This window comes from Streptomyces tailanensis (assembly GCF_008386495.1).
In the GTDB taxonomy this organism is placed as follows: domain Bacteria; phylum Actinomycetota; class Actinomycetes; order Streptomycetales; family Streptomycetaceae; genus Streptomyces; species Streptomyces tailanensis.
Genome location: NZ_VTHJ01000049.1, coordinates 1 through 49,964, shown reverse-complemented (window position 1 = coordinate 49,964; position 49,964 = coordinate 1). Strand labels below are relative to the sequence as shown.

At 71.1% G+C, this 49,964-nt stretch carries 45 protein-coding genes; 19 read left to right on the top strand and 26 right to left on the bottom strand.

Annotation, left to right across the window (positions count from 1 at the left end; all coding sequences use genetic code 11):
* Positions 1-248: 248 nt before the first annotated feature.
* The 6 genes from F3T56_RS32410 to F3T56_RS32385 form a co-directional block, all read right to left on the bottom strand.
* Positions 249-767, bottom strand: coding sequence for a hypothetical protein (locus F3T56_RS32410; RefSeq protein WP_246204106.1), 519 nt, complete (start codon positions 765-767; stop codon positions 249-251).
* Entirely contained in the window at positions 764-1,042 is a 279-nt protein-coding gene (locus tag F3T56_RS32405) for a hypothetical protein (protein ID WP_246204104.1), read from the bottom strand. Before F3T56_RS32405 ends, F3T56_RS32410 begins: the two co-directional genes overlap by 4 nt.
* Positions 1,043-1,667: 625 nt before the next feature.
* Positions 1,668-1,898: a hypothetical protein gene (locus F3T56_RS32400; RefSeq protein WP_149828916.1), complete on the bottom strand. Its 231-nt coding sequence runs from the start codon at positions 1,896-1,898 to the stop codon at positions 1,668-1,670.
* On the bottom strand, positions 1,895-2,518 hold the full coding sequence (locus tag F3T56_RS32395; protein WP_246204103.1) for a TnsA-like heteromeric transposase endonuclease subunit: 624 nt from the start codon (positions 2,516-2,518) through the stop codon (positions 1,895-1,897). The genes F3T56_RS32400 and F3T56_RS32395 overlap by 4 nt, the downstream gene beginning before the upstream one ends.
* A 246-nt stretch (positions 2,519-2,764) precedes the next feature.
* Entirely contained in the window at positions 2,765-4,636 is a 1,872-nt protein-coding gene (locus F3T56_RS32390) for an ABC transporter ATP-binding protein (RefSeq protein ID WP_149828915.1), read from the bottom strand.
* Positions 4,633-6,546: an ABC transporter ATP-binding protein gene (locus F3T56_RS32385; RefSeq protein WP_149828914.1), complete on the bottom strand. Its 1,914-nt coding sequence runs from the start codon at positions 6,544-6,546 to the stop codon at positions 4,633-4,635. Before F3T56_RS32385 ends, F3T56_RS32390 begins: the two co-directional genes overlap by 4 nt.
* Positions 6,547-6,732: 186 nt before the next feature.
* Between F3T56_RS32385 and F3T56_RS32380 the strand changes: the two genes are divergently transcribed.
* From F3T56_RS32380 to F3T56_RS32365, 4 genes are read left to right on the top strand one after another with little or no spacing between them, the layout of a single operon-like run.
* Complete coding sequence (locus tag F3T56_RS32380; protein WP_149828913.1) at positions 6,733-7,674, top strand: ABC transporter ATP-binding protein; 942 nt, start codon at positions 6,733-6,735, stop codon at positions 7,672-7,674.
* Complete coding sequence (locus tag F3T56_RS32375; RefSeq protein WP_149828912.1) at positions 7,671-8,420, top strand: ABC transporter permease; 750 nt, start codon at positions 7,671-7,673, stop codon at positions 8,418-8,420. Before F3T56_RS32380 ends, F3T56_RS32375 begins: the two co-directional genes overlap by 4 nt.
* 25 nt (positions 8,421-8,445) lie before the next feature.
* Positions 8,446-9,711, top strand: coding sequence for a sensor histidine kinase (locus tag F3T56_RS32370; RefSeq protein ID WP_149828911.1), 1,266 nt, complete (start codon positions 8,446-8,448; stop codon positions 9,709-9,711).
* Complete coding sequence (locus tag F3T56_RS32365; RefSeq protein ID WP_149828910.1) at positions 9,701-10,345, top strand: response regulator; 645 nt, start codon at positions 9,701-9,703, stop codon at positions 10,343-10,345. The genes F3T56_RS32370 and F3T56_RS32365 overlap by 11 nt, the downstream gene beginning before the upstream one ends.
* A 172-nt stretch (positions 10,346-10,517) precedes the next feature.
* Here F3T56_RS32365 and glgX read toward each other — a convergent pair whose 3' ends face one another.
* Positions 10,518-12,788 carry a glycogen debranching protein GlgX gene (gene glgX / locus F3T56_RS32360; protein ID WP_172639242.1) on the bottom strand — a complete coding sequence of 757 codons (2,271 nt, stop codon included), beginning with the start codon at positions 12,786-12,788 and terminating at the stop codon, positions 10,518-10,520.
* Positions 12,789-12,946: 158 nt separating this feature from the next.
* Here glgX and F3T56_RS32355 point away from each other — a divergent pair, with 158 nt between their 5' ends.
* The 6 genes from F3T56_RS32355 to F3T56_RS32330 all read left to right on the top strand — a co-directional run bounded on the left by F3T56_RS32355 (position 12,947) and on the right by F3T56_RS32330 (position 19,281).
* Positions 12,947-14,173: a L,D-transpeptidase gene (locus tag F3T56_RS32355; protein ID WP_149828908.1), complete on the top strand. Its 1,227-nt coding sequence runs from the start codon at positions 12,947-12,949 to the stop codon at positions 14,171-14,173.
* Positions 14,174-14,314: 141 nt separating this feature from the next.
* Positions 14,315-15,565, top strand: coding sequence for a L,D-transpeptidase (locus tag F3T56_RS32350; RefSeq protein WP_172639241.1), 1,251 nt, complete (start codon positions 14,315-14,317; stop codon positions 15,563-15,565).
* 117 nt (positions 15,566-15,682) lie between these two features.
* Positions 15,683-16,450, top strand: a complete 768-nt coding sequence (locus F3T56_RS32345; protein WP_149828907.1) for an enoyl-CoA hydratase/isomerase family protein — start codon at positions 15,683-15,685, stop codon at positions 16,448-16,450.
* A gap of 262 nt (positions 16,451-16,712) precedes the next feature.
* On the top strand, positions 16,713-17,216 hold the full coding sequence (locus F3T56_RS32340; protein WP_172639240.1) for an ATP-binding protein: 504 nt from the start codon (positions 16,713-16,715) through the stop codon (positions 17,214-17,216).
* Positions 17,217-17,362: 146 nt separating this feature from the next.
* Positions 17,363-18,601 carry a YncE family protein gene (locus tag F3T56_RS32335; RefSeq protein WP_246204101.1) on the top strand — a complete coding sequence of 413 codons (1,239 nt, stop codon included), beginning with the start codon at positions 17,363-17,365 and terminating at the stop codon, positions 18,599-18,601.
* Positions 18,602-18,681: 80 nt separating this feature from the next.
* Positions 18,682-19,281, top strand: a complete 600-nt coding sequence (locus F3T56_RS32330; protein ID WP_149828904.1) for an ADP-ribosyltransferase — start codon at positions 18,682-18,684, stop codon at positions 19,279-19,281.
* A 26-nt stretch (positions 19,282-19,307) separates the two neighbouring features.
* Here the strand turns inward: F3T56_RS32330 and F3T56_RS32325 are convergent, their stop codons facing one another.
* Positions 19,308-19,940 (bottom strand): GNAT family N-acetyltransferase, encoded by a 633-nt coding sequence (locus F3T56_RS32325; protein WP_149828903.1) that lies wholly within the window; start codon positions 19,938-19,940, stop codon positions 19,308-19,310.
* A gap of 49 nt (positions 19,941-19,989) precedes the next feature.
* On the opposite strand from F3T56_RS32325, the gene F3T56_RS32320 reads away from it, so the two are divergent.
* Together F3T56_RS32320 and F3T56_RS32315 are read left to right on the top strand one after the other, a co-directional pair.
* Positions 19,990-20,904: a MerR family transcriptional regulator gene (locus F3T56_RS32320; protein ID WP_149828902.1), complete on the top strand. Its 915-nt coding sequence runs from the start codon at positions 19,990-19,992 to the stop codon at positions 20,902-20,904.
* 72 nt (positions 20,905-20,976) lie between these two features.
* Positions 20,977-21,189, top strand: a complete 213-nt coding sequence (locus F3T56_RS32315) for an EF-hand domain-containing protein (protein ID WP_086800233.1) — start codon at positions 20,977-20,979, stop codon at positions 21,187-21,189.
* Positions 21,190-21,236: 47 nt separating this feature from the next.
* On the opposite strand, the gene F3T56_RS32310 is transcribed toward F3T56_RS32315, so the two are convergent.
* The 10 genes from F3T56_RS32310 to F3T56_RS46505 all read right to left on the bottom strand — a co-directional run bounded on the left by F3T56_RS32310 (position 21,237) and on the right by F3T56_RS46505 (position 30,791).
* Entirely contained in the window at positions 21,237-21,431 is a 195-nt protein-coding gene (locus tag F3T56_RS32310) for a hypothetical protein (RefSeq protein ID WP_149828901.1), read from the bottom strand.
* Between the two features lie 166 nt (positions 21,432-21,597).
* Positions 21,598-21,822 (bottom strand): hypothetical protein, encoded by a 225-nt coding sequence (locus F3T56_RS32305; protein WP_149828900.1) that lies wholly within the window; start codon positions 21,820-21,822, stop codon positions 21,598-21,600.
* A gap of 131 nt (positions 21,823-21,953) precedes the next feature.
* On the bottom strand, positions 21,954-23,351 hold the full coding sequence (locus F3T56_RS32300; RefSeq protein ID WP_149828899.1) for an NADase-type glycan-binding domain-containing protein: 1,398 nt from the start codon (positions 23,349-23,351) through the stop codon (positions 21,954-21,956).
* Positions 23,348-23,905, bottom strand: a complete 558-nt coding sequence (locus F3T56_RS32295; protein WP_149828898.1) for a phage tail protein — start codon at positions 23,903-23,905, stop codon at positions 23,348-23,350. Before F3T56_RS32295 ends, F3T56_RS32300 begins: the two co-directional genes overlap by 4 nt.
* Positions 23,906-24,041: 136 nt before the next feature.
* Positions 24,042-26,000, bottom strand: coding sequence for a putative baseplate assembly protein (locus F3T56_RS32290; protein ID WP_149828897.1), 1,959 nt, complete (start codon positions 25,998-26,000; stop codon positions 24,042-24,044).
* A complete protein-coding gene (locus F3T56_RS32285) occupies positions 26,000-26,443 on the bottom strand; it encodes a GPW/gp25 family protein (protein ID WP_149828896.1) in 444 nt (147 codons plus the stop codon). The genes F3T56_RS32290 and F3T56_RS32285 overlap by 1 nt, the downstream gene beginning before the upstream one ends.
* Positions 26,444-26,505: 62 nt before the next feature.
* Positions 26,506-28,407, bottom strand: coding sequence for a VgrG-related protein (locus tag F3T56_RS32280; protein ID WP_149828895.1), 1,902 nt, complete (start codon positions 28,405-28,407; stop codon positions 26,506-26,508).
* Positions 28,407-29,132 carry a CIS tube protein gene (locus F3T56_RS32275; RefSeq protein WP_149828894.1) on the bottom strand — a complete coding sequence of 242 codons (726 nt, stop codon included), beginning with the start codon at positions 29,130-29,132 and terminating at the stop codon, positions 28,407-28,409. The genes F3T56_RS32280 and F3T56_RS32275 overlap by 1 nt, the downstream gene beginning before the upstream one ends.
* Before the next feature lie 16 nt (positions 29,133-29,148).
* Complete coding sequence (locus F3T56_RS32270; RefSeq protein ID WP_149828893.1) at positions 29,149-29,574, bottom strand: phage tail protein; 426 nt, start codon at positions 29,572-29,574, stop codon at positions 29,149-29,151.
* Between the two features lie 62 nt (positions 29,575-29,636).
* Positions 29,637-30,791: a hypothetical protein gene (locus F3T56_RS46505; protein ID WP_172639239.1), complete on the bottom strand. Its 1,155-nt coding sequence runs from the start codon at positions 30,789-30,791 to the stop codon at positions 29,637-29,639.
* A gap of 856 nt (positions 30,792-31,647) precedes the next feature.
* On the opposite strand from F3T56_RS46505, the gene F3T56_RS32260 reads away from it, so the two are divergent.
* Positions 31,648-32,715, top strand: coding sequence for a hypothetical protein (locus F3T56_RS32260; RefSeq protein ID WP_216373025.1), 1,068 nt, complete (start codon positions 31,648-31,650; stop codon positions 32,713-32,715).
* Between the two features lie 441 nt (positions 32,716-33,156).
* Here the strand turns inward: F3T56_RS32260 and F3T56_RS46500 are convergent, their stop codons facing one another.
* The 4 genes from F3T56_RS46500 to F3T56_RS32245 form a co-directional block, all read right to left on the bottom strand.
* On the bottom strand, positions 33,157-33,315 hold the full coding sequence (locus F3T56_RS46500) for a DUF6760 family protein (RefSeq protein ID WP_172639238.1): 159 nt from the start codon (positions 33,313-33,315) through the stop codon (positions 33,157-33,159).
* Entirely contained in the window at positions 33,312-33,845 is a 534-nt protein-coding gene (locus F3T56_RS32255) for a hypothetical protein (RefSeq protein WP_149828891.1), read from the bottom strand. Before F3T56_RS32255 ends, F3T56_RS46500 begins: the two co-directional genes overlap by 4 nt.
* The gene (locus F3T56_RS32250) at positions 33,845-34,288 is read right to left on the bottom strand and encodes a phage tail protein (RefSeq protein WP_149828890.1); all 444 of its coding nucleotides are present in this window, start codon (positions 34,286-34,288) and stop codon (positions 33,845-33,847) included. The genes F3T56_RS32255 and F3T56_RS32250 overlap by 1 nt, the downstream gene beginning before the upstream one ends.
* A 62-nt stretch (positions 34,289-34,350) precedes the next feature.
* Entirely contained in the window at positions 34,351-35,925 is a 1,575-nt protein-coding gene (locus F3T56_RS32245; protein WP_149828889.1) for a phage tail sheath subtilisin-like domain-containing protein, read from the bottom strand.
* A 288-nt stretch (positions 35,926-36,213) separates the two neighbouring features.
* On the opposite strand from F3T56_RS32245, the gene F3T56_RS32240 reads away from it, so the two are divergent.
* Together F3T56_RS32240 and F3T56_RS32235 are read left to right on the top strand one after the other, a co-directional pair.
* Positions 36,214-37,662 carry a hydrolase gene (locus F3T56_RS32240; RefSeq protein ID WP_149828888.1) on the top strand — a complete coding sequence of 483 codons (1,449 nt, stop codon included), beginning with the start codon at positions 36,214-36,216 and terminating at the stop codon, positions 37,660-37,662.
* A gap of 97 nt (positions 37,663-37,759) precedes the next feature.
* A complete protein-coding gene (locus F3T56_RS32235) occupies positions 37,760-39,148 on the top strand; it encodes a ricin-type beta-trefoil lectin domain protein (RefSeq protein ID WP_149828887.1) in 1,389 nt (462 codons plus the stop codon).
* Positions 39,149-39,167: 19 nt separating this feature from the next.
* Here the strand turns inward: F3T56_RS32235 and F3T56_RS32230 are convergent, their stop codons facing one another.
* The 3 genes from F3T56_RS32230 to F3T56_RS32220 all read right to left on the bottom strand — a co-directional run bounded on the left by F3T56_RS32230 (position 39,168) and on the right by F3T56_RS32220 (position 42,803).
* The gene (locus F3T56_RS32230) at positions 39,168-41,372 is read right to left on the bottom strand and encodes an ATP-binding protein (RefSeq protein ID WP_149828886.1); all 2,205 of its coding nucleotides are present in this window, start codon (positions 41,370-41,372) and stop codon (positions 39,168-39,170) included.
* Entirely contained in the window at positions 41,369-42,055 is a 687-nt protein-coding gene (locus F3T56_RS32225) for a Pvc16 family protein (protein WP_149828885.1), read from the bottom strand. Before F3T56_RS32225 ends, F3T56_RS32230 begins: the two co-directional genes overlap by 4 nt.
* Positions 42,056-42,188: 133 nt before the next feature.
* Entirely contained in the window at positions 42,189-42,803 is a 615-nt protein-coding gene (locus tag F3T56_RS32220) for a helix-turn-helix transcriptional regulator (protein ID WP_149828934.1), read from the bottom strand.
* Between the two features lie 372 nt (positions 42,804-43,175).
* Here F3T56_RS32220 and F3T56_RS32215 point away from each other — a divergent pair, with 372 nt between their 5' ends.
* On the top strand, positions 43,176-46,058 hold the full coding sequence (locus tag F3T56_RS32215) for an AAA family ATPase (protein WP_149828884.1): 2,883 nt from the start codon (positions 43,176-43,178) through the stop codon (positions 46,056-46,058).
* A 667-nt stretch (positions 46,059-46,725) separates the two neighbouring features.
* Here F3T56_RS32215 and F3T56_RS32210 read toward each other — a convergent pair.
* The gene (locus F3T56_RS32210) at positions 46,726-47,646 is read right to left on the bottom strand and encodes a LysR family transcriptional regulator (RefSeq protein WP_149828883.1); all 921 of its coding nucleotides are present in this window, start codon (positions 47,644-47,646) and stop codon (positions 46,726-46,728) included.
* A gap of 80 nt (positions 47,647-47,726) precedes the next feature.
* Between F3T56_RS32210 and F3T56_RS32205 the strand changes: the two genes are divergently transcribed.
* The 3 genes from F3T56_RS32205 (at position 47,727) to F3T56_RS32195 (ending at position 49,890) form a co-directional block, all read left to right on the top strand.
* Positions 47,727-48,674: a DMT family transporter gene (locus F3T56_RS32205; RefSeq protein WP_149828882.1), complete on the top strand. Its 948-nt coding sequence runs from the start codon at positions 47,727-47,729 to the stop codon at positions 48,672-48,674.
* A 602-nt stretch (positions 48,675-49,276) separates the two neighbouring features.
* The gene (locus F3T56_RS47135; protein WP_216373024.1) at positions 49,277-49,414 is read left to right on the top strand and encodes a TetR family transcriptional regulator C-terminal domain-containing protein; all 138 of its coding nucleotides are present in this window, start codon (positions 49,277-49,279) and stop codon (positions 49,412-49,414) included.
* On the top strand, positions 49,411-49,890 hold the full coding sequence (locus F3T56_RS32195; protein WP_216373023.1) for a GNAT family N-acetyltransferase: 480 nt from the start codon (positions 49,411-49,413) through the stop codon (positions 49,888-49,890). The genes F3T56_RS47135 and F3T56_RS32195 overlap by 4 nt, the downstream gene beginning before the upstream one ends.
* Positions 49,891-49,964 lie beyond the last annotated feature (74 nt).

Genomic DNA, 49,964 nt, shown 5'->3' with positions numbered 1-49,964 from the left:
CCGGCCGCCCGCCGTTGCCGTCCAGCCATGCCGGCCATGGCAGCACCGCCGCGATGACCTGCCACTCCACGTCCGTGGTGTCCGAGGTGTAGCGGCGGGACCGGGCTGGATGACGGCGGCCCGTGACCGAACCGGCAGGCCAGGCACGGGCAGTCAACTTGCCCATTCGGGGCGACAGCGGGGGCGGCAGGGGCGTACAACGGCATGACAGGACCTCTTGGCGCGGCTGGGCTTCGACACCGCAGTTGCTACCAAGAGGTCCTGGCCGTGCACGTCACTTCGCCGATTCCCACCCGCCCTCGACGATCAGTTTGTTCACGAGGTCTCAGCGCGATGTAGATGATGGGCACTCTGCGGTGCCCGCTCGGGGTGGTGTCCCCGCGCAGGTCGACCTGCTTGCGGAACATCGCACGGCCGTAGGCCCGCACCGCGGTGCTCTTGCCCAGCCCTGGGTAGGCATCCAACAGCGCGGCCGGCTTGGTTTTGTCGCCGTCCTGCCGGTTCGACTCGACGATTTCCGCCAGGGACTCGTTCAGGGCGATGAGCTGCGGAGTGCCGATGGGGCCGATGTTGGCGTGCCAGACCGCTCGGTTGTCGTTGTGTACCAAGAGCGCCCTCGGTGAAAGGTCGGCCAGCTGAGCTCTGGTGTGCTGTTCGGGCCGAACCCGGTCACGGCCGTTGACCTCCTGCAGCCAGCCCGGAAGGCGGGTGGGGGAGTACTGGCGGTCGTCGCCTTCGAACGGTGCGGGGCCCTCGGATGTACTCAACGGCTCTCCCAGACATCGGCGTAGTACTCATCCTCATCAACCAGGACGGCGGTCTCCTCGTCTGCCGGGACCGCCTCGCACTCCTCGTCCTCGTCGTCGTCCCCGCCCAGGTCCTCATCCGCGGGCGCGACCACCTGCAAATCCGGTGCCGACTCCTGGCCCGCTCCCGCGTCGGGCGAACTGAGCGCTGCCAGACGGCGCACGGAGGGAAGCTCGGCGATCTCGTCGGCTTCGGGGTCGTCTTCGCCGACCAGCCGCAGACGGTCCTGCGACAAGCGCACCGGGTCGCGTCCCGCTTCGTGGTGTAAGCGACCTTGCTCGACGCGTTCCGGTAAGCCGCGCGTCGGCCACCCCACCGGACACGGCGCCCGGATCGCACAGCGGCTGACCAGCCGTCAGACCATGCGCGGCCCCGAACCGCGCCGATGACCTGCGGATTCCGGCGCCTTGATCCGCTACACCACTTGGCGGGACGCCACCGCGCACCGCCATGCGCCGTTCCGTCCGGTCCTCGGTCAGCCCGGCCCCCCAGCGTTCCAGCAACTCGATCAGGGCGCGTTTGGTGTCCGGGAAACGATGCGTCCTGGCCGCGATCCGGCGCGCGTACTTCAACGCCTCCAGGCTGGCCGGTCCGTTCAATGCCGGGGCGTGTTCCCAGTCCAGGGTGTGCCACAGGTGTGGCTGCTTCGGATCCTGGACCACCGGCGCACCGTGGTCACGCTGACGCCGAGCTCCGCAGCCTTTGCCTCGTACCGGTGCATCAAGGGCACTCCCGGCGCGTAGTCAGACCGTGGTTCACCCTCCAATGCCATCTCGGCAGAGCCCAACTGGTAACTGGGCCGCACTTCCTGGACGTGCCGGAACCGGACGGTGAGCGCATCGTCCTCAGCAATGCTGAGCTCACCCAGCGTCGCTGCGACCGCCATCTGTGCGGGCGAAGTTTCCACCAAGAACTCGGTGGAGGGATGGGCCAATCAGCACCGACAGATCGATCTGCCGCCACGTGGGACGGCCTTCCGCCGAGATCTGCTGCAGGAGAATACGGCGGCCTTCGATCTCCGCGATGGTGAACTGCTCGCCGTCATAGGTCAGCGGCAGGCCTGTCCGAAGCGGTGTAGTCCAGGTGTTCACGCGGACCTCCGCAGGACCCAGTCGCCACTGAGCGGACGGGACAGATCAGTGGTCAGCCGCCCTGACCACACCAGAGCCAGCAAAGGTGGCCGTGCCTCGTAGTCGGGGCGCCCGGCGGCCAGACGCCGCTCAGCGTCCGCGAGCTGGTCCCCGTCCCGGACGGTCTGCCAAGCCCGCTCGATGTCGGCCTCGGGGACCACCCCAGGTCGGCGGTATGCCGCCAGGAAGCGGACGTTCTCCACGAGCGTGCGATCCGCCCCGGACCAGATCTCGTACTCCCAGCCATGCCGCTCGATTAATTCCCCTGGCCGGGCCAGAGCCTCCACGATCTTCGGATCGGCGAGCCGGTCTGCTGGTTTGACGTTGACCACACGTACTGTCCCTGACGCCATGACCAGCAGGAAGTCCGGAACATGGCGACGAACGCGATCTCCGACCCGGGCTGTCAGATGACACGGCTGGGCGTAGATTCCGCGTACCGCCGGATCCATGTCGGCCAGGAGCAGCCGGGCTAACTCCAGCCGGCTCTCGTAGCCGACGGGCCCAGCCATCGTCGCCGATGCGTATCGTCCCGAGTGGTGCGTCTGGCCCTGGACGGAGCGAAAACTCCGCCACGGCACCGATCAGGTGAAGTCCGCCAAACGTAGATCCCTGAAGGGGACCTTGCGCACCGACGTGTCGTCATACCGGATCGACGCCGTGGCCGACGCACTCTTCTTGCCGGACCGCACTGGACTCTGAACAACCATAGGGGCGACCGTAGTTACTGACCGCAGTCAGTGCCCACGGAACGGCGAAAGTGCCCAATCACTGTCCGTTTCGCATGGACGGTGTCCATCAAAACGCGGAACCTACATTGTCAACACCTACGCCAAGCTGTCCCTCCACGCCTGGTGCAGGTCCGCGAAGCGGCCTGTTCCGGTGATGAGTTCCGCCGGGGTGCCGTCCTCCACCACCCGGCCCTGTTCCATCACAAGCACTCTGTCCGCGATCTCGACCGTCGACAGACGGTGGGCGATCACCACCGCCGTGCGGCCGCGCAGGACCGTGGACATCGCGCGCTGGACGGACCGTTCGCCGGGGATGTCCAGGGAGCTGGTGGCCTCGTCGAGGATGAGGACGGCGGGGTCGGCCAGCAACGCGCGGGCGAAGGCGACCAGTTGGCGTTGGCCGGCGGAGATGCGGCCGCCGCGTTTGCGTACGTCGGTGTCGTAGCCCTCGGGCAGGGCGGTGATGAAGTCGTGGGCGCCGATGGCCTTGGCGGCCCGCTCGATCTCCTCGCGGGTCGCGTCGGGGCGGCCGATGGCGATGTTCTCGGCGACCGTGCCGGAGAACAGGAACGACTCCTGGGTGACCATGACCACCCCGCGCCGCAGCTCGGGCACGGCGAGGTCGCGCAGGTCGACGCCGTCGAGCAGGACCCGGCCGGCCGTGGGGTCGTAGAAGCGGGCCAGCAGTTTGGCGAGGGTCGACTTGCCGGCGCCGGTGGAGCCGACCACCGCGACCGTGCTGCCCGCCGGGAGGGTGAGGTCGAAGCGGGGCAGGACCTCGCCGCCGGTGCGGTACGCGAACGTCACGCCCTCGAACACGACCTCCCGGCCAGGGAGTTCGGAGGCCGGGGGAGGCAGTTCCCTCGGCTCGGCCGGCTCCGGGACCGACGGGGTCTGGGCGAGGAGACCCGCGATCTTCTCCAGTGACGCCGCCGCCGACTGGTACGAGTTGAGGAACATGCCGAGCCGGTCGATCGGGTCGTACAGGCGCCGCAGATACAGCACCGCGGCCGCCAGCACACCCAGCGCCAGCGACTGAGACGCCACCCGGTAGGCGCCCCACAGCACGATCGCCGCCACCGTGACGTTCGCGACGACACGGGAGCAGACCACATAGCGGGCCATCTCCAGGATGGCGTCGCCGTTGGTGCGCTCGTGGTGCCGGTTCAGGCGCCCGAACTCCGCGTCGTTCACGGCCTCCCGGCGGAACGCCCGTACCGGTCGGATGCCGTTCATCGTCTCCGCGAACTTCACGATCACCGCGGCGATCGCCGTCGACCGGGCGGCGTAGACGCTCGCCGCGCGGCGCCGGTACGACCGCACCAGCCCGTACAGCGGCACGAACGACGCCAGCGCCGCCGCACCGAGGCCCAGGTCCAGCCAGAGCAGCATCGCCGAGATGTAGGCGCAGGCGAGGATCACGCCGACGAGTTCCTGCAGCCCCTCGTTGAGCAGTTCGCGCAGCGACTCCACGTCCGTGGTGGAACGGGAGATGAGCCGGCCCGAGGTGTACCGCTCGTGGAAGTCGATGCTCAGCGCCTGCGCGTGCCGGAAGATCCGGCCGCGCAGATCGAGCAGCACATCCTGGTTCACCCGCGCGGACGCCCTGATGAACGCGTACTGCAACCCGCCCGCCGCCACCGCGCACAGCAGATACCCGACCGCCACCGCGACCAGCGGCCCGTGCCGGCCGTCCCGGAACGCCGGTACGGCACTGTCGATCGCGTACGCCACCAGCAGCGGGCCCGCCTGCACCGCCGCCTGCTGGAGCAGGAGCAGCACACTGGTCATCACCACGCGGGCCTTCATCGGCGCGAGGAGGGAGCGGAGGAGGGTGAGGGTGGCGCCCGGGGGAGTGGGTAGGGCATCCCGGTCGAAGGGGTCGCCCTTGTGCGGCTGCGGGCCGTGTGAGTCGGCGTTGTTGTCGTTGTCGTCGGGGGCCGGCGCGGTGGTCGTGGGCGCCGTCATCGGGCGACCTCCTCGGCTTGTTCGGATTCCTTCGTCGGCTCGGACTCCTCGGTCCCGGACATCAGATGCGCGTACTCGGCGTTCGTGCGCAGCAGTTCGTGGTGGGTGCCGACCGCGGCGATCCGGCCACCCGAGAGCAGGGCCACGCGGTCGGCGAGCAGGACCGTCGACGGGCGGTGCGCCACGATCAGCGCGGTCGTCTCCGCGAGTACGCGGCGCAGCGCGGCCTCGACCGCGGCCTCCGTGTGGACGTCCAGGGCCGACAGCGGGTCGTCGAGGACCAGGAAGCGGGGCCGGCCCACCACCGCCCGCGCGAGCGCCAGCCGCTGCCGCTGGCCGCCGGAGAGGCTGAGGCCCTGCTCGCCCACCTGGGTGGCGGTGCCCTGGGGGAGGGCGTGCGCGAAGTCCGCCTGGGCGATGGCCAGGGCGCGGTCCAGGTCGGGGGTGTCCGCGTCGGGGCGGGCGCCCATGAGGACGTTCTCGCCGACGGTCGCGGAGAAGAGGGTCGGCTCCTCGAATGCCACGGACACCTTGGCGCGCAGCTCTTCCCTTGACATCTCGGTGATGTCCTCGCCGTCCAGGGTGATCCGGCCGCTCGTCAGCTCGTGCAGGCGGGGGACGAGGGCGGTGAGCGTCGTCTTGCCGGAGCCGGTGGCGCCGACCAGGGCCATGGATTCGCCGGGGCGGATGTGGAGGTCGATGTGGTCGAGGATGGGTGTCGTATCGGCGGGAGCATCGGGGTAACGGAACCGGACGCCGAGGAACTGTAGGCCGCCCAGTTGCTCGGTGCTGCTGCCGGCGGCTGCGTGGGGGCGCTGCTCGCTGGGAGGTGCCGCTCTCTGTGGGACGGGCGCCGCCCCAGCGGCACGACTGCCCGCAGCTGGAGCGGTTTCCGGCTTCGCGTCCATCACCTCGAAGTACCGCTCCGTCGCCGTCGCCGCCTCCTGGCTCATCGCGAGCAGGAAGCCGATGGAGTCGACGGGCCACCGCAGTGCGAGAGCCGTGGACAGGAAGGCGACCAGCGTGCCCGCCGACAGCTCCCCGTCGGCGACCTGCACCACACCCACGATCAGCGCCGCCCCGATCGCCAGTTCGGGGAGCGTCACGATGACGCCCCAGATGGTGGAGAGGAGTCGCGCCTTGCGCAGTTCCGTGCCCCGCAGCGTCCGCGATAGTTCCCGGAAGGCCCGGGCCTGGCTCCGGTGCCGCCCGAACCCCTTGATGATGCGGATCCCGAGCACGCTCTCCTCGACGACCGTCGTCAGGTCGCCCACCTGGTCCTGCGCGAGCCGCGCCACGGCGGCGTACTTCTTCTCGAAGACCACGCAGGTGACGACCACCGGCACGGCGGGACCGAGGATGATCAGCCCGAGCGTCCAGTCCTGCCCCAGCATGATGATCACGCCGACGAGGATGGTCACCGCGTTGACCAGCAGGAATGTCAGCGGGAAGGCGAGGAACATCCGCAGCAGCATCAGATCCGTCGTGCCGCGCGACAGTAACTGCCCCGAGGCCCACCGATCGTGGAAGGCGACCGGCAGCCGCTGCAGATGCCGGTACAGATCCGCGCGCATCGACGCCTCGACCCCGGCGAGCGGCCGCGCGATCAGCCACCGCCGCAGCCCGAACAGCAGCGCCTCGGTGAGCCCGAGCAGCAGCAGATACAACGCCCCGAGCCACACGCCTGCCAGATCCCGGTCCGCGACCGGCCCGTCCACCATCCACTTCAGGACGAGCGGGATGACCAGCCCCACACACGAGGCGATGATCGCGACGAACGCGGCGGTGAACAGCCGCGCCCGCACGGGCCGCACATACGGCCACAGCCGCAGCAGCGTGCGTACGGCGGAACGGTCCTTGATCTCTGTCTCTTGGTCGGCTTCTTCGGCGGTTGCACGTGTCGTGGGCATCAGCTGCGAGCCTACGGATCGGCACTGACAACGCCCACCGAGTTTTGGCCGGACCGGGCTCGGCCATCGGTCCTACGACCTGGCCGTACCGTGCTGGTCGTACCATGCCGTCAACCGATCGGCTGATGCGCCTTCGAGCGCGATGGCCGATGTGCCGCGGCCCGCCCCGCCGGGATTCTTCGGAGCATGACCTCCACACCTGTCGTCGAAGTAGTCGACCTGCGCAAGTCCTACGGCGGACGGGCCGTCGTCGACGGTGTCTCGTTCGCCGTCGAGGAGGGCGAGATCTTCGGGATCCTCGGCCCGAACGGCGCCGGCAAGACCACCACCGTCGAGTGCGTCGAGGGCCTGCGCGTCCCCGACGCGGGCCGCGTCCGCGTCACCGGCCTCGACCCGATCGCCGACCACGAGCGCGTCGCCCGTGTCCTCGGTGCCCAGCTCCAGCAGAGCGAACTGCAACCCAAGCTCACCGTCCGCGAGGCGCTGGAGCTGTACGCCGGCTTCTACCCGGCCCCGGCCGACTGGCGCCCGCTCGCCGAACGCCTCGGCCTCACCGAGCGGCTCACCACCCCGTTCGGCAAGCTGAGCGGTGGTCAGAAGCAGCGCCTGTTCATCGCGCTCGCCCTGATCGGCGACCCCCGGATCGTCGTCCTGGACGAGCTGACGACCGGCCTCGACCCGCGCGCCCGCCGGGACACCTGGCAGCTCATCGAGGACATCCGGGCGGACGGCGTCACCGTCCTGCTCGTCACCCACTTCATGGAGGAGGCGCAGCGGCTCTGCGACCGGATCGCCGTGATCGACAAGGGGCGGGTGGCCGCCCTGGACACCCCGGCCGGCCTCATCCGGCGCTCGGCGGGTGCCACCGTCATCAGCTTCACGCCCTCCACCCCGTTCGACGACGGTGACCTGAACACGCTGCCCGCGCTCGCGGCGATCGACAACAAGGACGGCCGTATCACCCTCTCCGGCACCGACGAGACCGTGAACGCCGTGCTCACCCTCCTCGCCCGCCATCACATCACGGCCCATCAACTCCGCGTCACCGACGCCACGTTGGACGACGCGTTCCTCGACCTCACCGGGGAGACGCAGGAGACGCACCGGACGAAGGAGACAGCGGCATGAACACCGTACTTGTGAACACCGCCGTACTGAGGAGCGAGGTCCGCCTTTTCCGCAGGGAACCCGGCAGTCTCTTCTGGATACTGGTGTTCCCGACCACCCTGCTGGTGATCCTCGGCTCGATCCCGTTCTTCCGCGAGGCCGACCCGGTCTTCGACGGACTGCGCCCGGTCGACGGCTACGTCCCGGTGAGCGTGCTGCTCGGCCTGATCGTCGGCGGGGTGCAGGCGATGCCGCAGACCCTCACCGGCTACCGCGAGCGCGGCGTTCTGCGCCGGATGTCCACGACACCGGTCCGGCCCGCCATCCTGCTCTCCGCGCAGATGTTCCTGTACGGGGGTGCCGCCCTGGTGTCGGCGCTGCTCGTCCTCGCGGTCGGCCGGCTCGCCTTCGACGTACGGCTGCCCGAGCAGCCCTTCGGCTACGGCGTCGCCCTGTTTCTGGCCGTCCTGGTCGCCCTGGCCCTGGGCGCCGTGATCTCCGCGCTTTCCCGCACCACGAAGATCTCGGCGGCGATCGGGTCCGTCGTGGTCTTCCCGGCGATGTTCTGCGCGGGTGTGTGGATGCCGGTGCAGACCATGCCGGACGTACTGGCCCGGTCCGCGGGCCTCACCCCGTTCGGCGCGGCCGCGCAGGCGCTGAACGAGGCGGCGGCGGGTGACTGGCCCGGCTGGGGCCACCTCGGTGTGCTCGCGGTCTGGACGGTGCTGCTCACGTTCGCCGCCTCGCGCTGGTTCCGCTGGGAGTAGGCAAGGGGCCATGCAGACTGGGGAGATGACCGCGGCGGACAGGCAGATCGAGCAGCGCTGGGAACAGCTGCGCAGCTGGGGGCCGTACGGACTGCTCGGAGTCAGCGTCGTCCTCGCCGTCGCCACCAGCGAATTGATGGACGACCCCACCGAGCGGTACGTCGCGGGGGCCCTGGTCGCCGCCGCGATCGCGCTCCAGCTGTGGTGGCACGGCACCCGTCCCCGCCGGACCGACTGCGGCAGGGCCCCGTCCCGGACCGGGACGGTCTACTACATCGTCCGCTGGGTGATCGCCTTCGTCCTGACCTGGATCAACCCGTTCTTCGCGTTCTACGCGGCCACCGGCTACATGGACGCCGACGAGCTGGTCCCGGGCAGGTGGCGCCGGCTCGGACTGTTCGCCAGCGCGGTCACCGTGGCGGGCGCGCAGTCCAGTGGACTGCCACCGACGGGCCCGGTCCACTGGATCGTCTTCGCCGCCCTCCTGGCCGCCAACTCCGGCCTGCAGATGGTGGTCGCCCATCTCACCGAGCAGGAGGAGCAGCGGGCCCACGAGCGCACCGAGACCATCGCCGAACTCGAACGCGCCAACACCGCCCTGCAACAGGCCCTCGACGAGAACGCCGCCCTCCACACCCAACTCCTCGTCCAGGCCCGCGAGGCCGGGGTCGCCGACGAGCGCCGGCGCCTGGCCGCCGAGATCCACGACACCATCGCGCAGGGCCTGACCGGGATCATCGCCCAGCTCCAGGTCGTGACCAACACCCCCGAGCCCGACCGGGCCCGTACGCACGTGGCGGCCGCGATGGCCCTGGCCCGCGACAGCCTCGGCGAGGCCCGCCGCTCCGTGCACAACCTCGCCCCCGTGGCCTTGGAGAACGACGGACTGCCCGAGGCGCTGAAGAACACGGTCGCCGAATGGAGCGAACGCACCGGCATACGCGCCGAGTTCACCGTCACCGGCACCGCCGAGCAACTCCACGACGAGGTCTCCGCCACGTTGTTGCGCATCGCGCAGGAGGCCCTGTCCAACGCCGCCCGCCACGCCCACGCGACCCGCGTAGGCGTCACCCTGACCTTCCTCGGCGACGACGTCATCCTCGACATCCGAGACGACGGCCGGGGTTTCGACCCCCTCACCGTCCCCGAACGCACCCACACCGGCGGCTTCGGCCTCGACGGCATGCGCGCCCGCGCCGAACGCATCGCCGGCTCCTTCACCGTCGAGTCCGAGCCGGGACAGGGCACGGCGCTGTCGGCTCGCGTACCGTTGGTCCGCCATGACCGATGACGCGCCGATCACCCTCCTCATCGTCGACGACCATCCCGTCGTACGGGACGGCCTGCGCGGCATGTTCGAGGCCGCCCCCGGCTTCCGCGTCCTCGACGAGGCGGCGAACGGCGTGGAGGCGGTCGAGAAGGCCGCCGGACTCGACCCCGACGTGATCCTGATGGACCTGCGCATGCCGGGCGGCGGAGGGGTGGCCGCCATCCGCGAGCTGACCCGCGGCGGCGCCCGCGCGAAGGTCCTCGTCCTGACGACCTACGACACGGACTCCGACACCCTCCCCGCCATCGAGGCAGGCGCCACGGGCTATCTCCTGAAGGACGCCCCACGCGACGACCTGTTCAACGCGGTCCGAGCGGCAGCGGAAGGCCGCACGGTGCTCTCGCCGGCCGTCGCCTCCCGCCTGGTTTCCGCGGTCCGCGGCCCCGGCGCTCCCCGCAACGAGCCCCTCTCCGCCCGCGAGCGCGAGGTGCTGGCCCTGGTAGCCAAGGGCACGTCCAACCGCGAGATCGCACGCGAACTCTTCATCAGCGAGGCCACCGTAAAGACCCACCTCACCCACCTCTACGCCAAACTGGGCGTCAAGGACCGAGCGGCAGCCGTAGCGACGGCATACCAACGGGGAATCCTTGGCTAGCTCGGTGGGGTGAGTTCGCGCGCGCGGGTTGTGGTGGGTTGCTCGCGCAGTTCCCCGCGCCCCTAAAAGACACGCGGGGAACTGCGCGAACAACCCCACCCACCCGCACCCGCCAACACACCGACTGGACCGAGCTCTCCGCGGGGGGCGAAGGGGGGGCAAAAAAGACCCCTCACTCAACCACCCGCAGCAACAACACACACCGCCCCGGCACCATCACCGCCTCCCCCGCCCGATGCACCACCCCCGCCCCCTCCCCCTGCTCCTCCCGCGCCGTGTCCACCACAACCTCATACCGCTCCGCCCACGGCGCCCCCGGCAGTACGAAACTCACCGGACGATCCCCCGCGTGCAGCACCGCGAGAAAGCTGTCGTCGACGATCGGCGCACCGCGCGCGTCCCGCCCCGGGATGTCGCGGCCGGACAAATACATACCGAGGGTCGCCGCCGGCGCGTACCAGTCCCGTTCCGTCATCTCACTCCCGCGAGGCGTGAACCACGCCAAGTCCCGCAACCCGTCCGCCGAATGGGCCCGCCCGGAGAAGAAGGCCCGCCGCCGCAGCACCGGATGCTCGTGCCGGAGCGCGATCAGACGTGCGGTCAGGTCGAACAACGCCTTCCAGCCCGGATCCTCCAGCAGGCCCCAATCCACCCAGCTGATCTCGTTGTCCTGGCAGTACGCGTTGTTGTTGCCCCCTTGCGTCCGCCCCATCTCGTCCCCGGCGACCAGCATCGGCACCCCCGTCGACAGCAGCAGCGTGGTCATGAGGTTCCGCAACTGCCGCCGCCTGAGCGCCCGTACCCGCTCGTCGTCCGTCTCGCCCTCGGCCCCGCAGTTCCAGGACCGGTTGTCGTCCGAGCCGTCCCGGTTGGCCTCCCCGTTCGCCTCGTTGTGCTTGCGCTCGTACGACACCAGGTCGCGCAGCGTGAAACCGTCGTGCGCGGTGATGAAGTTGACCGAGGCGTACGGCCGCCGCCCGCCCCAGGCGTACAGGTCGCTCGACCCCGACAGCCGGTACCCGAGGTCCCGTACGTCCGGCAGCGCGCCCCGCCAGAAGTCCCGTACAGCACCCCGGTAGCGGTCGTTCCACTCCGTCCACAGGGGAGGGAAGGCGCCGACCTGGTAGCCGCCGGAGCCCACGTCCCACGGCTCGGCGATCAGCTTCACCCGGCGCAGGACGGGGTCCTGGGCGATGACGGCGAGGAACGGGGACAGCATGTCGACGTCGTGCATGGAGCGGGCCAGCGCCGCCGCCAGATCGAAGCGGAAGCCGTCGACACCCATCTCGGTCACCCAGTACCGCAGCGAGTCCGTGATCAGCCGCAGCACATGGGGTTGGACCACATGGAGCGTGTTCCCGCAGCCCGAGTAGTCCGCGTAGTGACGTGCGTCGTTCTGCAGCCGGTAGTAGCCCCGGTTGTCGATGCCCCGCAGCGACAGGCTCGGCCCGCGCTCGTCCGCCTCCGCCGTGTGGTTGTAGACCACGTCGAGGACGACCTCGATCCCGGCGGCGTGCAGCGCCCGCACCATCCGCTTGAACTCCCCGACCTGCTGCCCGCCCGTGCCCGACGCCGCGTACGCCGCGTGCGGGGCGAAGTAGCCGATCGAGTTGTAGCCCCAGTAGTTCCGCATGCCCCGGCGCAGCAGATGGTCCTCGTGGGCGAACTGGTGCACGGGCAGCAGCTCCACCGCCGTCACGCCCAGCTTCACCAGGTGCTCGATGGCCGCCGGATGCGCGAGCCCCGCGTACGTGCCGCGCAGTTCCTCGGGGATGCCGGGATGCGACCGCGTGAATCCGCGGACGTGCAGCTCGTAGATGACCGAGTCCGCCCACGGCGTCTTGGGGCGGCGGTCGTCCATCCACTCGTCGTCGGGGGCGTCGTCGTGCACGACGACACCCTTCGGGACATACGGCGCCGAGTCCCGGTCGTCGCGCACGGTGTCGGCGACATGCTGATCGGGCCAGTCCCGGACATGCCCGTACACCTCCGGCGGCAGGCTGAACTCGCCGTCCACGGCACGGGCGTACGGGTCGAGGAGGAGCTTCGCCGGGTTCCAGCGGGCGCCGGTCCAGGGGTCCCAGCGGCCGTGCACGCGGTAGCCGTACCGCCGGCCGGGGAGGACGCCGGGCACGAAGCCGTGCCAGATCTCGTGGGTCAGCTCGCCGAGCCGCAGCCGGGTCTCCTCACCGTCCTCGGAGAACAGGCACAGCTCGACGGCCTCCGCCCCGCCCGCCCACAGCGCGAAGTTGGTCCCGGCGACCCCGTCCGGCCCCACCCGGAACCGCGCGCCGAGCGGCGTCGGCGCCCCGGGCCACACGGGTTTCGCGGATTCCGCCCCGCTCTGCCCGCCGACCGGCACGGCGGCCCGACGCGCGGCCGGTACCGCACGCGTATCCGGCGCTGTCTCCTGCACTGCCTCCTGCTCGGCTGCGCTCGACACGTCAGGCCTCCCGCGGCTCGGTGGGGCGACAGAAGGAGGAACGAGAAGCCCTGATGTCCCGATCACTGCTCCCCGTCGCGTCGTCCTCCCAAGGGTTCTGCCCACACCACGCCTCGCACTCACGTTTCCCGGGGGCGTGCGCCGTCGTTGGGCCGCACGTGAACCACGCACAGACGCACGCGCGCCGGGCCGGTGCCCCGCTGACCGCCGTACTGATCTGGGCCGGCCTGCTGGCTTCAGCCGCGGGCTGCACCGCCGGATCGCCACTGACCAGCGGAAAAGCATCCGACGACACGATCCGGGTCACACCGGAGGGCGGCAGCAAGGGCGTGCGCCCGGAGCAGCGCTTCGAAGTCCGGGTGCCCAGCGGGCGCCTGGAGTCGGTCAAGGTCGTGAAGTCCCAGGACGCCCAGAAGTCACCCGTACCGGGCCGCCTGTCCGCCGACGGGCTGACCTGGCGCCCCACCGGCTCACAGAAGCTCGCGCTCGCCGCCGAATACACCGTCGACGCCGTCGCGTTGGACGGCCACGGCCGCCGCTCGGCACGGCACGTCACCTTCACGACGTACGTCCCCGAGGAGCGCTTCGTCGCGTACGTCACCCCCGAGAACCGGGCCACCGTCGGCACCGGGATGATCGTCTCCCTGGGGTTCAACCGGGACATCGAGGACCGCGCGGCCGTCGAACGCGCCGTCGACATCACCACGCGGCCCGCCGTCGAGGTCCGCCCGCACTGGTTCGGCAAGGGCCGTCTGGACTTCCGCCCCGAGCACTACTGGAGGCCCGGCACCGTGGTCACCGTCGGCCTGCGGCTGCGGGACGTGGAGGGCGCGCCCGGCGTCTACGGCCAGCAGTACAAGACCTTCTCCTTCACCATCGGCCGCCACCAGGTCAGCCTCGTCGACGCGGCCAGACACACCATGCGCGTCGAGCGCGGCGACGGCGTGCTCGCCACGCTGCCCATCACGGCGGGGGCGCCCAGGACGACGACGTACAACGGGAAGATGGTCGTCACCGAGATGCTCGAGGTGACCCGGATGAACGGCGCCACCGTCGGCTTCAAGAAGGCCGACGGCAAGGGCGAGTACGACATCCCGGACGTCCCGCACGCCATGCGCCTGACCACCTCCGGCACCTTCCTGCACGGCAACTACTGGGCCCAGGACATCTTCGGCCGGGCCAACGTCAGCCACGGCTGCGTCGGTCTGCGCGATGTGAAGGGCGGCAGTTCGCACACCCCGGCGGGCTGGTTCTTCGACCGCAGCCTCGTCGGCGATGTCGTCGAAGTGGTCAACAGCAACGACAAAAAGGTCGCTCCCGACAACGGCCTCGGCGGGTGGAACATGGGCTGGAAGGAATGGAAAGCGGGTGCTGCGGTGAAGTAGTTCGACATAGCCCAAGTTGGGACTGAACGGTGACCTTCCCCAAGACCATCCAACCCGATCATCTGGTTAATGTACGTGCGTACGCGCACGTCGCGCGTAGGGGTGCGGGCCTGATCAGGCCGTGCGAGGGGAGACTGGAACTTGAACGGGCGACCGATATCGGGGGCGTCGGTTGGCGCACGGACACGTGTGAACAAGGGGCTGTTGGCACTACTGCTCGGCCTGATGATGCTCGCCGTCACCGCGTGCAGCGGAAGCGGAGCTTCGGGCTCCGACAGCGACAAGGCGAAGGGCTCGGACAAGAGCGCGTCCGACAAGGCGGCCACCAAGGCCTCGGAAGCGGTGGTCTCCATCGCCCCGAAGAACGGCGCCGATGACGTGGCCACCAGCGGCGCCCTCAAGGTGACCGCCGCCAAGGGCAAGCTGTCCGAGGTCACGGTCGAGAACGACAAGGGCGAGAAGATAGCCGGGGAGATATCCGGCGACGGCGCCAGCTGGACGCCGTCCATCCACCTCAACTCGGCCACCGAGTACAAGGTGCACGCCGTCGCCGAGGACTCCGAGGGGCGTGAGGCGGCCGAGGACTCGACCTTCACCACCCTCACCCCGAAGAACACGTTCGTCGGCATCTTCACTCCCGAGGACGGCTCCAAGGTCGGCGTCGGCATGCCGTTCTCGATCCGATTCACCCGCGGCATCACGGCCCCCGAGGACGTCGAGAAGGCCATCACCATCAAGACCGAGCCGGCCGTCGAGGTCGCGGGCCACTGGTTCGGCAACGACCGTCTCGACTTCCGTCCCGAGAAGTACTGGAAGGCCGGTACGAAGGTCACCGTCGACCTCAACCTCGACGGCGTCGAGGGCCGCGACGGCGTCTACGGCGAGCAGAACAAGAAGATCTCCTTCACCATCGGCCGCAGCCAGGTCTCCACGGTCGACGTCAAGAAGCTCACGATGAAGGTCGCCCGCGACGGCAAGGTCATCAAGACCATCCCCGTCACCACCGGCCAGCCCGGCATGGAGACCTGGAACGGCCAGATGGTCATCAGCGAGCGCCTCCGCGTGACCCGCATGAACGGCGAGACGGTCGGCTACGGCGGCGAGTACGACATCAAGGACGTGCCGGACGCGATGCGCCTGACCACCTCCGGCACCTTCATCCACGGCAACTACTGGGGCGGCGGCGCCTTCGGCAACTACAACGCCAGCCACGGCTGCATCGGCCTGCGCGACACCCGCGGCGGCTACGACCGCGGCGCGCCGGGCGCGTGGTTCTTCGACAACTCGATGGTCGGCGACGTGGTGGTCGTCAAGAACTCCAACGACCGCATCGTGGACCCGGACAACGGCTACAACGGCTGGAACATGTCGTGGGACAAGTGGAAGGCGTAGGGAGCCTGGTAACTGCCGGGTGGCACCCGCGCCCTCAAGGGGCGCGGGGAACTGCGCGAGCAACCACAAAGCACCCGCACTTCACCAACGACGTTAGTCACGGTTAACCTGCGGAGCATGACCGTGCATCTGGAAGTCGCCGAAGGCGTAGGCACCATCCGTCTCGACCGCCCGCCCATGAACGCCCTGGACAAGGCCATGCAGACCGGCCTCAAGGACGCGGCCGAGGAGGCCACGCACCGGGACGACGTACGGGCGGTCGTCGTCCACGGCGGCGAGAAGGTGTTCGCGGCCGGCGCGGACATCAAGGAGATGCAGGCCATGGACCACGCGGCGATGATCGCGTGGTCCCGGCCCCTGCAGGAGTCCTTCACCGCCGTGGCCCGTATCCCCAAGCCGGTCGTCGCCGCTGTCACCGGCTATGCGCTGGGCGGCGGTTGCGAGCTCGCCCTGTGCGCGGACTACCGCATCGCCGCCGAGAACGCGAAGCTCGGCCAGCCGGAGATCCAGCTCGGCCTGATCCCGGGCGCGGGCGGCACTCAGCGGCTGTCCCGCCTCATCGGCCCCTCCAGGGCCAAGGACCTGATTTTCACCGGCCGTATGGTCAAGGCGGACGAGGCGCTCGCACTCGGCCTGGTGGACCGGGTCGTCCCGGCCGACGAGGTCTACACGCAGGCCCACGCGTGGGCCGCCAAGCTCGCCCAGGGGCCGGCGATCGCGCTGCGGGCGGCAAAGGAGTCGATCGACGCGGGTCTGGAGACCGACCTGGAGACCGGACTCGCGATCGAGCGGAACTGGTTCTCGGCGCTGTTCGCCACGGAGGACCGCGAGCGCGGGATGCGGAGCTTCGTGGAGGAGGGTCCGGGCAAGGCGAAGTTCCTCTGACCCACGTGCAGTTGACGCGATGTGTTACCCGCGTCCCCCGAAGGAGCGGTTTGTCCGAGCCCTGAGGCAGCCTTGAGGAATGCTTGCCCAAGGCTCGTCGCGTTGACGCAAGTTCAGCTGGTTCGCACAGCTCAGGCAGGTTGTCGCGGGGCATGGAATGCCTATGGAATATGCCATGCGAAACTCCCGGAATGGTTGGTTCCGGGGGTTGTATTCCTGCGGAACGGCCCCGAACCGCGCTCCGGGCGGCCATGATGGGGGCATGGCGGGGCTGGAGGGCATCGAACAGCCGCGGCGGCACGCGAGAGCGACCGCGGCGCGTTGGTCGCCTGCGATCGAGGACGAACGGGCGCTGAAGGCGCTGGAGTTGTTCGGCAACCCCACGGAGGCGGAGGTCCCGCTGCCGTCCCGCCCCGAGTCCGCGGCCACCGCCCGGCGCCTCGCCCAGGTCGTCGTACTCCGCCATTGGGGGCTGTCGCCCAAGCTCACCGAGGACACGGTGTTACTCGTCTCCGAGCTCGTCGGCAATGCCGTACGGCACACCGGGGCGAGGGTGTTCGGACTGCGGATGAAGCGGCGGCGGGGGTGGATCCGGGTCGAGGTGCGGGATCCCTCGCGGGGGTTGCCCTGTCTGATACCGGTGCAGGAGATGGACATCAGCGGGCGGGGGCTGTTCCTGGTGGACGAGTTGTCGGATCGGTGGGGTGTCGATCTGTTACCGCGTGGAAAGACGACGTGGTTCGAGATGAGGGTCGCGGAGCGGTAGGCCGCAGGGTTCGTCGCACGTCGCCGGTCCGCCGTAGAGCACCGGTTCGTCGTACGTCACCGGTTCGCCGTCGGTGTTTCGCGCGCCCCTCCGTCAATCGGACCAATCGCCAGTTTTTCTGCCAAGCCTCTCTATAAATGGTGCGCGTGACGACGCCCTCTCTCCTCATCCCGCGCGCCCCAAGGCAGCGCGACCTCGTGCGGCGTGCCCTTCTCGCGGCCGCCCTTCTCTCCGCCGTGGCGGCCTGCGGCACCGAGGCCAAGGAACAGGCCGAGCGGACCCGGGCCTCCCAGGCCGCGGTGGAGGCCGCCGAAGCCGCCGAGCGGAAGAAGAAGCAGCAGCGGTCGGCGGTGCAGGGTCTGCACGGTATGCCGCCCGTGCTCGACCCGAAGGACGTCTACGCCGCCGACCGCCCGAACAAGCTCTCCCCGGTCGTCAAGGACTTCCCGTCCCGGGTGTACGTCCCCAACACCGAGTCCGACACCGTCTCCGTCATCGACCCGAAGACGTACGAGATCATCGAGACGATCCCCGTGGGCCGCCAGCCCCAGCACGTCGTGCCCTCCTGGGACCTGAAGACCCTGTGGGTCAACAACAACCGCGGCCACACCCTCACCCCCATCGACCCGAAGACGGGGAAGGCGGGCAAGCCGGTCGAGGTGCACGACCCGTACAACCTGTACTTCACCCCGAACGGCAAGTACGCCGTCGTCATGGCGTCCCTCGACCGCGAACTCGTATTCCGCGACCCGCACACCATGAAGCGCGTCAGGACCGAGCCGGTCACCTGCTACGGCGTCAACCACGCCGACTTCTCGCTCGACGGCAGGTACTTCATCGTGTCGTGCGAGTTCAGCGGCGAGCTGCTGAAGGTCGACACGGAGAAGATGAAGGTCGTCGGGCAACAGAAGCTGCCGTTCGACGGAGCCATGCCGCAGGACGTGAAGATCTCGCCGGACGGCAAGCGGTTCTACATCGCCGACATGATGGCCGACGGCATGTGGGTCCTCGACGGCGACAAGTTCGACACACCGACGCTGCTGCCCACCGGCAAGGGTGCCCACGGCCTGTACGTCGGCCGCGACTCCCGCGAGATGTACATCTCCAACCGGGGCGAGGGCTCCGTCTCCGTCTTCGACTTCACCAAGAACAGGCTCACCAAGAAGTGGCACCTCCCCGACGGCGGCAGCCCCGACATGGGCGGCGTCTCCGCCGACGGCAAGGTCCTCTGGCTCTCCGGCCGCTACGACTCCGAGGTGTACGCCATCGACACCCGCAGCGGGAAGCAGCTCGCCCGCATCCCCGTCGGCAGCGGCCCGCACGGCCTCGCGGTGTACCCGCAGCCAGGCCGCTACTCGCTCGGCCACACGGGCATCTTCCGCTGACGTAAAGCCACATGGGTGACACGCCGTCGTACGGGTGACGGTCCCCGGCCCGGCCGCACACGACCGAGATCGTGCTCTTCATGATCACAACTCGTCTGCGGCGCCGGGCCGTCGCCGTCGCCCTCTCCCTGTCCGCCGTCCTCGCGACCTCCGCCGCGACCGTTCCGGCCCAGCCGGCCGCCGGAGCGGCGGCGCCCGCCTGTCCCCAGTTCGTCGATCCCGTCAAGGCCGCCGCCGACCGCCGCGTCGATGTGGACCGCATCACCCCCACCCCGGTCTGGCGCAGGACCTGCGGCACGCTGTACCGCGCCGACAGCCGCGGCCCGGACATCGTCTTCGACAAGGGGTTCCTTCCGAGGGACGTCCTCAACGGCCAGTACGACATCGAGAAGTACGTCCTGGTCAACCAGCCCTCCCCGTACGTCTCCACGACGTACGACCACGACCTGTACAAGACCTGGTGGAAGTCCGGCTACAACTACTACATCGACGCCCCCGGCGGCATCGACGTCAACAAGACCATCGGCGACCAGCACAAGTGGGCCGACCAGGTCGAGGTCGCCTTCCCCGGCGGCATCGCGCGGCGGTTCGTCATCGGCGCCTGCCCGGTCGACAAGAAGACCAAGACGGAGAAGATGAGCGAGTGCGAGAGCAACCCGCACTACGAGCCCTGGCGCTGATGCCCTGCGAGCCCTGGCATTGATCTCTATCGGGCGCTGAGCAGTAGCTCGGAGCCCACCGGCAGATAACCCGCCGCCTGGAACGCCCGCGTGCTGCGGGCGTTCCCCGGCGCGATCTGCGCCCACAGCGGCTCGGCGACGAGATGCCGGGCGGCGGTCACGAGCAGCCGCCCCAGCCCCCGGTGCCGTACGCCGTCATCCACCTCGACCGACACCTCCAGCCGCCCGCCGATCCCGCGCCCCATCACGAGCACCCCGCCCTCCGCCGTCCACGCCCGCACCTCGTCGCGGCGTCCGCGGGCGTACACGACGCGGGGATGGCCGGCGTCCTCGATCTCCTTCAGCGGCAGCGGCGGCTCTCCCGGCAGCGGGGAGCCGACCAGCATCGCGTCGATCGTCTCCGTCCCGCGACCCGTCCGCTCCATGAACGCGGCCAGGAACCGCGGGTTCATCGTCGCGGCCAGCGCGTCGCAGTCGACGCCGCGCAGGGTGTCGTACACCCAGTCCGGATCCTCATCCGTGAAGACGACGGAGTGGGCGGTGAACGCGAGGACCCCCGCGTCGCGGTGGCAGTGCTGGGCGACGACGGTCGTACCGCCGTCCGCCGGTGGGAAGACACCCCGGGCCGCCGCGTCCAGAATGTCCCGCAAGCTCTCCATCGCCGTGCTCCTTGAGTCTCCACCCACTGGAAGGCCCACACTCGCAGACATGATCGAAGACGGCACCGGCCGTTTCACCATCGGGCAGCTCGCCCGCGGCTCCGGTCTGTCCGTGCGGACGATCCGCTACTGGTCGGACGAGGGGATCGTGCACCCGGTCACCCGCAGCGCGGGCGGCTACCGGTTGTACGACGCCGAGTCCGTGGCCCGGCTCGAACTCATCCGCACCCTGCGGGAGCTGGGCCTCGGCCTGGAGCACGTACGCCGAGTGCTCGCGGGCGAGACGACGGTCGCGGAGGTGGCGGCCGCGCATGTGGTGGCGCTGGACGCGCGGATCCGGGCGCTGAAGGTGACGCGGGCGGTGCTGTCGACCGTGGCGCGACGCGGCTCGACCGCGGAGGAGATGACGCTCATGAACAAACTGGCGCGGCTGTCGGCCGCCGAACGCACACGCATCATCGACGACTTCATGGAGGAGACCTTCGGGGGCCTGGACACCGCCGACCCCGACATCAGGACCCGGCTCAGGTTCAGCCTCGTGGATCTGCCGGAGGACCCCACGCCCGAGCAGGTGGACGCCTGGGTCGAGCTGGCCGAGATGATCCAGGACCCGGGGTTCCGGGCGCGGATGCGGCAGACGGTCGAGTTCAACGCGGCGGACCGGGGGCCGGACGTGGCGGCGGGCACCTCCCTGTGGTTCATGAGCCGGCTGGTGCAGCTCGCGGGGGAGGCGCTGCGGGAGGGCGTCGACCCCGCCTCGCCCGCCGCCGAGGAGATCCTGAGCGGGCTGCTCGGCGACGCCGACCGGGCCGACCTGCTGGACCGCGTCACGTCGGCGGCCCACGCCGAGCTGGCCCGGTTCCGGGAGCTGGCCTCGCGGGTGCGGGGCGTGGAGCCGCTCTCGGCGCACACCGAGGAGTTCGCGTGGGTGGTCGCCGCACTGCGCGCTCGTGTGGCCGGTTAATCTGACCTGCGTCAGTAGGACTGTCAGCAGGACTGCCCGGAAGAGGGCAAGGCACCAAGAAGGGGCGGATCGGTGGCGGACATCGAGGCAGCGCGCAAGGAGTTCCAGCGGATCGACGCGGACGGTGACGGGTTCATCACCGCCGCCGAGTTCAAGACCGCCCTGGCCCAGGAGGGCGACTGGAACGTCACCGAGTCCGTGGCGGAGGTCATCATCCGCACCCGCGACCTCAACGGCGACAAGCTCCTGTCGTTCGACGAGTTCTGGGCCCACCTGAGCAAGTGAGCCGGGACTGAGGGTGCCCGCCGTACGGCACGGCGGGCACCCCTTCGTCATGTGGTGCGTGCGGTGCGCAGGAAGGCGGCCAGCATGTCGATGCCGATCTCGGTGGTCGAGACGCGCGCGAGCATGCCGACGAGGTGGGGTGCCTCAACGGCGAGCGGTTCACCGGCCTGCACCATGAAGGCGTAGGCGTAGAGAGCGGCTACCTCCTCGTTGCGGCAGGCGAACGGCCGTAACTGGGCCACGGTCGCCCGAGAGTGGCCGCTCTCCAGGCATTGTCCGCATCGGGCTGGTTTTTGCTGGCATGCCGGGCGATCGCGGCTTCCAAGGCGGGGATGTCCTCGACCTCGGGTGGGTCGGAGAGTTGGTCCGCGATGACGAGGGCCCAGCGCAGATCGACGGTGAGTTCCATCAGCGGCGCCCGGCCTCCAGTGCCTCGGCGAATGCCTTGGCGGCTGCCAGTACATGCGGTGGCACCGTCTCGTCCGGGGCCTCCTTGCCTTCGAGATCCCGCTCGATCAGGGTCCGGATGTAGCCAGAGAGCATCATCCCGCGCTCGTGCGCTATGGCTTTGGCCTTGTCGACCAACTCGGCGGGAAGCCGCACGTTGAGCTGCTTGGTGTCCTGAGTCTGCATGGATGCTCCCGGAATTGGGGGTGTGCGAGCACCTGTAGCATTGCCTAGTAATTGCTAGCTTTCTAGTCGGGTGGGGTCCGCACTTTCTCCAGGGGTATGTATGTCGGTGCGGTGCAGTCCGAGGGTGGGGCTCAGCTGTTGCTGCTCGAGCGGCCGAAGAACTCGATCTCGGCTATGGCCACCTGCTTCTTGGCGTCGGCGCCGTAGGCGGAGAGGATGGTGAAGCGGACGGTCTCGGCGTTGCCGACGCGGAACTTGCGGCTTTGGGCCCCGGCGGTCTGGTCGAGGGTGAGGATCTTGGTGGAGGTGGAGCCGTCGGCGGCGGTGATCTTCGCCTCGATGCGGTGCGGGCGGGCCGACTCCGAGCGCTGGTCCGCCTTCTTGGAGACGCCCGGGATGATGACCACGTCAAGCAGCCGGGTCGGCTGCTCGAAGCGGACCTCCAGCCACTCCCCCTCGCCGGACTCCGTGACGCCCGGGCCCCACCACGTGTTGCTGTAGGTGTCGAAGGCCAGCTGGGGCTTGTGGCCGGGGTACGAGCGGGACGCCTTGAAGGTGTCCGGGGCGATCTGGGCGCGCTTGGCGAAGTGGTCGCGGGTCGCCTGGTAGCCGTCGTCGGCGTAGAAGACGAGGGTGACGATCAGGCCGATCACGAGGGCGCCGACCACCCAGTTCAGGATCCGGCCGAAGCCGCGGCGCAGGCGGGGGCGGTCGCCCGCCCACGGGGTCTCCGTGTTGCGGCCGTTCAGCATCCGGCGCCACCACGGCAGCCGTCCCGGTGCCTGAGCGCGGCCGGCCATCGGCATGGCACAGCGCGCGCAGAAGTGCCGGTCCGGCCGGGTGGGTGTGCCGCACCAGGGGCAGGGCACCCCGCCCTCCGTGCCGAACTCCGGCCCGGGGGTACGGACTTGGGGGCGCCGCACCTCGGGGCGGCCCGGCAGCACGGGTGCGACGGCCGGCTCCGCCGCGGCGCGGGGTTCGGGGTCGGCTACGGGGACTAGGAGGGACCTGGCCCGGTCGGCGGAGTTCGGGACGGGGGTGGGGTCGGCTGCGGGCAGGCGGTTGGTGGGGGCCTCGTCCTCGTCCTCGTGGTGGGGGCGGGGGGACGGGGGCGTGGGTTCGGGGGTGGTGGGGGAGGAGTGGACGGCTGCGGTGGGAGCCGAGGGGGTGCCGAGGTCGGCGACGCCGGTTCCGGTTGCCCCGCGGCCCGTGTCGTGGGCCGTACGGGCTGTGCCCGTGCCGGCGCCCGGGCGGGCGAAGGCGTCCCAGCCGGGCTCGCCGGCGGGCGCCGCGCGTCCGGCGTCCGCCGCCGGGGCCGGGGCCGGGGCGGGGGCCGCGTCACTCGTACGTCCGGCGTCCGAGCGGTCGGCGGGGCCGCTGCTCGTGCGGTTCGTGGGCGTCCGGTCGGAGGTTCCGGACCAGCCGAGTACCGCGCCGCAGGCGTCGCAGAAGGACTGGCCGGGCTCCCCGCGGGTTCCGCATTCGGCGCAGCTCTCGGCCCGGCCGGTTTCGGGGGTCTGGCTGGTCATTGCTCGGGGATCCTTTCGGCGGCGGTCACCTGGACCGTGTAGGGCATGTGGGCGGGGCGGGCGGCGGCCACGAGGGTGTCCAGCCGGTGTTCGTCCGCGGGGGTGGGGTCGGGCAGGCGGAGGGCGACGTGGAGGCGTGGGCGGTGTTCGCCGGGGACCGGGCCGAGGGGGCGGGCGTCCCAAGCGGCGGCGCCGCTCTCGGTGATCTCCGGGGTCACGCCGAACACCAGGCGTACGGCCTCGGACAGGCCGCGCCGGGTGCCGCGTACGCGGTGCAGGTGCGCGGCGGCGGCGACGGCGGCGCGCAGGCGGGCTTCCGGTTCCGTGCCGTCGGTCTCGGCGCCGACCCAGCCGGCGAGCCACCGGGTGAAGTCGACGGGGGCGAGGGACGGGGTGAAGTAGGAGTCCAGGCAGTCGAGGGCGGAGAGGATGGGCGCGAGTATGTCGTCCAGACCGCCGACGAAGCGTTGGGCGAGGTCGTCGTCGGCGAATACGGCGGGGAGCATGTGGGCTATGGGGGCGGAGGAGCCCAGGCCGTCTATGGAGCCCCTCATTTGTGGCCTCCGGGTGCGCCCAACAGCTCGGGGTGTGCTGGTCGTTGGCGGCTGCGGGTCCGTTGTGGCTGGTCGCGCCCGCGCGGCGGAGCCGCATATGTCACAGCCCCGCGCCCCTTTCGGGGCTGCGCCCCGATCACGTTTTGTCCCCGATCACTCGGACCCGGTGGTCGAAGGAGAAGACCAGGGACGGCGGGGTGAGGTCTATGCGGTTGGTGGGGTCGCCTCGTTTGCCGGTGAGGGGGTCCGCCGGGTGGAGTTGGACCTCGTCGACGAGTTCTACGCCGGGGACGCGTTGGAGGACGGCGAAGACCTCGCCGGACTGGACGGGGCGGCCGAAGGGCCAGCCTCGGCCGTCGGCGCCGCCGGTGAGCGGGTCGAGGTGGCGGTAGAGGGCGTCGTGGGCCTGGCGGCGGACGCGGTCGGTGTCGACGCCGCGGAAGGCGTGCAGGGTGGCCACGACGGTCACGCCTTGGTAGAAGGGCGGGCCCACCGCCAACCTCGTGCCGATCAGGCGGCGTTCGTCGAGGTGGCGGGTGATGCGGCGCAACAGCGCGTCGCCGGGGACGAGTTGCTCGAAGCGGAGGCGGCCGCCGGGGTCGGGTACGGCCTGGGGGACCACCAACACCCGTACCGCGTAAGCCCCGTGCTCGCCCTCGTCGCCCTCCAGGCAGGTGATGCGGGCCGTCTCGGGGGCGGCGCGGCGGGCGAGTTCCTCGTAGTCGCGCAGGGTCACCGCACGCTCCTGGGCCCGCAGCGTGATGGGTGCCCGGACCTTCGCCTCCTCCACGGTCTCCGCGTCGACGCCGCCGCGCGCGGCCTCGCGGTTGACGACCTCGGAGACGTACGGGACGGAGGTGCGCAGGACCTGTACGGCGCCTCGGGCCACGTTTCCGGCCCGGCCGCCGCCGGTGCGGTAGCGGCGGGCGCGGATGACGGCGCCCTTGGGCGCGACCGCCCCGTACTGGCGCAGGGTGCCGTCGGGTTCCCGTACCGCCGGGCCGAAGGCGATCTCGCCGGTGGCGGCGTCGAGGGTGATGTGCCGGTCGTACGGGGCGGACGCGGCGAAGTCGGTGACGACCTCCCAGTCGGTCCAGCCGTCGTGCTCGGCGGTCTGGAGCAGCACGGGAGGGGTGTCGCCCACGACCGGGGCGTGCGCGAGGCGCAGTCGCTGCCCGGGGAGGCCCGTCGACTCGCCGAGCGCCTCGTCGTACACCGTCTCGGCGTGTACGACGCCGGTGGTGCCGCCGATGGTGAAGGCCTCGGCGGCGCGGACGGTCGGCGAGGTGGTGTAGAAGGGCTGGCCGGGGAGGGGTTCGGTGACCCGGCAGCGCAGCCAGCCGGCCTCCTGGCCACCGGTGCGGGAGAGGGTGTGGCCGCCGGGGACGTGCAGGATCACCTCTCCGGGGCGGTTCAGGCCACCGGTGCCGTCGCGGTCGACCTCGCACGCCGTCCAGCCGTCCTCGGTCCACGCCTCCCAGACCAGCGGCGGCTGCCGCGGGTCCACGCCGACGCCGTCGACCCGGCTGTCCAGCTCCAGCGCGACCGCGCAGTGCGGTGCGGCCGCGCTCAGGCCGAACAGCATGCAGTCGCCGGGCCGCGTGGCCTCGGCGAAGCACATCAGGTCCTTGCCCTCGGCGAGGTCGGTGGTCCGGTCGCTGACCGGCTCACCGCTGAGCTGCACCACCAGGTTCCGCAACTCGCAAGGGACGACGGTCAGTTCGCGCTCGGTGGCGAAGACGACCGCCTCCTCGCTCTCGGTGCGCACGGTGGCGACCTCGGTGCCGACGGGGAGCAGGATCGGCTCCTCCTGCGGGGCGGAGAGCCAGAACGTGACGTCCGTGCGCGCTGCCGACGGCGGGAAGAGGGTGATGCCGACCAGGTCCAGGAAAGCCAAGTGGTTCTTCTCGGGGACCCGGTTGAGGCGGTAGACGATCTGGTCCGCCATGTGCGCGACCGTCTCGACGAGGGTGACGCCGGGGTCGGAGACGTTGTGGTCGGTCCACTCCGGGGCGCGCTGCTGGATGTAGCGCTTGGCGTCGTCGACGAACTGCTGGAAGCGGCGGTCGTCGAGGTTCGGGGAGGGCAGGGCCATCAGCGGTCGCTTTCGGAAGCCGTACCCGTGGAGTCCGGGGAGTCCGGCTCGTCGTGGGACGGGATGACGTAGAACGGGAAGACCAGGCTGCGCGGGTTGTTGGTGCCGCGGATCGCGTAGCGGACGTCGATGAAGAGGGCGCCCTGGTCGGCGCCCGCGGTCACCTCGACGTCGCTCACCTCGATCCGCGGCTCCCAGCGGTCGAGGCTCGTGTACACCTCGTGCTGGATGCGGCCCGCGGTGGCCTCGTTGACCGGCGCGAACACCAGGTCGTGGATGGCGCAGCCGAACTCGGGGCGCATCGGCCGCTCGCCCGGCGCGGTGGCCAGGATCAACCGGATCGCCTCCTCGATCTCGCGCTCACCACTGACCAGGGCGATGCCGCCGGTCGGCCCGATCCGCAGCGGGAACGCCCAGCCGGACCCGACGAACTGCTCGGCCATCGTGGGCCGCCCTCCTTCCTGAAGTACGTGAAGCACGTGAGGCGCCGGTGGCCTCTCGGCCGTCACCCGAACGGATATTTGACGGTGTTGACGAAGAACCCGCCGAAGATGTCGACCTTGACGGCCTTGAGGCCCAGCTGGCCCACGGCGTTGATCTGCACGGTCCCGGCCGCGTTGAGCGTCGCCGCGCCGGTCGCGCTGAGGTTGAGAGCGCCCATCGCGCTCACGTTGACGACGCCGCCGAGCGATCTGAGGCTGACCATCCCCTGGCCCTGGAGGTTGAGCGGGCCGCCGCTCCTGATGGTCACGGCCCGCCGCGCGCTCAGCGTCAGATCCGTCCCGGCCCGCACGGACACCGAGGTGCCGCCGGTGATGCTGACGGCGCCCTTGCTGTCCACGGTGATCTCGGTCTTCGTACGGTCCAGGTTGATGATCAGCCTGTCGTTGCCGGTGGCGAGCCGTACGCCTTGCTTGCGGAGGCCGGTCTGCTGGCTGAGCAGGTCGACGCGGTTGCCCTCCCGGTCGGACAGGGTGTGCCGGATCGCCTTCTTCTTGACCGGGTCGTGCAGCCACACGTCCTTGACGACGGTCGGCTTGTCGACGCCGTTGTAGAGGCCGCCGATGACGAACGGATGGTCGAGCGCGCCCCGGTCGAAGGCGACGAGCACCTCGTCGCCGACGTCCAGCGGGAAGATCCCGCCGCCGCCCTTGCCGCCCATCTGTACGGTCCGGGTCCAGTCACTGACGTAGGTGTCGTCCAGCCACGGGAACTGCAGCTTCACCCGGCCCTGCTGCAGCGGATCCTGTACGTCGGTGACGAGGGCGTTGGCCACACTGGGCAGCCGCGGGGCCGCCGTACCGCCACCCGACGTCAGGCCGAACAGGGAGCGCCACTGCCGGCCGGTGACGTTCACCCAGGTCTCGTAGTGGCTGCCGTCGCCGAAGACGTGCCGTACGGACGTGCAGGTGTACTTGCCCTCGAACGGGGCGCCCACCTCGGTGAGCGTGACCGGCACACCGGGCCGCAGGTTCGGGTTGCCGCGCACCGTCACCTCCAGCTCGGCGAAGGCGGAGGTGATGTCGTCGGCGAGGGAGCCGGCGGCGTGCGCGACCTCGCTCTGGAGGTCGTACGGGGTGTCCGTCTCGACCAGCTTGGCGGCCTTGAACGCGCCCGCCGCCTTCTGCGGGGTCGTCCCGATGGCGATACCGGGGTTGGCCTTCGCCGGGGTGATCGCGGTGAGCTTCTTCTTCGTCGTGACGTTCCAGCCGCGCGCCTCGACCTTGCCGACCTGGTCGGCGGCGGTGACGGCGGCCCGGCAGCGCAGAATGTCGACACCGGCCTGGAGCACGAAGGGGCTCTTCTCGCCGGGCGTGCTCGTCGGGGGCGCGCCGGACGCCGGCTTCGGCTTGACGAACTGGAACTTCCCCTTCGAGTCCAGCGACATCACCATCTCGTTCTCGTCGGCGAGCCGCGCCAGGAAGTCCCAGTCCGTCACATTCGACTGGGAGATGAAGTCGTAGACCGTCTTGGTGCCCTGCACCTGCCCGACCGGGATGCCGTTCATCGAGGCCAGCTTGCGGGCGATGTCGGCGGCAGTCTGATTGCGGTACGCCGCCACCCTGCGCACCCGCATCAGCCGGTGGCCGGGGTCGTAGCCGCGGACGACGGTGAAGGTGCCGGTGCCGTCGTAGTCGGTCTCCATGCCGGTGACCTCGCCGGTGAGCAGCGGGGACGCCGCGCCCTTGCCGTCGGCGACGGGGGCGATGACGACCTTGGTGCCGAACCTGACGTTCAGCTTGCCCAGCAGCAGCCCGTGCGGGTCCCGGAAGGTGAGCCGGAACGCGCCCGGCACCCCGGCCCCGAGATCGACCCAGCCGCCGACCAGCAGATCGGCGTACTCGGTCGGCAGTTTCGCGCCGTCGAGGGTGACATGGATGACGTTGGAGAAGGACGGCTTCACCATCAGTGGCCCACCTCCTCGGCGGCAGGGAGGACGAGTTCGATACCGGTGGGCAGACGGGTCGGATCATCGATGCCGTTGGCCTTCGCGATCGCCCGCCACGCGGACGCGTTCCCGTACTCCCGCCACGCCAGCGACTGCAGCGAGTCGCCCGCGACGACCCGGTGCACACTCCGCGCGGTGAGCGCGCCCGACGTCGGGTTCTGCCCCTTGGTCGTACTCGGGATCTCGTGCAGCGCCATCCGGCAGGTGGCCCGGATCGGCACACCGGTCGTCCCGAACAGCGAGTACGTGACGTCCACTGAGCTGACGTACGCCGTGAAGCGGGCCGTCGAGAACGACCCCCACTGGAACACCACCCAGGGCGGCGACGGCTGCTTCGCGGCGAGGCTCTTGGCCGTCACCTCGCAGCAGGACAACAGGGACTCCACCTTCTTCAGCACCGTGGTGCCGCTCGGCTTGTCGGAGGAGTCGAGGAAGATTTCGACGTTCATCTCCCGGGGCTCGGGCCCCATGAACTCCGGCAGCGCGCCGTCGCGTACGGCCGCGCTCGTCGTCGTCTTCCACTGGGCGCGCCGGCTCAGCGTCAACTCGCTCGGATTGAACTCGAATTCGAACGACTTGATCATCCCGCCCGGCGTGGTGCTTGTACCGACCGGCGGTTCGTGAATGGCCAGCGTGGCCCGCACGAGACTCTTGCCCGCGCCGCCCTTGCTTCCCTTCGCCATGTCCTGTCCCCGCCCCTCAGTCCGTGAACCCGTGGTGCGTGATCTCCAGGACCTCGGTCGCCACGCCCGGGTTCGCCGGATCCAGGGAGGGCCCCTGCCAGCTCACCGGCAGGACGTCGATCAGCCCCCAGTGCGCCACCTCCGAGCCGTCCGCGCGCAGCGCCGCGATCTGGGCCGTCGGCCGCTTCACGCCCGTCGCCACGGATGAGATCCAGGCCGCGACCTTCGCCGTGTCCGGCGTCAGCGGCCTCGTCAGTCGGATGTTCGAGAACGTCACGCGTGACGGCAGCTGCCAGACGAACCCGTTGTTCCCGCCCTCCTGGCGGTGCTCGATCTCCACCGTCGACGACAGCCCTTCACACCCGTTGAAGTAACCGAGGCTCTCGCCGTCGATCGTCAGCGTGAAGAAGATGGTGGAGCCCGGGTCGAGATCGCGGGGCATCGGGGAGGGCCTTTCTGCGGACGGGGGGTGGTGCGGGGGTGGTCCCCTGGTGGGACCGGGTGTCAGTGGCGGGGGTCGCGGAGTTTGCCGATTCGTTCGCGGTCGAGACGTAGTTCGGTGCGGACGAGGCGGGTGATCCGGCCGATGAGCTTGTGGGTCAGTTCGTCGAGCTGGAAGTCGGTGAGGGAACGGGGGTCGAACTGGGGCTCGGGGGGCGCGGTGGGGGTGGGGGCTGTGGTCGAGGTGGCGGAGGTGGGGCGGAGGGGGGGTGCCGGGGCTTGCTGGATCGGGGCGGGTGCGGGTGCGGGTGCGGGTGCGGGTGCCTGGGTGGTGGGTGGCATGGGGGTGTTGGGGGTGTTGGGGCGTTGGGGCTGGACGACTTTTGTGACGGGGAACGGGGTCGAGGGCGGGTTCTGCGGTTGCGTGGGCTTGGCGGCCGCGATGCGTTGTACGGCGGGGGTGGCGACCGTTGATGAGGGGCGGCTGTTCGTGGGTGTGGGGCGGCGCAAGGGGACGGCGGCTGGGGGTGCCTCACGTCGTCCGGTGGTGGGGAGAGCCGGGGTGAGGGCGCGGGTGGGGGCCAGGGGGCGTACCTGTTCGGCGGTGGGTGCGGGCGTGGCTCGCTGTACGGCCGGGGGTGTGAGGGGTGCGGCCGGGCCGGGAGCAGGCTTCGCCGTTCCCCGGTGCGTCGTTGTCGCTCGCTGTACGGGAGGGAGTACGGCGGGGCTCGACGTGCCGGGAGTGGTGTTCCCGGAGAGGGGCTTCGCGTGCTGGGGCGGGGAGGAGAGGGGGGCGCCGAGAAGGGGGCGCTGACGTGGGGTGGGGGGCGTGGCCCGCTGTACCGGGGGAGCCGGGGGACGCGTGGGGGTGGTCGGTCCGGTCGGCTTGGTGGAGGGGGCCGAGGTGGTGGGTGGGGTCGCCGGGGTCGGGGGTGTCGTCGCGGCACCGATGGGCGGCACATTTCCGGAGGCCGGCGCGCCGAGGCCCAGGCGCCTTGGGCTGCGGGAGGTGCTTCGCTGCGCGGGGGGCGTGCTGGTGAGGGGGGTGAGGGGGGCAGCCTGATTCGGCCCGGCGACAGGGGAGTTCTTGGCGGCGGCCGTGGTCGCGGTCGGGGTTGCGGGATTGCCGGTGCCGGTGCCGGTGTTGGCGCTGGCCGTTCCGCCGACGCTGGTCGGTGTACCGCCGTGGCCCGTGGTGGCTCGCTGGACGCCAACCACCGCATCACCGGTGCTGGTTGGCGGGCCGCTGGGTGCCGTCGTAACGCGGCTTCCTGCTGCCGTGTTGGGAGCGGTTGCGGGCATGCCGCGACTGTCCGCCGGCTTGCCTGTACCGGTCGGCGTTCCGGACGGACCGAGTACCGGTGTTACTGCGGGTGTGGCTGCGGTACGGCCGGGACTGGCCGTCGCCCGCTGGACGTTGACCGTTCCGCCGGCGGAGCCGGTCACTGTACGGCTGGAGGCACCCGTTGTCCTGTCGGATCCGGTACCTGTGGTGCGGGTTGGTGTGCTGCTCGGGTCGGCCGTTGCCCGCTGGATGCCGAGTGCCGAGTTGTCGGGGCTGGTCGGCCTCGTCTCAGGGCGAGCCGGTGTCGAACCAGGGTCCGTCGTGGGGCCCTGTTCGACCGTCGTCGGTCGGACGTCGCCCGTCGCGTTGACCGGGGTGCTCGGCGCGCGGTCGGGGGCTCCCGCAGCCCTGCGTGGACCGGTCGGCGTTCCGGTGGAGGCGACTGAGGTCGTGTCAGGGGTGGTTGCCGTACGGCCGGGGCCGGTCGTAGCTCGTTGGATACCGACCTCGGCGCGGCTGGGGGCGGCGGGGGTGCCGTGGGCATTCGTGACCGGGCCGTTGGGTGCGGTCGTTGTGTTGGCGGGGTCGGACGGCGTACGGCTGGGGCCTGTCGGCGCCGCTCGTTGGACGCCGACCTCGGCGCGGCTGGGGGCGGCGGGGGTGTTGTCGGGATGCGTGACGGTCGTTGTCCCGGCGGGGTCGGACGGCGTACGGCTGGGGCCTGTCGGCGCCGCTCGTCGGACGCTGATCTCTGCCCGGTCGAGGGCGACAGGGATGCTCTCAGGAGCCGTGACCGTGCCGCTGGGACCCGTCGCCGTGTCGGAGCGGTCGGCCGCCGCACGGTCAGGTCCCGGTGTTGTCGCCCGTTGGACGTCGGCCTCCGCATGGTGGGCCGTGATGGGGGTGCTCTCCGGGCCGGTCGTGGCTCCGGCGGGGTCGGCTGCCGTACGGCTGCGTTCGGTCGCCGCCCGTTGGACATCGGTCCCCGCGCGGCTCACGTCGGCCGCCGTACCTCCGGAGGCGGTTGGCGTACGACCGCCGGAGGCCAAGCCGCCGGAACGGCTCGGCCGGGGACCGCCGGAAGCGGCCCATGCGGCGACCGGGTTGTTCCCCGCCACCGGGGAGCCGCTCTCCAAGGCGGTACGGCCGGCCGCCGCCGCAGGGGGCGTCGCCCCACGCGGGCCGACAGAGACGACGCCGGACGGGCTCGCGCCAACCGAATTCGCCCTGGTCTCGGCCGAGCCCGACGACGCCGTACGCCCCGGTACGGCACCATTCGACGCCGTACCGCCGGATGCCGTACCCCCTGATGTCGTACCGCTGGGTGCCGTACCGCCAGATGTCGTACCGCTGGCCCCCGTACCGCCGGACGTCGTGCTGCTGGACCCAGTATCGACAGACGCCGCACCGCCCGATGCCCCACGCCCCGACACTCCACTGACCGCAGAAGCCTGCGGACGTGCCGTTGGCAGCGTCCGGCGCTGCACCGCAGGTGCGGCGGGCATCCTGGTCAGCGAGGCCGGACGAGGGGCGCGCGGGGGTACGGGGGTCACGCGGGGGCCGGTCGGGCGGGAGCCGGTGACCTGGTACGGGGCTCGCTGTACCGGCAGCGCGTCGCCGTGGACGTCGGCCGGGGTCTCGAACTCGTCGCGCGCCACCGGGAGGGTGCGCGAGGGGAGTTCGAGGCCGGAGACGGGGGTCGCCGACGTGGTGAGGACGTCCTTGACCAGCCCGCCCGGCGCTCCGGGCAGGACGGCGTGGGACAGGGTCCCGGTGAAGGACGGGTTCTGCCAGGTGGCCAACCGCCCGCTGAACCCGGCGTCCGCGACAACGGCCCGCCCGGCGACGGCCCGCTGAGTCGGAGCGAGCCCCTCCCAGCCACCGACCGAAGCCCCCCGGCCGCCGGAGACGACGGCCCCGCTCACCGAGGCAGCGCCGGCCACGGAAGCCGTCCCGGTCTCCGAAGCGGCACCCGAGCCGCCAGCGGAACCCGAACCGGATCCGGCACCCACACCGGATCCGGCACCCACACCGGATCCGGCAGCCGAGCCGACCTCAACTCCCAAGCCGCCCCTGGAACCTGAGTCCGCCCTGGCACCCGAACGGACCCCGACTCCGGATTCGATCCCGGCATCCGAACAGACCCCGACGCCCGAGTCGATCCCGGCACCCGAACCGATCTCGGCGCCCGAGCCGGCCCTCATACCCGAGCCGACCCCCATGCCTGGGCCACCCCCGTCGCCCGCCCCCCGGCGTCCCGCCGGGCCGACGCCGCGTAGGCGGTCGAAGAACCCCACGTCAGCGCTCCGTCCCGGAGCGTGTCACCAGGGACGCGATCCGTTCGGTGTAGCGGCGGCGGTCGTGGTGTTCGAGGTCGAGGATCTCCTCCAGGCTCCAGTGGAAGTGGTAGGCGACGTACGCGATCTCCTCGTGCAGCCGGTCGGTCGCGTACGTCACGATTCCCCCAGGCGGCTCCCGCCGAGTTCGACCTCGAAGGGCTCGGAGCAGTGGGGGCACTCCACGGCGGCACGGGTGTGGCCCTCGGCGTTGACCTGACGGTAGAAGTCCTGCAGGAACGCGAGGTCGGAGGCGAACATGTTCTCCACGATCCCGTCGTGGACCATCGGCAGGTTGCCGAGGCGGGTGATGACCCGCCCCAGCAGCACGACCGACAGATACGCCGGGTTCTCCTGGACGCGGACGTCGCGGAGCGGGATCAACTCGTCCCGGGCGGTGGCGAGACGCATCACGCCGTCCCGGTGGACATTCCCCGCCTCGTCGACGTAGCCGCGCGGCAGCTCGAACGGGAACTCCGTCCGCAACCGCTGCTGCGCCACCGGCGCGGCGGCCGGAGCCGGAGCCGGAGCAGGAGCAGGATCCGGGGCGGGGGAAGGGACGGGGGCCGTCTGCTGCGGCCCCGGACCCGCTACGCCCATGATCGCGCCCGCACCCGCGCCCGCGCCCGCCCGGGCAGCTGTACGCCGCATTACTCGATGACCAGTTCTTCGAAGACGATGGTCACGGTCTCGGTGAGCGCGGACGCCTCGCCGGCCTTGAGGGTGCTCGCGTCGATCTTGCTGCACCATGCGTTGCGCATGTTGTACCGCTTCACCGGATTGTTCTGATAATCCATCATGATGATGGACGCGTTCTTGCGGGCCGAGCCCATCTGACCGTTGATGGAGTCGTTGATCCACGTCGTGAACGCGGGCGACTGGGTCATACCGCGGACCACCGTGCACTGCCCGTTCTTCTGCACACCGGGCAGCAGGTTGACCTCGGGCCGGCCCTGTGCGGAGTTCTGCTGGTACGTGATGACGTCCTGTTCGAGGGTGAGGCCGCTGACCTCCGCGAGGTACTCGACCATCACACCGTCGATCTGGAGGCCGAAATTGTGTGAGGTAAGGGCGTCACCCGGCGCGAGACTCATCTGTTCTCTGTCCTTCTAGGGGTTGTGGCGATGGCGTACGAGGGCTGAGGGGCGCGGAACCGCTACTCCTCCAGCTCCCCGCTGCCGCTGGAGAACTGGGCCAGCCGGAAGATCACGAACTCGGCGGGCTTCACCGGGGCGATGCCGATCTCGCAGATGACCCGGCCGAGGTCGACCGACTCCGGCGGGTTGGTCTCCTCGTCGCACTTGACGTAGTACGCCTCCTCGGGCCGCTGGCCGAAGAGGGCGCCGCTGCGCCACTCGTTGACGAGGAACGCCGAGACGTTGCGCCGGATCCGGGCCCACAGCGCGTGGTCGTTCGGCTCGAACACCACCCACTGGGTGCCGATCAGGATCGACTCCTCCAGGTAGTTGAAGTACCGGCGGATGTTGAGGTAGCGCCAGGCCGGGTCGGAGGACATGGTGCGGGCGCCCCAGACGCGGATGCCGCGGCCGGGGAAGGCGCGGATGCAGTTGACGCCGATGGGGTTGAGGAGGTCCTGCTCGCCCCGGGTGATCTGGAGTTCGAGGTCCACCGCGCCGCGTACGACCTCGTTGGCGGGCGCCTTGTGGACACCGCGCTCGAAGTCGTTGCGGGCCCAGACGCCGGCGACGTGGCCGCTCGGCGGGATCACCCTGGACTGGCCGGCGGCCGGGTCGAAGACCTTGATCCAGGGGTAGTAGAGGGCCGCGTACTTGGAGTCGTAGCCGGCGGTCTCCTGGCGCCAGACGCGGATCTGACGGGCGTTCAGGCCGGGCGGCGGGTCGATGACGGCGACGCGGTCGCCCATCAGCTCGCAGTGCGCGATCAGGCCGACCTGGACGGCCTTGACGGCCTCCAGGTCGATCGCGCCGCGCTGGTAGGCGGCCATCAGGTCGGGCACGGCGACCATCGAGATCTCGTCCACGGCCTCCAGGCCGCCGAAGCCGGTGCGGTCGGCGGAGTCGCCGAGGTACTCGGCCGGGCCGGGATGGGCCCCGCTCGTCCCGGTGGGGGCGGCGGGGGCCGGGGCGGCGGGGGCCGGCAGCGCCATGGTCTGGTTGTCGGGGCGCGCGAGCTGCGCGGCGGGCGCCGCCTCCGTGACGGTGATGAGCTTGGAGCGCTCCTTGACCTGGGTGACGACGTAGTTGCGGCCGCCCTTCTTGGCGGTCACGTCGAACGTCTCCACGGCCTTGTCGCCGTCCTTGACGATCAGCTTGAACCGCTCGGCCGGGCCCTCGCCCTCGGGGTCGGCGACCTCCACGCTCAGCGAACCGCTCGAGATCGCGGTCACGTGGAAGGTGCCCAGCTGCTTCGGCTCGCCCGGCGGCAGCGCGGCCGGCGCGGCGGAGCCCGTCACGGCGGCCGGTGCGCCGGCGGAAGCGCCCTCGTCGGTGCCGCCCACGCGGACGACGTACGCGGCGCTGCCGCCGTTGTTGAAGAACCCGTACACCGAGTGCGCGAGGTAGTACCCGTCGGTGAACTCGCCGAAGGCCGCGACGTACTGGGACCAGTTGGTCACCAGGGTCGGCTCGTTCAGCGGACCGGTCGGGGCCAGGCCGACGAAGGCCGCCACGGACGTGCCCACACCCTCGATGGGGCGCGAGCCGCTGGCCACCTCCTCGACGTAGACGCCGGGCGACAGGTAGGAAGGCATGCTCTGCGCTCCTCGGGGTACGAGACAGGTCGCCTCCCACCCTCACGCGCGAAGCGCGTGTCGTGAAACGTCCTTGGGGGCCTGGTCGGGGGCAGCGCTGTTGCCCGCAGGGGCAGTCCCCAGGGCAACGGGACGCCCTGCCCCCGGGACATCGCTCGCGGGCCGGCTCGCCGGCTGGATGACCTCCCGCACCCGCCTCGACCGCGCCCGCCGACGCTGCCCCTTCAGGCAAGGAAGGCTGCCCCGGCGTCTCTGACCCGCCCAGGGACGCTGCCGTAGCGTCCCTGTGTGAGCCTTTGGACTTCCCTCGAACCCGCCTCCGCGACTGTGGACCCGGGGAGCAGTACGACCGTGAGACTGCGGCTGCGCAACACCGGTGACGTGGTCGACGAGTACCGCTTCGAGCCGGTCGGTGACATCGCGCCCTGGACGACCGTGGAGCCGCAGTCGCTGCGGCTGTACCCGGGGACGACGGGGACGGTGGAGCTGACGTTCGCGCCGCCGCGCACCTCGGACGCGACGGCCGGGCCGAACGCGTACGCGATCCGGATCACGCCGACCGAGCACCCGGAGGCGACGACCGTTCCCGAGGGGAACCTGACGATCACGCCGTTCACGGAAGTGCGGGCGGAGCTCGTGCCGCCGACCGTGAAGGGGCGGTTCCGGGGGCGGCCGAAGCTGGCCGTGGACAACCTCGGCAACACCAAGGTGACCGCGTCGGTCAGCGGCAGCGACAACGGCGACCAGCTGTCGTACGACATCCATCCGAGCAACATCCAGATCGAGCCCGGTCGTGCCGCGTTCGTGAAGGCCACGCTGAAGCCGCGGCAGATCATCTGGTTCGGGTCCAAGGAGGAGCGGCCGTATACCTTCGCCGTGAAGCGGTCGGGGGTGACACCGCTCGACGTCGAGGGCACCTATGTGCAGCGGAGCTTCCTGCCCGGCTGGCTCGCCACCTTCCTCGGGGTCTTCCTGGCGCTGGCGATCACCTTTCTGACGCTGTGGCTCGCCTACAAGCCGCAGGTCCGCAGCAGCGCGACGGAGATCGAGGAGGCCGGCGTCAGTACGCTGCCGCCCAGTCCCTCGGCACCGGCGGCGCCCCCCGCGCCGCCCGCGACCTCCGCGCCGCCCGTCACCTCGGCACCTCCGCAGACGACTGAGCCGGAGAGCGACAGCGGGAGCGGCGGTGGCAGTGGCGGCGGGTCCGGCGGTGGTTCCGAGGAGCAGGAGAAGAAGAAGGCGCCCACGGCCGCGACCGCCGTGCGTCAGCTGGCCGCGGCGGACCCGGGCCGCAGGCACATCTGTTACCGGGCCTTTGTGACGGGCAAGGGCTGGACGGCCCCGGAGTGCGATGGCGACACGGCCGGCACGGTGGGCCAGAACAGGCCGCTCACGGCCCTCAACATCGCGGTGTCCGGTGTCAACGGCACGGCCAGCGCCGCCTTTGTCCACAACCCCGACTCGACCAACGGCCAGGGCCACTACATAGAGCCGTGGTCGGGCGCGCGCGACGGCTTCGACAACTACATCGGGGACAGCAAGAAGGACGCCCCGGCCATGCTGGGCTTCACCATCAACGTCGACGAAGGCAAGAGGGCGGTCTGCCAGTCGGTTCACCAGCACGACAGGGGCTGGCAGAACCTGGCCTGCGACAAGCCCGACGAAGGGGAGCACTTCATCTTCGGCGGCACCCTCGACAACGGGGTCTGGCTGGAAGCGGTCAAGTTCACGGTCTGACCCGGACTTTCCGGGGCGGTCGCGGTTGCCCGTCGGGGCAGCCGGGCCTGCCCCGACGACTCCTGACGGACGCCCTTCGCCCCCGTAGCGTCGAACAGTGAGCCTTTGGACTTCCCTCGAACCCGCGTCGGCCACCGTGGATCCCGGTGGCAGCACGACCGTACGGCTGCGGTTACGCAACACCGGTGACGTCGTCGACGAGTACCGCTTCGAGCCGGTCGGTGACATCGCGCCCTGGACGACCGTGGAGCCGCAGTCGCTGCGGCTGTATCCGGGGACGACGGGGACGGTGGAGCTGACGTTCGCGCCGCCGCGCACCCCGGACGCGACGGCCGGCCCGAACCCGTACGCCGTGCGGATCACGCCCACCGAGCACCCGGAGGCGACGACCGTCCCCGAGGGGAACCTCACCATCACGCCCTTCACCGAGGTACGGGCGGAACTCGTCCCGCCGACCGTGAAGGGCCGCTTCCGGGGGCGGCCGAAACTGGCCATCGACAACCTGGGCAACACCAGCCTCACCGCCGCCGTCAGCGGCAGCGACCACGGCGACCAACTGTCGTACGACATCCACCCGAGCAATGTGCGGATCGAGCCCGGTCGTGCCGCGTTCGTGAAGGCCACGCTGAAGCCGCGGCAGATCATCTGGTTCGGATCCAAGGAGGAGCGGCCGTACGCGCTCGCCGTCCAACGGGCGGGTGTCGAGCCGCAGTCCGTGGACGGCACCTATGTCCAGCGGGGGTTTCTGCCGGGCCGGCTCGCCACCTTCCTGGGGGTGGCGGTGGTGCTGGCGATCAGTTGCGTGACGCTGTGGCTCGCGTACCAGCCGAAGGTCACCAGTGCCGCGACCGAGCTCCGGGAAGCCGGTACGAGGGTCCTGCCGAGCGCCGACCCGTCCGTGATGGCCCCGACACCGAGCATCTCCGCGGCGCCGCTGCCCTCGGACACGCCGGAGGCTCCCGAGCAGGAGGAGGAGCAGCCCGAGGAGGCCGGTGGCTCCGATTCCGGTTCCGGCTCGGGCTCGGGGTCGGGGTCGGGGTCCGGGTCGGGTGAGGAACCGGACACGAAGGCATCGCCGAAGCGGCCCGCCGCCAAGGGTCCCTCGATCATCGGCGAGGGCTCGGACCGCTGTATCGACGTCACGGACGCCCAGGACGGCGAGGGCAAGGACGGCACCCCGCTCCAGCTCTGGGACTGCGCCGGCAGCGCCAACCAGAAATGGGACTTCCGAGGCGACGGCACCGTGCGCTCCCTCGGGCTGTGCATGGACGTCGCGTGGGGCTCGCGGGAGGGCGGCGCCGTGATCCAGCTGGCCAGGTGCAGTGGCAACCCCGCCCAGCAGTTCGTGCTCAGCGGCGAGGGCGACCTGGTCAACCCGCAGGCCGACAAGTGCGTCGACGCCAAGGACAACGGCATCGGGAGCGGAACGAGGCTCCAGCTGTGGACGTGCGCGGGCACGCCGAACCAGAAGTGGCGCGTGGAGTAGCCCGCCCCGGGCGAAGCGCCTACCAGTTCCCCTCGCCCGGCACCAGCCGCCCCGCCTTGCGGTACTCGCGGCGAGCGCCCTCCAGGAGGTCGGCCGTGGTGACCGGTCCGCCACGGCCGGCGGCCGTGTACGCGGCGGTGACGACCGCGCTGCGGATGGAACCGCCGGCCAGCTCGAAGTCGCCGGCGACCGCCGTCGGGTCGGTGTCGTCCGCGCAGGGCACCACGGCGAGGCTGTGCCGCCACAGGGCCAGCCGCTGGGCGGTGTCCGGGAACGGGAAGTCGACGACGAGATCCAGCCGCCGGGTGAACGCCTCGTCGATGTTGGCCCGCAGATTGGTGGTGAGCACCGCGATGCCGTCGAAGGACTCCAGCCGCTGGAGCAGATAGGCGCTCTCCATGTTGGCGTACTTGTCGTGGGAGCTGCTGACCTCCGAGCGCTTGCCGAACACGGCGTCCGCCTCGTCGAAGAGCAGCACGGCGTCGGTGCGGTCGGCCTCGGTGAAGATCCGCTCGAGGTTCTTCTCGGTCTCGCCCACATACTTGTCGACGATCGAGGAAAGCTGCACGACGTAGAGGTCCAGGCCGAGTTCGGCGGCCACGACCTCGGCGGACAGCGTCTTGCCGGTGCCCGACTCGCCCGCGAAGAGCCCGAGGACCCCACGGCCCCGGCCTCCCCCGGCGCTCAGCCGCCAGTCGCCGAGCACCCGGTCGCGATGGCGGGCCCGCAGGGCGAGTTCCCGCAGCTGGGCGAGGGGTTTGCCGGGCAGCACGAGGTCGTCCCAGCCGACGTCGGGCCGGATCCGCCGGGCGTGCCGCTCCAGACCGGATGCGGACTGCAGCCGCGCGGCGAGCCGCAGATGGGCGGCGGTCACCGGGGTGCCGTCGAACGCCGCGAGATCCACGGCCACCCGGGCCGCCCGCTCGATCCGGTCACCGCCGAGCCGGTACGGGGCGACCGTGGCGGCCAGGTCGAACCCCGGTCCGTCCGCCCCGGCACCCGGGGCGTGTTGCGAAGCTCCCGTCGTCCGCCCGGAGGGTGGGCCGAGCGGCGGCGTGGGGGTCCCCGGTGCGGCGAGAGGGCGTGCTGCTCCACGGGCGGCGGGAGGGACGTTCGCCACACGCCCCAGCGCGGCCGACCAGGCGTCCACGGCGCCCGCGGCCGGGCGGGGCACGTCGAGGACCAGCGGGTCACGGTCGCACCACTGCGGGTCGTACGGCCTGGATCCGGTGACCACCACACGAACGCCGGCCGCCGTCAGCGCGCGCAAGAGCGGTCCCGGCGCCTCCGGCAGCGGTGACACCACGATCGCGCGGTCGCACAGCCGGGCCTCGCGCAGCAGGTCGGGGAGGAGCCCGGCGAGCTTCGTCCCGGCCTCCGGGGGTGTGAAGTGCAGCGCTTCGATCCCCGCCGCGCGCAGGGCGGCCGAGGCGCGCACCAGCCCGTCGCCCTCGCGGTGTTCGCGCAGGAACACGGTGAGCGGCGCGGCGGCCAGCCGGGCGGCCAGCTTGGCGGTGAAGCCGCTGTCCTCCGCGGCCGGGCCGGAGGGCGGCGCCGGCGGACGGACATGCCCTGCGAGCGCCGCGTCCAGGGTGTCGTCGCCGAGCAGATGGGCCACGAGACGGTCGGGCACCCGCAACGCACGGCTGAGGAAGGGCCGTTCGCGCTCCTCCACGGTCAGCAGCCCCAGCGCGGTCAGCGGCGCCGAGGGATGGAACCGGGCCCGCGCCTCGGCTAGGGGGTGAGGCGAGGGTGCGTGCCGGGCGCCGTGGGTGCTGTGCGGGGCTCTCACCACACCCCCTAGGTGCACGGGCAGCCCGCACAGATCGAGCGCGAGCCCGACGGTGGCCCGGCGCCTGCTCACGTCGTCGTTGAGGTACCCGTACAGCTGCTCGAAGGACCGGTCCAGGTCGGGGGCGAGGGCGATGAGCAGGATCCGGGTGTCCAGCTCGGTCAGCCCGAGCCGTACCGCGAGCCGCTCCAGCCGCCCTTCCGGGACCGGCTCCGCGTCCTCGAAGACGTCCTCGAAGACCGGGGCGTACGACGCTGTCGCGGGCGCCAGCAGATGCCGTACGGCCTCCTCGGACAGGTACAGCCCGCGCAGCGGGTCGCCCGCCGTGGGATCACCGGTGCTGCGGTCGGCGACCAACTGGCCGACGCGGTCGCGCAGTCGGGCGAGGCCGAGCAGGAGCGGGTCGGCCGTGGGGAAGGCGTGGGTGGTCACCGCGGCCGCTCTCCGGCGTCGGGCGCGGGGGCGAGGTGCCGCTTGCGTTCCCCGGCGCGTGCGAGGTGGTGCGGCCGGTGGGCGCGCTCCTCCGATCCCTCCAGCGTGCCGTCGGTGCCGCGGACACGGACGGCCGCGCCCTCGGTGACCGGGGGACCGGCGTCGTACTCGGGGAAGGCCGGGAAGGGCGCGGTGACCACGAGGTCGAGGGACGGCTTGAGCTCGCCGCCCAGCGCGGACCAGATCTCGGCGAGAGACCGGGACTCCGAGTGCGGTCCCGCCACCGAGACGGGCACGGACAGCCCCAGCGCGCCCAGCGCGCCCGGAAGTTCGTCGGGGGGCAGCAGCTCGCGCGGCAGCAGGGTGGCCAACACGGCGGAGAGCAGCCGGTGTTCGTCCTGGGGCGCTTTCGTCCATGCGGTGACCAGGTACGACAGCCGGAACCAGCGGGGCGGCCGGCGGCGGCGTACGACGATGTCGCGCTCGTCGCGGACGGGCTGATGGCCGCGCTGGCGGCGGGAGACGTCCTCGCGGATGTCGTACAAGTAGGTGTTGACGGTGGGCGCGTTGCGCCGGGCCGCCCAGTCGCGGGTCGGGGCCTCGAAAGAGACGTCGATGCCGGAACCGGCCAGGGCACCACCCCCGATCAGTCCCTTGAGGACCTCGTCCACCTCGTGGATCACCGTCGTGCTCCCGCTCCGTCGTGTGTCTGCCCGCCGATCGTGCCCCCGGCGGTGCCCGCCCCCGCAGGCACATCGGGGACGACCAGGGGGCAGAGTGTGCTGCCCGACCGGCCACGTACGTCTGCCTGATCGATCAGATGTAGCCTTCACGGAGGGCATAGGCCACGGCGTGCGCCCGGTTGCGAAGGTGCAGCCGGGTGGTGAGCCCGTGCATCACGTTCTTGACGGTGCGTTCGGAGTAGGAGAGCTTGCTCGCGATCTCACCGGTGTCCATCCCCTTGGCGACGAGCCGCAGGACGTCGATCTCACGCGGCACCAGGCCGGACAGCGGAGCCCCGGGCCGGCCGGCCACGGACCGCTGCAACGTGCCCACCTGGTTGATCAGCCGGCCGAGCAGATCCGCGGGCAGGTCGCCGTCCCCCCGGGAGGCCGCGAGCACGGCCTGCGACAGCCGGTGCGCGGTGGCCTCCTGGCGCCACACGATGGCCCCGACCCCGCACTCGATGACGTCGAGCAGTTCGGTCTCCCGGATCAGGCTCACCACCAGCACGGCCCTCGCGCCCTCGCTGCGCACCACTCTGCGCAGCGTGGCCAGCAGGGTCTCGTCCGGCGTCTCGCCGACCAGCACCGCCACGGTGCCCGGCCGGACCTCGGCGTCCTCGACCACTTCGATCACCGGGTGCCCGCGCAGTTGGCTGAGTACCCCGGCCCGGGAGAGCGGGTCGGGGGTGTGGACCACCACCGGGATACGGCGCTGGGACTCCGGAGGCTCCGGGGACCGTGCAGTGCCGGTGTCCGGGGACCGTGCCGTGCCGGTGTCCGAGGGCCGGAATGTGCTGCGCAACCGTTTCTCCCGTATGCGCGAAATCGCCGCTCCTGTGAGGGGAGTGGCCGATGGGCTCGATCCACACTTCTGTGCAGTGTGTGCCTCGGGCAATCGTGGAGGACCACGAGACCTACCACGAGATCGGCGACGAGCGCGGCCACGAGCGCGGCCACGAGCGCGGCCACGAGATCGGCCACGGCACTTCCACGCCAAACGCCCACGACCGGTGCACCGCGAGTGGCGATGCCCCGTCTACGGGAGCGGAAAACGACACGTCCACGACAGGAGGCCGTGATGTGCGCACCGGAACCGCTTCTCGAACGCTGGGAGCCTCTGGAGCTGCTGGCCGCCGAGGCCGCCCGCGCCCGGACCGGCTCCGGCCGCCTCGTGCTGCTCAGGGGCGCCACCGGCACCGGCCGCACCGCGCTCCTGGAGGCCGCCGCCGACCGCGCGGCGGCCCACGGTATGCGCGTACTGCGAGCCCGCTGCTCACCCGAGCACACCTCCGTGCCCTTCGACACCGTGGTCCAACTCCTCGCCCACGGACCCGAGTTCGACCTGGCCGCCGGTGAGACGCCGGACCCGCCGGGCACTCCGCCGCACCGGGGCAGGGCCGCGCGGCTGTGGCGGCGCTTGAGCTCCTACGCCGCCGAATCCCCGCTGCTGCTCGCCGTGGACGACGTGCACTTCGCCGACGACGACTCGCGCCGCTGGCTCGTCGAGGCCGTCCGCCGGATCGACCGCCTGCCGGTGCTCCTGGTGGTGACCGAGCGCAGCCAGTACGACATCGACCCCCCGGCGGACGGCCTCGCGCACACCCTGTCGCCCGCCCTCGTCCACACCCGCACCCTGGCCCCGCTGAGCCCGGACTCCGCGGCCGAGCTGGTCCGTTCGGCCCGGGGCGGCGCCGCCCCGCCGGAGTTCGTGGACGCGTGCTTACGGGCGGGCGCCGGCCATCCCCTGCTGCTGCGCGCCCTGCTGGACGACCTGGACGGCGCCGGCCCGGACGCCCTCCAGCCCACCTCCCTTCCGGACACCTGCGCCGCGCTCTACCCCGGCGGCTACTCCGCCGCGGTCTCCTGGTGGCTGGACAGCGCCGGGCCCGCCACCACGGAGGTCGCCCGCGCGCTCGCCGCACTGGACGCCGAGGACGACCCGGTGGCCGCCGACGCGGAACTGCTCGCCCGTACGGCAGACGCCGACCCCGCGCGCGTGGCGGGCTGGCTCACCGCGATGACCCGTCTGGGCCTGCTCCGCCCCGACACCGAAGGGCGGCTCCGCTACGCCCATCCCCTGCTGCGGGACGCCGTGTTGAGCGGCTGGGCGAGCGACCGGCGGCAGGGCGCGCACCGCAGGGCCGCCGAGGCGATGCTGCGGCGCGGCGACCGCGCCGATGCGGTGGCCGGGCAACTGCTGCGCTCCGGCCCGGTCGGCGAGCCATGGGCGACCGGCGTCCTGCTCGACGCCGCCGAATCGGCCGTACGGGACGACCGCAGCGACGACGCCCTCGCCCACCTGCGCCGCGCCCTCGACGAACCGATGCCGACCGCCCGCCGGACCGTGGTCCTCACCGAACTGGGCTCCCTGGAGTACGCCACCGTGCGCTCGACCGCCGGAATCCCCCGCCTCGCCGAGGCGATGCGGCTGCCCGGACCGCCCCGGGAACGCGTGCACGCGGCGGTGGCGCTCGGCACGGCCCTGGCCCGGCGGGGCGAGGCCCGCGCCGCCGTCGACGTCCTGCGCGGCCTGCGCGACGAGCACCTCACCGGCCACCCGGACCTGGTCCGCACCGTACAGACCGCCTCCGCGCTGCTGTCCGACCACGACCAGGACGTACGGCAGGAGGTGTACCGCTGGCTCCGCGAGACCGCCGAACGGTCACCGCACCTCGTCGGCACGGCCGGCCAGGCACTGCTGGTGCGCTACGAGTCGACCGCGGGCCTCACCTCGGCCGCGTCGGCGATGAGCCGCATCCGCGTCCTGCTCGCCCAGCCGGCCGACCCGCTCGCGGAGGCCTTCCTGCTGGGCACCGCCGCCGCGGTCGCCCAGTGGGCCGACCAGCTCGACGAGGCCGAACGGCTCGTCCGGCGCGGCCTGGCCGGCCAGCGCGCCTCCCTGCTGCACCCCATGCACCTCGCGCTGGTGAACACACGGATCGACATCGCCGCCGCCCGCGGCGCCTACGAGGACGTGCTCGCCGACCCCGCGGTCCGACGGCCCGACGGGGACCGGCCGGAGTCGGTCAACGCCCTGGCCCAGGCCGTCGTCGCGCTGGTCGAGACCGGCCGCACCGAGGAGGCCGCCCGCCTGGCGGACGGCTTCGATGTCCAACGCGCCCAGGGAACCTGGGAGTTGAACCGCTTCCTCTACGCCCGAGGCGTCCTGCGCGCCGCCACCGGCGACCCGGCGGCCGCCCTCGACGACTTCCTGGAGTGCGGCCGCCGCCAGTCGGCCCGAGACGTGGTGAGCCCCGTCGTCACCCCGTGGCGAACCGCCTCCGCCGAGTGCCACCTCGCCCTTGGCCGCCCCCACGAGGCCCTCGCCCTCGCCGAAAAGGAACTCAGCCTGGCCACCGTCTGGAACACCCCCCGCGTCCTCGGCCGAGCCCTCAGCACCCTCGCCACCGCCACGGCCGGCCGCCGCGGCCTCGACCTGGCGGACCGGGCGGTACGGGTCCTGCGACAGGGGGTGGTCGGCACGGCGGGCGAAACTTCGGTGAGGGCAGGGGCGGGCGGAGTACCGGACGGTTCCTCGGTGTCGGAGGCGGGCGGGGGTTCCGTCGACACGGAGTTGATCCCGGCTCTCGTCGCCCAGGGACGCGGCCTCGCCGCGGCCGGCGAGCGGGCGCGGGCCCGTGAGGCCCTGCGGGAGGCGGCGGAACGCGCCGAACGGCTGGGCGCTTCACGAATCCGCGCCATCGCGGAGACCGCCCTGCGCGACGGCGGCGCCCGCCGCACCACCACGGCCCTCACCGGCCCCTCCGCACTCACCGCCGGCGAACGCCGCATCGCCGAACTCGCCGCCCAGAGCCGCACGAACACCGAGATAGCCGAACAGCTCCACCTCGCCCGCCGCACCGTCGAGACCCATCTGACCAGCACCTACCGCAAACTCGGCATCCGCCGCCGAGCCCAACTCCCCGCCGCCCTCGCGAACACCGGCGAAGGGGTCCGATGAGCACACCGAGGTCCCCTTCGACGGACCTGCCCGACCCTCATCCGCTCAGCCAGATACTCGGCGGCCTTCGGGAGACTCAAGAGGGCACTCTCGGATATGCGACTGGGCTGCGGCATCGCTGTACTCCTGTCGTGGCCAAGGCGGCGGCAGGATGAGAATCCAGACAAAGGGCGACTTGGTCGGGCCGGAAATATCTGATAGCTGGTGACGTCTCAGGTGGGTGAGGGAGGGTCGACGTCTGTGCGGGGGGCCTGGCATGCCTGGTTCGGCCCCTGGCCGGGCTGTCCGGTCCTGCTCTCTTTTTTCTGGCGATGGGGGGTGATGCGCCGGGTGGGGAGGTAAGCGCGGGAGTATGCAGCGAGCCGAGGTGTCCGGCTGACCAGGATCTCTCTACGGTTGGTGCCTGAGGGCTCTCAGGGGCCAGGGATGCGAAGGGGGATGCGTGGAAGCCGAGTTGGCGGCGCTCGCTGCGTCAGGTGCCACAGCGTTCGTCGGATTGCTGGTGTCGGAGGCCTTTGAGGGGGTGAAGGGCGGACTGGCCCGGTTCTTGGGACGACGAGCCGGGGGCGAGGCTGCCGAGGAGGTCCAGTGCCTGACCTGGTAGTGGTCCAGCCCGACCTGCCTCTTGGCGGCCTGGAAGCACTCGGGGAGCCCTGGTTGAGCCCGGTCAGCGGCGAGGGATGTCGGTGTCCCGGTTCTGGATGTGTGCGGCGGCGCGGCGCAGTTCGGCGATGACCGTCCGGACGGCCTTGCGGGCAGTGCGTTCGGGGCGGTGGAGCGCGTCGATGTGGCGTTGGGCGTGTACGCCGATGAGTGGTCTGAGGACGATCGAGGGATGGCGGCGCGTCGTCCAGCGGGGCATGAGGGCCAGGCCTGCGCCGGCTGCGACGGCCTCGGCGGCGACGGAGAACTCGTTGATGCGATGGACGACGTCGAGTCGGCGGTTCGCTGCAGTACCTATGGCCTCGATGGTGGCCAGCAGCGGGAATCCGTCGTGAACGGTGATCCAGGGTTGATCTGCGACGTCCTGCGGGGAGAGCCGTGTCTTGTCGGCCAGCGGGTGGCCGACCGGGAGGGCCACATCGAGGGGTTCATGAAGTAGGGGGGTGACGGTCACGGTGCGCGGCCATGACGGGGCGTGGTCGAGGCGGTGGGCGAGGACCAGATCGTAGTCCCGGGTGAGCCTGGGGAAACGGTCCTGGGCTACGTCCTCGTCGGCAAGCAGCAGTCGGGGACTGCCCGGCCCGGCCAGGTGGTGTAGCAGGAAGGGGAAGAACGTCGCGCCCGCGCTGTGGAACGCGGCCACCGACACATCTCCGTCCGGCTGTTCGAGAAAATCGGTGATCGTGTGCCGTGCCCGAGCCAGTGCGGTTTCCACTTCGATCGCTGCGTCGGCCAGCGCCTGGCCGGCGGCGGTGAGGACCACCCGTCGCCCGGAGCGTTCGGTGAGCGGGACGGGGATCGAGCGTTGCAGCAGCCGCAGCTGCTGGGAGATCGCGGACGGTGTCACCAGCAGGGCCTGGGCGACCGCGCTGACGCTGCCGAGCTCTCCCAGTTCACGCAGGATCCGCAACTGTCGTGCATCCATGTGAACAGTGTAGGGAAGCTAAAACATAGGTGCAGAAGTTGGCCCTAGGCTTCAGCATCCAGATGGTCCAGCGTGGGCGCATGCTTGATGCCCGCCGTACCGATGCGGTACTTCTTCTGGTTGCGATCGTCTGGGGTTCCAGCTACCTGACGGCGAAGACGGCCACGGCTGCCCTGCCCGTCCTGGTGGTGCTGTTCGCCCGCTATGCGATCGCCGCTGTTTTCTGTCTCGCCCTGGTCGTCTCCCGCCGGGCGACCCGCCGCTGGACCCGTGGCGAGGTCCGCGTCGGGGCGCTGCTGGGCGTCAGCCAGGCGGCGGTGCTGGTGCTGGAGACGTACGGGGTGGCGCACACCAGTGCCGCCAACGCGGGCCTGATCATCAGCTTGACGATCGTGCTGACGCCGATGCTCGACCGTGCCGGTGGACGCGGCAGGCTGCCCGTGACGTTCTTCGCCGCCGCCGGCGTCTGCGTAGTGGCCGTCGGTCTTCTCCTGTCCGGCACCGAGCTGCACGCCGTCCGCAGCGGTGACCTGATGATGCTCGCCGCCGCGGCGGTGCGTGCCGGGCACGTCGCTCTCGTCGGGCGGCTCTCCGTGGGCCGCACCCTGCGCCCCCTTCACCTGACAGCCGTCCAAACCGTGGTCGGCTGCGTGCTCTTCCTGCCCCCGGTCACCGGCGACCTCGGCGTTCTGGCCGACAGCAGTGGCCTGACGTGGGCTCAGCTCGTCTACCTCGCGCTGTTCTGCGGCTTGTTCGCCTTCCTGTCCCAGACGTGGGCCGTGCAGCGGACGTCTGCCAGCCGGGCCAGCCTCCTGCTGGGCACCGAGCCGATCTGGGCGGTCGCTGTCGGGATCGGGCTCGGCGGCGAACGGTTCACTGCCCTGGCCGCCGTGGGCGCGCTGCTCATGGTCGGCGGAACCTATTGGGGCCAGGCCATCGAACGCACCCACCGCCGCACCGGGCCGCAATACACCAAGACGACCGAGGCCAGGACACCCGCCGGCCTTCGGGAAGACAGTCATGCCTGACAGATTCTGGCCCCGCTGTCGGCGGCCAGGTCGCTGCGTGGGCGGCCGCCGTGCACTGATCCAGCGGGCCGGCGCTCATTCCCGGCGGCCACAACGCCGTGATAGCGTAACGAATGTTACGCAACAGGTGTTATGCGAAGGGTTCGGATGCCGAAACAGGCAGACCACGAAGAACGGCGGAAGGCGATCTCGCAGGCCGTCTGTCACGTCGTCTCGGAAAGCGGTCTCAAGGGTCTTGCGCTGGGTGCGGTCGCAGGCGCCGCGGGCTGCACCACGGGCATGTCAGCCACTTCTTTTCCGGCAAGAAGACGCTGCCGGCTTACGCCCGTGCCGAGATACACCGCCGGATGGCGGGCTCGTATCGACACACCTCCCGCCGTCGCTGGTGGCCGCGACACCCTCTGTGTCGTCGCGGAGCAGGCACTGCCCTGGACAGTGAACGCCGTCTGGAAGCGGCATCCGGTCCCAGTTCCTGCTCACCGCCTGCCACGACCCCGTCCTGCTCGCCGAGCACATGATCAGCCATGCCTCCTGGATCCGGCGCCTGACCGTCCTGGTGCGCGCAGCCGGACGGTTCGGAACCGGAGGCCCTCGACGACCGGGTGCGCAGCCTGGTCGCCTGCCTGGACGGTCTCGCCCTCAATGCCGTGACCGATCCGGACGCCTACCCATCCGACCCGCAGCAACGGGTTCTGCGGACCCAACTCGCCCTGATCCTCGAAGGGAACCACAGCCAGTGACCACCTCCGCCCCGGCGATCACCGCCGTCGCGTCCGACGACCCGCGGATCCTACGGCTCGTCCGGGACCTCGACGCCGACCTCGCCGCCCGCTACCCCGACGAGCCCTGCACCGGCGGCGCCCACATCCACCCCGAGATCCGCTTCCTGCTCGCCGAGGTGGACAACCGACCAGTCGGCTGCTGCGCCCTCCAGCCCTTCCCGGCGCCGGACACGGCGGCCGAACTCAAGCGCATGTATGTCATCCCCCAGGCTCGAGGGCGAGGCATCGCCGCCCGCCTGCTGGCCGACGCGGAGCGCACCGCCACCACCCTCGGCCACACCGAAATACGCCTGGAAACGGCAGTCCACCAGCCCGAGGCCATCGCGCTGTACACCCGCGCCGGCTACACCCCGATCCCCAACTACCCGCCATACCAGCACAAGACACTCAGCCGCTGCTACGCCAAACCGTTCCTGTGGACTGAGCGAAAGTGAGCCTGCTCAGCCGCACGCCCCGAACGGTCTTGGGCGTACTGGTCCCCGGCGTACTCGACCCCGGGGCGGCGACA

Bases quoted from the DNA above. Each gene is read 5' to 3' on its own strand.
- F3T56_RS32390 (WP_149828915.1), bottom strand. From the start codon at position 4,636: ATGACGGCGCCCACGACCACCGCGCCGGCCCCCGACGACAACGACAAC.
- F3T56_RS32385 (WP_149828914.1), bottom strand. From the start codon at position 6,546: ATGCCCACGACACGTGCAACCGCCGAAGAAGCCGACCAAGAGACAGAG.
- F3T56_RS32380 (WP_149828913.1), top strand. From the start codon at position 6,733: ATGACCTCCACACCTGTCGTCGAAGTAGTCGACCTGCGCAAGTCCTAC.
- F3T56_RS32375 (WP_149828912.1), top strand. From the start codon at position 7,671: ATGAACACCGTACTTGTGAACACCGCCGTACTGAGGAGCGAGGTCCGC.
- F3T56_RS32370 (WP_149828911.1), top strand. From the start codon at position 8,446: ATGACCGCGGCGGACAGGCAGATCGAGCAGCGCTGGGAACAGCTGCGC.
- F3T56_RS32365 (WP_149828910.1), top strand. From the start codon at position 9,701: ATGACCGATGACGCGCCGATCACCCTCCTCATCGTCGACGACCATCCC.
- F3T56_RS32345 (WP_149828907.1), top strand. From the start codon at position 15,683: ATGACCGTGCATCTGGAAGTCGCCGAAGGCGTAGGCACCATCCGTCTC.
- F3T56_RS32340 (WP_172639240.1), top strand. From the start codon at position 16,713: ATGGCGGGGCTGGAGGGCATCGAACAGCCGCGGCGGCACGCGAGAGCG.
- F3T56_RS32330 (WP_149828904.1), top strand. From the start codon at position 18,682: ATGATCACAACTCGTCTGCGGCGCCGGGCCGTCGCCGTCGCCCTCTCC.
- F3T56_RS32325 (WP_149828903.1), bottom strand. From the start codon at position 19,940: ATGGAGAGCTTGCGGGACATTCTGGACGCGGCGGCCCGGGGTGTCTTC.
- F3T56_RS32320 (WP_149828902.1), top strand. From the start codon at position 19,990: ATGATCGAAGACGGCACCGGCCGTTTCACCATCGGGCAGCTCGCCCGC.
- F3T56_RS32305 (WP_149828900.1), bottom strand. From the start codon at position 21,822: ATGCAGACTCAGGACACCAAGCAGCTCAACGTGCGGCTTCCCGCCGAG.
- F3T56_RS32300 (WP_149828899.1), bottom strand. From the start codon at position 23,351: ATGACCAGCCAGACCCCCGAAACCGGCCGGGCCGAGAGCTGCGCCGAA.
- F3T56_RS32295 (WP_149828898.1), bottom strand. From the start codon at position 23,905: ATGAGGGGCTCCATAGACGGCCTGGGCTCCTCCGCCCCCATAGCCCAC.
- F3T56_RS32290 (WP_149828897.1), bottom strand. From the start codon at position 26,000: ATGGCCCTGCCCTCCCCGAACCTCGACGACCGCCGCTTCCAGCAGTTC.
- F3T56_RS32285 (WP_149828896.1), bottom strand. From the start codon at position 26,443: ATGGCCGAGCAGTTCGTCGGGTCCGGCTGGGCGTTCCCGCTGCGGATC.
- F3T56_RS32280 (WP_149828895.1), bottom strand. From the start codon at position 28,407: ATGGTGAAGCCGTCCTTCTCCAACGTCATCCATGTCACCCTCGACGGC.
- F3T56_RS32275 (WP_149828894.1), bottom strand. From the start codon at position 29,132: ATGGCGAAGGGAAGCAAGGGCGGCGCGGGCAAGAGTCTCGTGCGGGCC.
- F3T56_RS32270 (WP_149828893.1), bottom strand. From the start codon at position 29,574: ATGCCCCGCGATCTCGACCCGGGCTCCACCATCTTCTTCACGCTGACG.
- F3T56_RS32255 (WP_149828891.1), bottom strand. From the start codon at position 33,845: ATGCGGCGTACAGCTGCCCGGGCGGGCGCGGGCGCGGGTGCGGGCGCG.
- F3T56_RS32250 (WP_149828890.1), bottom strand. From the start codon at position 34,288: ATGAGTCTCGCGCCGGGTGACGCCCTTACCTCACACAATTTCGGCCTC.
- F3T56_RS32245 (WP_149828889.1), bottom strand. From the start codon at position 35,925: ATGCCTTCCTACCTGTCGCCCGGCGTCTACGTCGAGGAGGTGGCCAGC.
- F3T56_RS32215 (WP_149828884.1), top strand. From the start codon at position 43,176: ATGTGCGCACCGGAACCGCTTCTCGAACGCTGGGAGCCTCTGGAGCTG.
- F3T56_RS32210 (WP_149828883.1), bottom strand. From the start codon at position 47,646: ATGGATGCACGACAGTTGCGGATCCTGCGTGAACTGGGAGAGCTCGGC.
- F3T56_RS32205 (WP_149828882.1), top strand. From the start codon at position 47,727: ATGCTTGATGCCCGCCGTACCGATGCGGTACTTCTTCTGGTTGCGATC.